This is a genomic window from Bacillus sp. H1a (assembly GCF_000633475.1).
Classification (GTDB): Bacteria; Bacillota; Bacilli; order Bacillales; family Bacillaceae_G; genus Bacillus_A; species Bacillus_A paramycoides.
This window is the reverse complement of the sequence record NZ_AYMH01000050.1, coordinates 1-57,671: the sequence shown is the minus strand read 5'-3', so window position 1 is coordinate 57,671 and position 57,671 is coordinate 1. Positions and strand designations below refer to the sequence as shown.

59 protein-coding genes, 1 pseudogene and 1 other annotated feature (1 of these 61 running past the window's edge) are annotated in these 57,671 nt (G+C 36.7%); of the genes and pseudogenes, 25 read left to right on the top strand and 35 right to left on the bottom strand.

The genetic code is table 11. The features are described 5' to 3' along the window. A protein-coding gene (gene opp3b / locus U860_RS0123185; protein WP_000534165.1) for an oligopeptide ABC transporter permease crosses the window boundary here: on the bottom strand, positions 1 to 343 show its 5' portion. The gene continues 587 nt to the left of window position 1, outside the view; only the first 343 of its 930 coding nucleotides appear in the window; its start codon is at positions 341 to 343; its stop codon lies off the left edge, out of view. A gap of 126 nt (positions 344 to 469) precedes the next feature. After that, entirely contained in the window at positions 470 to 2,125 is a 1,656-nt protein-coding gene (locus U860_RS0123180) for a peptide ABC transporter substrate-binding protein (RefSeq protein WP_025150372.1), read from the bottom strand. Between the two features lie 319 nt (positions 2,126 to 2,444). Here U860_RS0123180 and U860_RS0123175 point away from each other — a divergent pair, with 319 nt between their 5' ends. Beyond that, positions 2,445 to 2,825: a DUF3899 domain-containing protein gene (locus U860_RS0123175; RefSeq protein ID WP_002170832.1), complete on the top strand. Its 381-nt coding sequence runs from the start codon at positions 2,445 to 2,447 to the stop codon at positions 2,823 to 2,825. A gap of 105 nt (positions 2,826 to 2,930) precedes the next feature. After that, positions 2,931 to 3,147: a binding site (T-box leader), on the top strand. Between the two features lie 74 nt (positions 3,148 to 3,221). Further along, the gene (trpS, locus tag U860_RS0123170) at positions 3,222 to 4,211 is read left to right on the top strand and encodes a tryptophan--tRNA ligase (RefSeq protein WP_025150371.1); all 990 of its coding nucleotides are present in this window, start codon (positions 3,222 to 3,224) and stop codon (positions 4,209 to 4,211) included. Between the two features lie 268 nt (positions 4,212 to 4,479). Here trpS and U860_RS0123165 read toward each other — a convergent pair whose 3' ends face one another. The 7 genes from U860_RS0123165 to U860_RS0123135 all read right to left on the bottom strand — a co-directional run bounded on the left by U860_RS0123165 (position 4,480) and on the right by U860_RS0123135 (position 10,612). Beyond that, positions 4,480 to 5,226, bottom strand: coding sequence for a YjbA family protein (locus U860_RS0123165; RefSeq protein ID WP_002170829.1), 747 nt, complete (start codon positions 5,224 to 5,226; stop codon positions 4,480 to 4,482). 142 nt (positions 5,227 to 5,368) lie between these two features. Then, a complete protein-coding gene (locus tag U860_RS0123160) occupies positions 5,369 to 6,160 on the bottom strand; it encodes a DUF2268 domain-containing putative Zn-dependent protease (RefSeq protein WP_025150370.1) in 792 nt (263 codons plus the stop codon). A 106-nt stretch (positions 6,161 to 6,266) separates the two neighbouring features. Further along, on the bottom strand, positions 6,267 to 7,505 hold the full coding sequence (fabF, locus tag U860_RS0123155; protein ID WP_025150369.1) for a beta-ketoacyl-ACP synthase II: 1,239 nt from the start codon (positions 7,503 to 7,505) through the stop codon (positions 6,267 to 6,269). 30 nt (positions 7,506 to 7,535) lie between these two features. Next, complete coding sequence (gene fabH / locus U860_RS0123150; protein WP_025150368.1) at positions 7,536 to 8,468, bottom strand: beta-ketoacyl-ACP synthase III; 933 nt, start codon at positions 8,466 to 8,468, stop codon at positions 7,536 to 7,538. A 266-nt stretch (positions 8,469 to 8,734) separates the two neighbouring features. Then, positions 8,735 to 8,911: a ComZ family protein gene (locus U860_RS0123145; RefSeq protein ID WP_001003336.1), complete on the bottom strand. Its 177-nt coding sequence runs from the start codon at positions 8,909 to 8,911 to the stop codon at positions 8,735 to 8,737. A gap of 64 nt (positions 8,912 to 8,975) precedes the next feature. Further along, positions 8,976 to 9,848: an NAD(P)-dependent oxidoreductase gene (locus U860_RS0123140; protein WP_025150367.1), complete on the bottom strand. Its 873-nt coding sequence runs from the start codon at positions 9,846 to 9,848 to the stop codon at positions 8,976 to 8,978. Between the two features lie 29 nt (positions 9,849 to 9,877). Then, the gene (locus U860_RS0123135) at positions 9,878 to 10,612 is read right to left on the bottom strand and encodes an alpha/beta hydrolase (protein WP_025150366.1); all 735 of its coding nucleotides are present in this window, start codon (positions 10,610 to 10,612) and stop codon (positions 9,878 to 9,880) included. Between the two features lie 156 nt (positions 10,613 to 10,768). On the opposite strand from U860_RS0123135, the gene U860_RS0123130 reads away from it, so the two are divergent. After that, positions 10,769 to 10,951: a YjzD family protein gene (locus U860_RS0123130; RefSeq protein WP_001211116.1), complete on the top strand. Its 183-nt coding sequence runs from the start codon at positions 10,769 to 10,771 to the stop codon at positions 10,949 to 10,951. Positions 10,952 to 10,982: 31 nt separating this feature from the next. Here the strand turns inward: U860_RS0123130 and clpB are convergent, their stop codons facing one another. Beyond that, entirely contained in the window at positions 10,983 to 13,583 is a 2,601-nt protein-coding gene (gene clpB, locus U860_RS0123125) for an ATP-dependent chaperone ClpB (RefSeq protein ID WP_025150365.1), read from the bottom strand. Between the two features lie 172 nt (positions 13,584 to 13,755). After that, on the bottom strand, positions 13,756 to 13,935 hold the full coding sequence (locus U860_RS0123120; RefSeq protein WP_002170820.1) for a YjzC family protein: 180 nt from the start codon (positions 13,933 to 13,935) through the stop codon (positions 13,756 to 13,758). A gap of 489 nt (positions 13,936 to 14,424) precedes the next feature. On the opposite strand from U860_RS0123120, the gene U860_RS0123115 reads away from it, so the two are divergent. The 3 genes from U860_RS0123115 (at position 14,425) to U860_RS0123105 (ending at position 15,676) form a co-directional block, all read left to right on the top strand. Then, positions 14,425 to 15,234 carry a Cof-type HAD-IIB family hydrolase gene (locus tag U860_RS0123115; RefSeq protein ID WP_001041222.1) on the top strand — a complete coding sequence of 270 codons (810 nt, stop codon included), beginning with the start codon at positions 14,425 to 14,427 and terminating at the stop codon, positions 15,232 to 15,234. A gap of 103 nt (positions 15,235 to 15,337) precedes the next feature. Beyond that, positions 15,338 to 15,478, top strand: coding sequence for a hypothetical protein (locus tag U860_RS0123110; protein WP_025150364.1), 141 nt, complete (start codon positions 15,338 to 15,340; stop codon positions 15,476 to 15,478). Further along, positions 15,479 to 15,676, top strand: a complete 198-nt coding sequence (locus tag U860_RS0123105; RefSeq protein ID WP_025150363.1) for a DUF3813 domain-containing protein — start codon at positions 15,479 to 15,481, stop codon at positions 15,674 to 15,676. It abuts the gene before it with no gap. A 25-nt stretch (positions 15,677 to 15,701) separates the two neighbouring features. On the opposite strand, the gene U860_RS0123100 is transcribed toward U860_RS0123105, so the two are convergent. After that, the gene (locus U860_RS0123100; protein WP_025150362.1) at positions 15,702 to 16,559 is read right to left on the bottom strand and encodes a YitT family protein; all 858 of its coding nucleotides are present in this window, start codon (positions 16,557 to 16,559) and stop codon (positions 15,702 to 15,704) included. A gap of 100 nt (positions 16,560 to 16,659) precedes the next feature. On the opposite strand from U860_RS0123100, the gene U860_RS34010 reads away from it, so the two are divergent. Then, positions 16,660 to 16,791 carry a DUF3941 domain-containing protein gene (locus tag U860_RS34010; protein WP_001120850.1) on the top strand — a complete coding sequence of 44 codons (132 nt, stop codon included), beginning with the start codon at positions 16,660 to 16,662 and terminating at the stop codon, positions 16,789 to 16,791. A 130-nt stretch (positions 16,792 to 16,921) separates the two neighbouring features. Next, a complete protein-coding gene (prsA, locus tag U860_RS0123090) occupies positions 16,922 to 17,779 on the top strand; it encodes a peptidylprolyl isomerase PrsA (RefSeq protein WP_025150361.1) in 858 nt (285 codons plus the stop codon). 138 nt (positions 17,780 to 17,917) lie between these two features. Here the strand turns inward: prsA and U860_RS0123085 are convergent, their stop codons facing one another. Beyond that, a complete protein-coding gene (locus U860_RS0123085; RefSeq protein ID WP_025150360.1) occupies positions 17,918 to 18,772 on the bottom strand; it encodes a S1-like domain-containing RNA-binding protein in 855 nt (284 codons plus the stop codon). A 244-nt stretch (positions 18,773 to 19,016) separates the two neighbouring features. Here U860_RS0123085 and U860_RS0123080 point away from each other — a divergent pair, with 244 nt between their 5' ends. Next, positions 19,017 to 19,508: a YajQ family cyclic di-GMP-binding protein gene (locus U860_RS0123080; protein WP_002170814.1), complete on the top strand. Its 492-nt coding sequence runs from the start codon at positions 19,017 to 19,019 to the stop codon at positions 19,506 to 19,508. 54 nt (positions 19,509 to 19,562) lie between these two features. Here the strand turns inward: U860_RS0123080 and U860_RS0123075 are convergent, their stop codons facing one another. Both U860_RS0123075 and U860_RS0123070 read right to left on the bottom strand, forming a co-directional pair. Next, positions 19,563 to 19,790 (bottom strand): hypothetical protein, encoded by a 228-nt coding sequence (locus tag U860_RS0123075; RefSeq protein WP_025150359.1) that lies wholly within the window; start codon positions 19,788 to 19,790, stop codon positions 19,563 to 19,565. Positions 19,791 to 19,841: 51 nt separating this feature from the next. Continuing rightward, positions 19,842 to 21,197, bottom strand: a complete 1,356-nt coding sequence (locus tag U860_RS0123070; protein WP_025150358.1) for an alpha-amylase family glycosyl hydrolase — start codon at positions 21,195 to 21,197, stop codon at positions 19,842 to 19,844. A 160-nt stretch (positions 21,198 to 21,357) separates the two neighbouring features. Here U860_RS0123070 and U860_RS0123065 point away from each other — a divergent pair, with 160 nt between their 5' ends. Then, positions 21,358 to 22,593 (top strand): ammonium transporter, encoded by a 1,236-nt coding sequence (locus tag U860_RS0123065; RefSeq protein ID WP_025150357.1) that lies wholly within the window; start codon positions 21,358 to 21,360, stop codon positions 22,591 to 22,593. Positions 22,594 to 22,725: 132 nt separating this feature from the next. Here the strand turns inward: U860_RS0123065 and U860_RS0123060 are convergent, their stop codons facing one another. The 7 genes from U860_RS0123060 to U860_RS0123035 all read right to left on the bottom strand — a co-directional run bounded on the left by U860_RS0123060 (position 22,726) and on the right by U860_RS0123035 (position 30,238). Further along, positions 22,726 to 23,367 (bottom strand): helix-turn-helix domain-containing protein, encoded by a 642-nt coding sequence (locus U860_RS0123060; RefSeq protein WP_025150356.1) that lies wholly within the window; start codon positions 23,365 to 23,367, stop codon positions 22,726 to 22,728. Between the two features lie 225 nt (positions 23,368 to 23,592). Further along, positions 23,593 to 23,829, bottom strand: coding sequence for a hypothetical protein (locus U860_RS37040; RefSeq protein WP_081806870.1), 237 nt, complete (start codon positions 23,827 to 23,829; stop codon positions 23,593 to 23,595). Positions 23,830 to 23,955: 126 nt separating this feature from the next. Beyond that, entirely contained in the window at positions 23,956 to 24,573 is a 618-nt protein-coding gene (ytaF, locus tag U860_RS0123055; RefSeq protein ID WP_025150355.1) for a sporulation membrane protein YtaF, read from the bottom strand. 129 nt (positions 24,574 to 24,702) lie between these two features. Continuing rightward, complete coding sequence (locus U860_RS0123050; RefSeq protein WP_025150354.1) at positions 24,703 to 24,936, bottom strand: hypothetical protein; 234 nt, start codon at positions 24,934 to 24,936, stop codon at positions 24,703 to 24,705. Beyond that, positions 24,926 to 25,228, bottom strand: a complete 303-nt coding sequence (locus U860_RS0123045; RefSeq protein WP_025150353.1) for a hypothetical protein — start codon at positions 25,226 to 25,228, stop codon at positions 24,926 to 24,928. Before U860_RS0123045 ends, U860_RS0123050 begins: the two co-directional genes overlap by 11 nt. Before the next feature lie 13 nt (positions 25,229 to 25,241). Continuing rightward, entirely contained in the window at positions 25,242 to 29,831 is a 4,590-nt protein-coding gene (locus U860_RS0123040; RefSeq protein ID WP_025150352.1) for an HAD-IC family P-type ATPase, read from the bottom strand. Between the two features lie 56 nt (positions 29,832 to 29,887). After that, positions 29,888 to 30,238 carry a YtxH domain-containing protein gene (locus U860_RS0123035; RefSeq protein WP_025150351.1) on the bottom strand — a complete coding sequence of 117 codons (351 nt, stop codon included), beginning with the start codon at positions 30,236 to 30,238 and terminating at the stop codon, positions 29,888 to 29,890. 376 nt (positions 30,239 to 30,614) lie between these two features. On the opposite strand from U860_RS0123035, the gene U860_RS35680 reads away from it, so the two are divergent. Beyond that, positions 30,615 to 30,770, top strand: coding sequence for a hypothetical protein (locus U860_RS35680; RefSeq protein WP_002170803.1), 156 nt, complete (start codon positions 30,615 to 30,617; stop codon positions 30,768 to 30,770). A gap of 292 nt (positions 30,771 to 31,062) precedes the next feature. Here the strand turns inward: U860_RS35680 and U860_RS0123025 are convergent, their stop codons facing one another. The 3 genes from U860_RS0123025 to hemH all read right to left on the bottom strand — a co-directional run bounded on the left by U860_RS0123025 (position 31,063) and on the right by hemH (position 33,947). Continuing rightward, positions 31,063 to 31,368 carry a hypothetical protein gene (locus tag U860_RS0123025; protein WP_025150350.1) on the bottom strand — a complete coding sequence of 102 codons (306 nt, stop codon included), beginning with the start codon at positions 31,366 to 31,368 and terminating at the stop codon, positions 31,063 to 31,065. A gap of 93 nt (positions 31,369 to 31,461) precedes the next feature. Further along, entirely contained in the window at positions 31,462 to 32,928 is a 1,467-nt protein-coding gene (gene katB, locus U860_RS0123020) for a catalase KatB (RefSeq protein WP_002170801.1), read from the bottom strand. Between the two features lie 59 nt (positions 32,929 to 32,987). After that, a complete protein-coding gene (gene hemH / locus U860_RS0123015; RefSeq protein ID WP_025150349.1) occupies positions 32,988 to 33,947 on the bottom strand; it encodes a ferrochelatase in 960 nt (319 codons plus the stop codon). Between the two features lie 326 nt (positions 33,948 to 34,273). Here hemH and U860_RS0123010 point away from each other — a divergent pair, with 326 nt between their 5' ends. Then, on the top strand, positions 34,274 to 36,832 hold the full coding sequence (locus U860_RS0123010) for an Ig-like domain-containing protein (protein WP_025150348.1): 2,559 nt from the start codon (positions 34,274 to 34,276) through the stop codon (positions 36,830 to 36,832). 40 nt (positions 36,833 to 36,872) lie between these two features. Here U860_RS0123010 and asnB read toward each other — a convergent pair whose 3' ends face one another. Then, on the bottom strand, positions 36,873 to 38,720 hold the full coding sequence (gene asnB / locus U860_RS0123005) for an asparagine synthase (glutamine-hydrolyzing) (protein ID WP_025150347.1): 1,848 nt from the start codon (positions 38,718 to 38,720) through the stop codon (positions 36,873 to 36,875). A gap of 242 nt (positions 38,721 to 38,962) precedes the next feature. Between asnB and U860_RS0123000 the strand changes: the two genes are divergently transcribed. Continuing rightward, positions 38,963 to 39,517, top strand: a complete 555-nt coding sequence (locus U860_RS0123000) for a DUF2777 domain-containing protein (protein ID WP_025150346.1) — start codon at positions 38,963 to 38,965, stop codon at positions 39,515 to 39,517. Between the two features lie 57 nt (positions 39,518 to 39,574). Here U860_RS0123000 and U860_RS0122995 read toward each other — a convergent pair whose 3' ends face one another. Further along, positions 39,575 to 39,940 (bottom strand): YisL family protein, encoded by a 366-nt coding sequence (locus U860_RS0122995; protein WP_025150345.1) that lies wholly within the window; start codon positions 39,938 to 39,940, stop codon positions 39,575 to 39,577. 149 nt (positions 39,941 to 40,089) lie between these two features. Here U860_RS0122995 and rocD point away from each other — a divergent pair, with 149 nt between their 5' ends. Continuing rightward, entirely contained in the window at positions 40,090 to 41,280 is a 1,191-nt protein-coding gene (rocD, locus tag U860_RS0122990; protein ID WP_025150344.1) for an ornithine aminotransferase, read from the top strand. 107 nt (positions 41,281 to 41,387) lie between these two features. Beyond that, positions 41,388 to 41,672: a hypothetical protein gene (locus U860_RS0122985; protein WP_025150343.1), complete on the top strand. Its 285-nt coding sequence runs from the start codon at positions 41,388 to 41,390 to the stop codon at positions 41,670 to 41,672. A gap of 35 nt (positions 41,673 to 41,707) precedes the next feature. Here the strand turns inward: U860_RS0122985 and U860_RS0122980 are convergent, their stop codons facing one another. Next, positions 41,708 to 42,607 (bottom strand): fumarylacetoacetate hydrolase family protein, encoded by a 900-nt coding sequence (locus tag U860_RS0122980; protein WP_025150342.1) that lies wholly within the window; start codon positions 42,605 to 42,607, stop codon positions 41,708 to 41,710. 246 nt (positions 42,608 to 42,853) lie between these two features. Here U860_RS0122980 and U860_RS0122975 point away from each other — a divergent pair, with 246 nt between their 5' ends. From U860_RS0122975 to gerPF, 7 genes are all read left to right on the top strand, one after another. After that, positions 42,854 to 43,033 carry an aspartyl-phosphate phosphatase Spo0E family protein gene (locus U860_RS0122975; protein ID WP_025150341.1) on the top strand — a complete coding sequence of 60 codons (180 nt, stop codon included), beginning with the start codon at positions 42,854 to 42,856 and terminating at the stop codon, positions 43,031 to 43,033. Between the two features lie 96 nt (positions 43,034 to 43,129). After that, positions 43,130 to 43,351 carry a spore germination protein GerPA gene (gene gerPA, locus U860_RS0122970; RefSeq protein ID WP_025150340.1) on the top strand — a complete coding sequence of 74 codons (222 nt, stop codon included), beginning with the start codon at positions 43,130 to 43,132 and terminating at the stop codon, positions 43,349 to 43,351. A gap of 14 nt (positions 43,352 to 43,365) precedes the next feature. Then, positions 43,366 to 43,572, top strand: a complete 207-nt coding sequence (gene gerPB, locus U860_RS0122965) for a spore germination protein GerPB (RefSeq protein ID WP_025150339.1) — start codon at positions 43,366 to 43,368, stop codon at positions 43,570 to 43,572. 64 nt (positions 43,573 to 43,636) lie between these two features. Then, entirely contained in the window at positions 43,637 to 44,251 is a 615-nt protein-coding gene (locus U860_RS0122960; RefSeq protein ID WP_025150338.1) for a spore germination protein GerPC, read from the top strand. Between the two features lie 6 nt (positions 44,252 to 44,257). Beyond that, positions 44,258 to 44,452 (top strand): hypothetical protein, encoded by a 195-nt coding sequence (locus tag U860_RS0122955; protein ID WP_002170788.1) that lies wholly within the window; start codon positions 44,258 to 44,260, stop codon positions 44,450 to 44,452. Between the two features lie 14 nt (positions 44,453 to 44,466). After that, positions 44,467 to 44,853 (top strand): spore germination protein GerPE, encoded by a 387-nt coding sequence (locus U860_RS0122950; RefSeq protein ID WP_025150337.1) that lies wholly within the window; start codon positions 44,467 to 44,469, stop codon positions 44,851 to 44,853. Between the two features lie 45 nt (positions 44,854 to 44,898). Then, a complete protein-coding gene (gerPF, locus tag U860_RS0122945) occupies positions 44,899 to 45,114 on the top strand; it encodes a spore germination protein GerPF (protein ID WP_025150336.1) in 216 nt (71 codons plus the stop codon). Positions 45,115 to 45,178: 64 nt separating this feature from the next. Here the strand turns inward: gerPF and U860_RS0122940 are convergent, their stop codons facing one another. The 7 genes and pseudogenes from U860_RS0122940 to U860_RS0122910 form a co-directional block, all read right to left on the bottom strand. Further along, positions 45,179 to 45,685: a hypothetical protein gene (locus tag U860_RS0122940; RefSeq protein ID WP_025150335.1), complete on the bottom strand. Its 507-nt coding sequence runs from the start codon at positions 45,683 to 45,685 to the stop codon at positions 45,179 to 45,181. Between the two features lie 11 nt (positions 45,686 to 45,696). Next, the gene (locus tag U860_RS0122935) at positions 45,697 to 45,975 is read right to left on the bottom strand and encodes an RNA polymerase alpha subunit C-terminal domain-containing protein (RefSeq protein WP_025150334.1); all 279 of its coding nucleotides are present in this window, start codon (positions 45,973 to 45,975) and stop codon (positions 45,697 to 45,699) included. Positions 45,976 to 45,998: 23 nt separating this feature from the next. Continuing rightward, positions 45,999 to 49,733: a helicase-exonuclease AddAB subunit AddA gene (addA, locus tag U860_RS0122930; protein ID WP_025150333.1), complete on the bottom strand. Its 3,735-nt coding sequence runs from the start codon at positions 49,731 to 49,733 to the stop codon at positions 45,999 to 46,001. After that, positions 49,730 to 53,245: a helicase-exonuclease AddAB subunit AddB gene (gene addB / locus U860_RS0122925; protein ID WP_025150332.1), complete on the bottom strand. Its 3,516-nt coding sequence runs from the start codon at positions 53,243 to 53,245 to the stop codon at positions 49,730 to 49,732. Before addB ends, addA begins: the two co-directional genes overlap by 4 nt. Positions 53,246 to 53,361: 116 nt before the next feature. Further along, complete coding sequence (gene lepB, locus U860_RS0122920; RefSeq protein ID WP_025150331.1) at positions 53,362 to 53,925, bottom strand: signal peptidase I; 564 nt, start codon at positions 53,923 to 53,925, stop codon at positions 53,362 to 53,364. A 55-nt stretch (positions 53,926 to 53,980) separates the two neighbouring features. Further along, a complete protein-coding gene (locus U860_RS0122915; RefSeq protein ID WP_002170780.1) occupies positions 53,981 to 54,574 on the bottom strand; it encodes a TVP38/TMEM64 family protein in 594 nt (197 codons plus the stop codon). A 599-nt stretch (positions 54,575 to 55,173) separates the two neighbouring features. Beyond that, positions 55,174 to 55,569, bottom strand: a pseudogene (locus tag U860_RS0122910) (competence protein ComK); the annotation flags it as partial. Between the two features lie 240 nt (positions 55,570 to 55,809). Between U860_RS0122910 and U860_RS0122905 the strand changes: the two are divergent. The 3 genes from U860_RS0122905 to U860_RS0122890 form a co-directional block, all read left to right on the top strand. Then, positions 55,810 to 56,643, top strand: a complete 834-nt coding sequence (locus U860_RS0122905; RefSeq protein WP_025150329.1) for a hypothetical protein — start codon at positions 55,810 to 55,812, stop codon at positions 56,641 to 56,643. Positions 56,644 to 56,691: 48 nt separating this feature from the next. Next, complete coding sequence (locus U860_RS0122900; RefSeq protein WP_025150328.1) at positions 56,692 to 56,889, top strand: hypothetical protein; 198 nt, start codon at positions 56,692 to 56,694, stop codon at positions 56,887 to 56,889. A gap of 163 nt (positions 56,890 to 57,052) precedes the next feature. Then, the coding region (locus U860_RS0122890) for a T7SS effector LXG polymorphic toxin (RefSeq protein ID WP_025150327.1) at positions 57,053 to 57,671 on the top strand (619 nt) is incomplete at its 3' end.

Here is a 57,671-nt window from a genome sequence, read left to right as displayed (position 1 = left end):
AAATTAAACCGATAAATGTTCCTAATATAATCGCTTGTAAACCAAGTTGTGCCGATGGTCCAATACGATCCACAATCATATCTGTTACTGGGCGGTTATCATATTGGAATGATACCCCTAAATCACCTTTTGCTAAGTTACCTAAATAACGTGCATATTGAACTGGCACCGGATCATTTAAACCATATTTTTCAAGAATGATTTCTTTTTGTGCCGGCGATAGTTTCTCCTGGTTTTTAAGCGGAGAACCCGGAAGCAATTTCATCAAGAAGAAAGTCAGTGTAGTAATTAAAAATAATGTCAAAGCCATGTACACGAAACGTTTTAATACATAACGTCCCATAGTCAAGCACCTCCCCGTTTTTCTCAAAAGCAATAAGATAGTTTTAAATATTCTTACTTTTATTTTTTTAAAATAAGAGCATATGCCCATCATAGGCATATACCCTTGTAAACGATGGAAAAAAGATTATTTTTGTTCAACAGATGCCCATTTGTAAGTTAATTTACCACCATAATTAATTGGGATAATATCTTTTACAGCACCTTTTACCACATATGCTGAACCTTTTTGGAAGATCGGAGCAATAACTGCATCCTCTTTAATTAATATTTTCTCTACTTCTAAAAGGTTGTTCCAGCGAGCTTGTAAATCTTTTGTATCTGTTTTTGCTTTTAGAATTAGCTCATCATATTTCGGATTAGAATATCCTGTTTTATTTTGTGAACCATTCGTAACAAACATATCTAAATATGAGATTGGATCTGGGAAGTCTGGAGCCCAAATACCAAACGCCATATCATATTGCTGAGAGTCTTCTAACTTATTTTTTTGCGCGAATGGCTGCTGTTTAATTTTAATCGTTAAACCAGGTAAGTTCTTTTCCATCTCACCTTTTAAGAATTCGCCAATTTTTTTAGCATCTTCATTATCAAAGCTTAAGAATTCTAGTTCGATTTTATCAGTGCCAAGCTCTTTCTTCGCTGTTTCCCAAAGTTTTTTCGCTTCTTTTGAATCCGTTTCAACTAGATTTCCATTTTCAGCACGGAAGTCTTTTTTATTCGGACCTTCAGCGAAATCTTTTCCAACAAATCCGTAAGCACCGATTGCACCGTTGTTTAAAATAACTTTTGCAATGTTATCACGGTCAAAGGACATCGAAATTGCTTTTCTTAAGTTTTTATTACTTAAATACTTATTATTTTGATTAAATCTTAAATAGGCAACTCCAGCTTCTTTTCGTGTTTGGAACTCTGGATTTTGTCTAAACTTATCAACAAATTCCGATGTTAGAACCGCACGATCAATCGCATTTGTCTCATATAAATTTACATCAGTTGATGTGTTTTTTACAATATTGAAATTAATTTCTTCAATTTTAACCGTTTTGTTATCCCAATATGATGGGTTCTTCTTAAATTGGAAGCTTTGTTCATGCTTCCAATCACTCATAACGAATGGCCCGTTATATAATGTTGTATTTGCCTCTAAACCAAACTTATCACCTTGTGATTTCACAAAATTTTCATTTAGTGGGTAAAATACTGGATAAACTGTTAAATCAATAAAGTAAGGAACAGGATTGTCTAATTCCACTTCTAATGTATAATCATCAATCGCTTTTACACCTAATTGGTCAGCTGGCAATTCTCTTTTATGAATTTTTTCTGCATTTTTAATATCGAACATAATGTACGAATACGTCGCTTTTGTATCTGGATTTACTGCTCTTTTCCATGAATACACAAAATCTTTCGCTGTTACAGGTTCCCCATTCGACCATTTCGCATCTTTTCTTAATTTGAATATGTATTTTTTACCATCGTCCAACTTTTGTACATCTTCAGCAACCCCAGGCATTCTCTTTTGATCTTTGCCAGTACGATATAAACCTTCCATCGTATTATTTAATGCTGTTGAAGACGCAGAATCTGACGCTAACGATGCATCCATTGATGGAATTTCAGATAACTCTGTTAAATTAAGAATCTGTTTTCCGTTACTACTACTAGTAGCGGTTTCTTTTCCTTTTGCTTTAGCGTCCTCTTTCTGATAGCTACACGCGCCAAGCAACATACTTGCAGTTAAAGTTGATGCAAGTAATAACGGTATCTTTTTCTTCATGTTGTGTTGCCTCCCCTAATTGCACTTCCTGTACCCTCACTTGTAAAAAAGTAGAATTGAAAGAATAATCTCCAAGTTTCTACAATTTTCATTATACATATAATGTGACGATTGTGAATATAGTTTTTTGTTTTTTTGTTAAAATTTTTAATAAAATGCTAATATTTTTATTTTTTTGTAAAGGGATAAGTTAACATTGATACCATCATCTTGAAATTAGACCTTCAATTGTGTATAATTTTCAAAAAATTATTTATATTACTTATTATAACTTTTATAGTATAATAATTCTAGTAATATTTTGACGGAGGGGAATATTTTGAATAAAGTTTTTTTTCATACTTGTATACTATTTTTTGTAGCGATAATCGCTTCTAGTGTTGGCGCATTCCTCGTTTCTTCTCAATTTTTGTTGAATTTTGTCAACATCTCATTCTATATCGCATTGTTTTTTATTCTTATAGGTGGTTTTTTATTCATATTTCAAAATGGATTTTTTAACGTAACAATTTACGCATTCCAAAGAGTATTTGGTACGAATAAAAAAATCGACTCTTTAATTGAAGAAGCAGAGGAACCTATCGATAAGAAAGAACGTATTTATAAAACATATTCATTCAAATGGACGTATCCGATTTGTATTACTGGTATCGTGCTTGGGTTGTTCTCGACTCTCATTAGCTTTACTATTTTGATGTAGTTTGCAAACACTATTCCATATGATATAATAATCAGCAAAACATTTTGTTATAAAACTTTAGTTCTTTCATATTAAAAGGGCTCAGTTAAAAATAAATAAATTTATATGTATGCGATGATAAAGAAGAGTACATATTGAAGCAATTTCAGAGAGCTTGTGGCTGGTGTGAACAAGTAATTGCACAATATGGAATGGGCTTTTGAGCACCAAACCGAACCGAGAGTAGTAGGCTTTGGCGTTATATCCAGACGTTATTATGGATCTGAGAGATTTCACAGCTGTGAAATAATTAGGGTGGTACCGCGGTCCATTCGTCCCTATGGAATTTGGGATGAATGGGCTTTTTTGTATGCCTTCTCTTCCCCATCACACATTCAATTTTAGGAGGAATTACTTATGTCAGTTATCTTTTCTGGTATTCAGCCAAGCGGAACGATTACACTTGGAAACTATTTAGGGGCTATGAAGCAATTTACAGAGCTTCAAAACGAACACGACTGCTATTTCTGTATCGTAAACCAACATGCAATTACAGTACCTCAAGACCCTGTACAACTTCGCAAAAACATCCGCAGTCTTGCTGCGCTATATGTTGCATGCGGCATCGATCCTGAAAAAGCTACTTTATTTGTACAATCAGAAGTACCAGCACACGCTCAGCTAGGATGGATTATGCAATCTGTTGCATACGTTGGAGAATTAGAACGTATGACACAGTATAAAGATAAATCTTCTGGAAGAGATTCAGTTCCAGCAGGATTACTTACGTATCCACCATTAATGGCTGCTGATATTTTACTTTATAACACAGAAATCGTACCAGTTGGTGACGACCAAAAGCAACATATCGAATTAACACGTGATCTAGCAGAGCGTTTCAACAAACGTTACCGTGAAATCTTCACAATGCCTGAAATTCGTATTCCAAAAGTAGGAGCTCGCGTTATGTCATTAACAGAACCTACGAAAAAAATGAGTAAATCTGATCCGAATCCAAAATCAATGATCAGTATGCTTGATGAGCCAAAAACAATCGAAAAGAAAATTAAAAGTGCCGTAACTGACTCTGAAGGTATCGTTAAATTTGATAAAGAAAACAAACCTGGAATTTCTAACTTATTAACAATTTACTCTTCATTCTCTGGCAAAACAGTTGAAGAAATAGAAGCAATGTACGATGGAAAAGGATACGGCGACTTCAAAGGTGAACTAGCACAAGTAGTTGTGGAAGCAATTCGTCCAATCCAAGACAAATATAACGAACTAATCAACTCCCCAGAACTAGACGAAATTCTAGACAAAGGTGCCGAAAAAGCAAACCGAGTTGCATTCAAACAACTACGCAAAGTAGAAAACGCAATGGGACTAAGCAGAAAACGTAGATAATATATAAAGCGGAGGCGGCTCGTTCAGAATGTGAGAGGGATGGAGCGCCTTCCTGCGAGGCGTTTTTTGCCTCGCAGGAAGGCGCGAAACCACCGAACATTCTTGCCGCCGGAGCTGGATTTCATTATAAAGCGGAAGCGTCTCGTTCAGCTCTGATTAGCTAAGAACCTTTCGCATAAAAGGCACTTTTTGCCTTCTTATGCGAAAGGTTCTTAGACACGAAGAGCTTGCCGACTCCATATAAAAAAAACCGCCAATTGGCGGTTTTTTAATTTACCTTCTGCTCATTTTCCATTTCCCATAACTTTTCAAAAAACGGCTGCCCTTTCACTAAGCGCTCACATAATTGCTCGTGCTTCTCGGACCATCCCGCTTTCGCTTCATCATAAAGCTTAGCCCAAACATCTTCAAACTCCATATGTTGGACCATTCCGTACGCTGATGGATCCCACTCTGTGAACCAATAGCGAATTTCAGCTGGATTTTTCGTTGTATGTAATTGATCTAACGCCATAAATAATAATTGTTTTAACTGTCGTTCTTTACGAGTTAGGCCGTTCATGATGAAAGGCGACGGCGATAAAATGTGATGTTCTTTTTCAATTTTTTCCACTTGGAACTCATACTTTTCTGCCTGCACATTTTCTACCATCTCATATACCATCTGTTCTTGACGAGGTATAAGCCTACTTTTTCTAATTGGCACATTATAGCCGATTGAATCAATCGCAATAATTCCTTTTCCATCTGTAACAACAAAACAATACTCTTGTTGCAAACGTTCGTGATTTTTACGAATATAAGCCTTATGATGTACGTCTTCCAATAATTTTTGCGGAAGCTCTAACAATTCGTTCTCGATGTAATGATATAATGTAGAATCTACTTTTAATAATGGCACTTGATCTAATAGCTCAATCGTATCATCTTTCCGCCATTCGTAAAAATGACAAACGTTATACCCATTCTCTTCACCTTCAAACCAATTTACCCATACATCATGCAGATATAACATTCTCTACCCCTCACTTCACTACTGTTTGTACCAATCATTATGTTCATTTTTGCTTAACTTTATTCCACTTGAGGAAATATATTCTAATTATTATTTTTTCTTCTATAATGTTAAAAAAACAGGAGATACAGCTCCTGCTTTTTCATGAAACATGAAATGTATTTGCTTTACTCAATATTTCTTTCGCATCTATAGATAATAAAGAAAGTGTATCTTCTCCTTCAAACGCTACACAATCTTTTACAATATAAAATCCAAGTGCATAGCCAAGCATTCTCGGGTAGGAATGAAGTCCATTTAATAAAATGTCATGCTCCTTTGTTCCTCGTTTTATGCTTATTCTTTCTTGTACAACGTTTTGCCAATAATAAATCGCTTCTTCTTTTGAAAGATACGTCGTCCACGGTGCATTATTTTTTTCTGTATATCTTTCCGTTACTGCCTGCTCAGCTAATCCTTCCATAATCATCGTATCAAGTAATGTATATTCCGTTTCTTTCGTCTCAATTTGATGTAACCTGCATATGTGGTGATATTCATGTGCCAATAACACTTTTAATTCTTCCACCGAATTCCGTCCACATACGAATAAAAAAATAACGTGGCGCATAGATAAGCCAGCCTTCCCGTTATACTCTTCTTGTACAGTTCGATTATAGGAATCTGATAACAAAATAAAGATAGGGACATCTGGCCCTTTTAGCCAACTTTTCAATTTTTCATACTCCATGCTAAGTTCTTTCCAAATTTCTTTTTTCTCTAATTCTTTAATTTCCTGTTCTCCCCGCATTACTGGGCGATACATACCTTTAGAGATTAAAAAGCGATACAGCCTCTCTTTTGACAATGGAATATACTTCGTAAATTTCTCACAAAGCTTTTCTGGACGTCCATAATATAGATGTAACCACTCAGCTGTTTCAATAACCCCCATCTTTATCCCTCCTTTTTCTTATGTATATGCAAAAGGAGAAAAAGGCGTAAAAATAAATAAGGTGTTTTTTCGCAATATGTTACGAAAAAACACCTTATTTCATCTATTATTTATACGATTTAAATACTAATACTGCGTTATGACCACCGAATCCTAGTGAGTTACTTAATACTGTGTTTACTTCTTGTTGTCTCGCTTTATTCGGTACGTAATCTAAATCGCAAGCTGGATCTGGCGTTTCATAGTTAATCGTCGGAGGAATCACTCCGTCTGTAATTGTTTTAATAGAGAAGATCGCTTCAACAGCACCAGCCGCTCCTAATAAGTGACCTGTCATTGATTTCGTCGAGCTAATTGCTACTTTATATGCATGCTCACCGAAAGTTTCTTTAATTGCCATCGTTTCATACTTTTCATTTGCATCTGTACTTGTACCATGTGCATTAATGTAATCAATATCTTCTGGCTCTAGACCTGCATCAGCTAAAGCTTGACGCATCGCACGAACTCCACCTTCACCGCCAGGAGCAGGCATTGTAATATGGAACGCATCACCAGTTGCACCGTAACCAGCGATTTCCGCATAAATGTGAGCACCACGTGCTAATGCGTGCTCTAATTCTTCAAGAATAAGAATTCCTGATCCTTCACCCATTACGAAACCGCTACGGTTTTTATCGAACGGACGGCAAGCCGTTGCTGGATCTTCATTAAATGTTAATGCTTTCGCTGAACAAAATCCAGCGAATGCCATACTTGTTAACGGTGCTTCTGCTCCCCCCGTTATCATTGCATCGGCATCACCGCGCTGAATGGCTTTAAATGCATCACCAATTGAGTTTGCCCCAGATGCACAAGCTGTTACAGAGCAAGTATTAATTCCTTTCGCTCCTGTAGCAATTGATACTTGACCTGCTGCCATATCTGGAATCATCATTGGTACGAAAAATGGACTCACACGGCGCGGACCTTTTTCAGTAAAAATCTTAAATTGTTCTTCGTATGTTTCCATACCACCAATACCAGAACCTACCCATACACCAATGCGTGGGGCATTTTCTTCTGTAATTTCAAGCTTCGCATCTGCAACTGCCATTTTCGCTGCTGCTACTGCATATTGCGTAAAACGGTCCATACGGCGAGCTTCTTTTTTATCCATATATTTTTCGACTTCAAAGTCGTTAATTTCTGCTGCTACTTTTGCTGGAAACAGTTCTGGATCTATTCTTGTAAGTCTTCCAATTCCAGATACACCATTTTTAATGTTTTCCCAAGCTGTTTCAACATCTGTTCCGATCGGTGTAACAGCACCTAATCCCGTAATTACGACCCTCTTTTTTTCCATACAAAATACACTCCTTTTTTCTCTCAGTCCTTATTTACCCCAACGAAGAGCTACTGCTCCCCATGTTAATCCGCCGCCAAAACCGACTAGTATAATTAAATCACCATCTTGAATACGTCCATTTTGCAATTCCTCTACCATTGCAATTGGAATTGAAGAAGCCGATGTATTACCGAACTTTTCAATTGTCATACTCATTTTTTCTTTCGGTAAATTTAATCTCTCTCTTGCAGATTCCATAATACGAATATTCGCTTGATGCGGTACTAAAAAGTCCACATCCTCTTTCGTAAGTCCTGCTTTTTCTAACACACGAAGACAAGAATCACCAAGTTGACGAACAGCAAATTTAAAGACTTCTCTTCCGTTCATCATAACATACTCGTCTTGATAAAGATGCTTACCGCCACTTCCGTCCGCTCCTAATTCGAATGAAAGTACACCTTTTCCTTCCGAAACAGCTCCCATTACGATAGCACCTGCTCCGTCCCCAAATAGTACTGCTGTATTTCGATCGTTCCAGTCTACAATTTTAGATAGTTTGTCACTACCAACTACTAATATATTTTTATAAGTCCCCGTTTGAATAAATTGCTGCGCTGTAATCATTCCGTACATAAAGCCCGCACACGCTGCGCTTAAATCCATTGCAGCTGCATGTTTTGCGCCAATTGCTTCTTGGATTACACAAGCTACTGCTGGGAATGAGCGATCCGGCGTTACTGTTGCTACTAAAATAAGATCGATATCCTCTCCGCTAATCCCTGCATCTTCAAGTGCTTTTTTAGAAGCCTCTACCGCCATATATGACGTATCTATTGTATCATCGGCAATGCGTCTTTCTGCAATTCCCGTTCTCGTACGAATCCATTCATCAGATGTATCCATTATTTTCTCTAAATCTTGATTTGTGACTACTTTTTCTGGAACATATCTTCCAATCCCTAAAATGCCCACGTTCACATCGCAGCCCTCCGTTTTATATCAATTATTATGACTTGGTACTAATTTTAAAACATAAATGTACTTTTGTCTAGAATATATTTCAGCTAAAAAAATAAAGCCAACGTATTATCAACTTTATTTTTCATTAAAAGAAACAGAAAAATCCCTGTCCTTTCAAAAGATAAACTTCCCCATACTTTTGACCTTACTCCGTCCGAGACAAAAAAGGCCCTAACCGCTTCTTCTCACGGCTCGAGCCTCTCTCCCCTCAAAAAAAGAAGGTTTTATTCTTTATCCGCTTTCCCAAGCTCATATGCTTCGCTCATTACTTTCATCAATAACTCTAACACCGGCTGTGCTTTCTCCATATCAAGTGCAATTCCGTTATCATCCAAAATTGCCTTCGCTTCTGGTAAATGCTTCATCGCGATTTGTAAAAATTGCATGCTTTTTTCATTCATATTATTTCTTCCTCTCTATAAAAAACTCTCATTCCATTATCCATACAATAGTGTAACACGTGTTTTAGCCCTCGTATAACTCTTTATATTTTTTCATATGTGCCAATTGTTTATTTAAACCGAATTCTAATGGTGTGTTTCTTTTAATAGAAATAATCTCTATAGCTTCATCTCTTACTTCCACATTTTTTTTATTTACTTTATCATCTGCATGCAACAGGGTCATACCCTTTTCCCATAATGCTTCTTTTCCACTAAGTAAATTATATACACCAAGACGCTTTACATTCGTTCCATTTTCCCATAAGTATTCACATACATCTTCAACGTAAAGTAAATCGCTTCCTTTTTCTTCATTCATACAATGGCACTCTTTCTCATCGAGTTCTGATAAGATGAGCTGATGATACATCATAAATGATGGTTGCCACGGTCCATATAATGTAGGAACTCGAAATACACTATATTGCAGTTCTCCTTTCTTCAACCCTTCTTCCACTTTCGAAAATAGACGTTTATTTTCGGATTCTTCAGTGCTCCCTATTTCAATAGAAGAAATTAAATTTAACTTTACTTTATTTTTTTCACACAGCCTTACAATACGCTTTAAATATTGTAATATGACCCTTTCATTCCGAAATCCACTTTGCTGATTCGGCTCATACAAGCAAAAGTAAACCGTATCAAAACTATCTTCTTCTACTACCCGCCATCCGTCTTCATCCCTGATAGAATAGTACGTAAACAACGCATTTCGTCCAATTAAAAATAATTTCTCTTCATTAATTTTCGTCATACCATCTAAATCATCAAAATCAAGCCCATACACTTCCACTTCTTCTGCGATCATTTTATTCACAAGGTGATAACCTACAAACGTAAGTGCACCTATAATAAGCACGCGTTTCATATCACCAGCCCTTTCTCCTTTAAACAAATAGCTCCTCATTTATGTATATGGGAGCTTCACAATTCTTCTTCATATTTTTTAAAGAAATCACACGTTTGCCTAACCATTTTATATTTCACATCTTGTAGATGGAATAAGACAGAGGTATCACATTGTTTTAATTGCCTCATTTGCTCATATTTACGCAACAATTGTTTTCTCCCTCTTTTTTCTTGTGTAGATACGAAAATTTTAACCGGTACACAAGAAGGAAGATACGCAAATGATTTCTTATTTATTTTTGATTCCAACTCTGCTTCTTTTGACTCGTATGCCAAACTTAATTCTTTAACTAATCTTTTATAAAAAAACTTGTGTTCCTTCTCAAATTCCACATATTCTGGTAAATCTAAACAAGGATTTAACATAACGACAGATCGTATACATTCAGGGTATTTGTTCATCATCTCAAGCGCTACAAGCGCCCCCATACCATCTGCCATAATGTGCATTTTCGCATTTAATGTCTCTTTTCTTAGAACGACATCATATAAACGCTTTGCCAGACGAACAGATTGATCGTTTCCCCAATGCCTTCCGTATAAATTAGATGAAAAGACCGTGTAGCCCCTTTCAATAAGGCCATTTAAAAAACAAGCTCTTCCCGCATGCTGTGTCCATAAACTTGTACCATTCTCAATGAAATAGTTATAGTCCCCAAGGAGCATAACAGAAAATCCATTTGGCTTCTCCGGTAAATAAATTACACATGGTTCTTTTTCTAAGTAAAAGAAACGTTCCGTAATACTCATTTTTCTCCCGCCTTATTTTCTAAACGTATAAAACCATTCTTTTATACTGTATGAACAGAATGCAAATTTGCGTTGAAAAATCTACAAATATTTTTCTATATTCTTTTTTCAATTGTGTTACAATAAGGACAGATTGAACGAATAGAGGTGTAAAATATGCGTTTCATTTGGGCATTAATTTGGTCGTTCTTGCTTGTACATATGATGAGCTATGTAATCGGCTCTATGACTGGCGGTACATACGATTTTAACCAAGCGTCTATTTTCTCAGTTGTTCTTGCGGTATTAGTATTAGCGATTTCGGCTGCAATTCCAAACGAGCCAGTAGAACAACACTAAAAAGAGTCCGGATTTTATCCGAACTCTTTTTTTATTTCACATGAACAACTAATTCGTTATTTTCTACATCAACAACTACGTGACTATTATCAGTAATCGTTCCTGCAATTAATTCTCGTGCTAATTTCGTTTCCACTTGACGTTGTACGTATCTTTTCAATGGACGAGCTCCGTACATCGGATCAAAGCCGGCTTCTACAACGAATTCTTTCGCAGAGTCTGTTAATTCTACAGTAATGTGACGGTCAGCTAAACGACCTTGTAATTCTTTTACAATTTTATCAACAATACCTTTAATTTCATTCGTTGTAAGAGGTTTGAATAAAATAATTTCATCGACACGGTTTAAAAACTCTGGTCGGAAATGTCCTCGTAATTGTCCCATAACAAGGTCTCGTGATTCTTCTTTAATAGAACCATCCTCTTCTAACCCATCTAACAAATGAGCAGATCCAATATTTGAAGTCATAATAATAACCGTGTTTTTAAAGTCTACTGTACGGCCTTGTGAATCTGTAATGCGCCCATCATCTAACATTTGTAATAAAATATTAAATACTTCTGGATGTGCTTTTTCGATTTCGTCTAACAAAATAACGGAATACGGTTTACGTCTTACTGCTTCTGTTAATTGACCGCCCTCTTCATATCCAACATATCCAGGAGGCGCACCGATTAAGCGTGACACAGCGTGTTTTTCCATGTACTCAGACATATCGATACGAATCATTTGCTCTTCACTATCGAATAGAGACTGAGCTAACGTTTTTGCAAGTTCTGTTTTACCAACACCTGTAGGGCCTAAGAATATGAAGGAACCAATTGGACGGTTCGGGTCTTTAATACCAGCACGAGCACGAAGAACTGCATCTGATACTAAGCTTACTGCTTCTTCTTGTCCGATTACACGCTCTGATAAAATTTGCTCTAAGCGTAATAGTTTTTCACGTTCACCTTCAACAAGTTTTGCGACAGGAATACCAGTCCATCGTGAAACAATATCTGCAATTTCTTCTTCACTTACTTCCTCACGTAATAAACGATTTTCTTGTTTATTATGCGCGCCCATTTCTTCCGCTTCTTTTAACTCTTTTTCAATCGCAGGAATTTTCCCGTGACGAAGTTCAGCTGCTTTATTTAAATCGTAATTACCTTCTGCTTCTTCTAATTCACGGCGCAGGCGCTCTAAATGTTCACGTAAGTCACGAACTTTGTGAATATCTTCTTTTTCTTTCTCCCATTTCGCTCTCATGCCACTTGCAACTTCTTTTAAATCCGATAATTCACGTTGTAATGTTTTTAGACGTTCCTGGCTACCACGGTCCGTTTCTTTTCCAAGAGCCGCTTCCTCAATTTCTAACTGCATAATACGACGCGTTACTTCATCTAATTCTGTTGGCATAGAATCAATTTCTGTACGAATTGTTGCGCACGCTTCGTCAACAAGGTCAATCGCTTTATCTGGTAAGAAACGATCTGAAATATATCGATCTGATAGAACTGATGCTGCTACAATTGCACGGTCATGAATATTTACACCGTGATAAATTTCAAAACGCTCTTTTAAACCACGTAAAATTGAAATTGTATCCTCAACAGTTGGCTCTTCTGCTAATACTTGTTGGAAACGTCTTTCTAACGCTGGATCCTTCTCGATATATTTACGATATTCATCTAACGTTGTTGCCCCGATACAATGCAGTTCACCACGAGCAAGCATTGGTTTTAACATATTTCCTGCATCCATTGCTCCTTCTGTTTTACCAGCCCCTACAATTGTATGAAGTTCATCAATGAATAATAAAATGCGGCCTTCGCTCTTTTTAATTTCATTTAATACAGCTTGCAGACGTTCTTCAAACTCACCGCGGAATTTTGCTCCAGCTACGAGCGCACTCATATCTAAAGCAAAAATTGTTTTATCTTTTAACCCCTCTGGTACATCTTTTTTCACAATACGCTGCGCTAATCCTTCAACGATTGCCGTTTTACCAACACCTGGTTCCCCGATTAAAACAGGGTTATTTTTCGTTTTACGTGAAAGAATGCGGATTACACGGCGAATTTCACTATCTCGGCCAATAACAGGGTCAATTTTCCCCGCTCTTACTTCAGCCACTAAATCACGGCCATATTTTTCTAACGCTTCATAAGTTGCTTCTGGATTTTGACTAGTCACTCTTTGATTCCCCCGAACTGTCATTAAAGACTGTAATAAAGTACCTTTTGTAATGTTACATTTTATAAATAATTGATTTATATCGCCCTTTTCTTCACAAAAGGCAAGTAATACATGTTCTATTGAAATATAATCATCTTGCAATTTTCCCGCTTCAGCCCCTGCCCTAACAAGCAGTTGTTGCAAAGCACCCGTTATATACAATTTCCCTGCTTCTGCCCCGCCTCCAGTTACAGAAGGCTTTTTCTTAATTAAACTTTCTACACCTGTTTTTAATGCTTCTATATCGACATTCATTTTTTGAAAAATACGTACTGCTAATCCATCTTGCTGCTCTAATAATGTAAGCAATAGATGAACAGTATCTACTTCTTGATGATGATGAGATACCGCTAAAGATTGAGCACTCATAATCGCTTCTTGTGTTTTCGTTGTCATTTGATTTAAGTCCATCTTTACAGCCCTCCAAACGTTTGACTTTCTTTGACCTTTGATTTGATTATACGCCAACTTACTTTTTTATACAATAAATTTGCTTATGTATTTCAAACTTATTATCGGAAAAAGAAAAAGGTAACATTCATTTTCCAAATCAAAAAAGCCGCAATAACTATTGCGGCTTCTGTTACGGTTTTCTTTTATATGTCCACTGACGGTTATGATTTGTATTCTCTGGAAACCTTTCCCCGACAGTTAATTTCACCATTTGCGGATCCTTTACCATACTTCCCGTTTCACCAATTTCTACATAAATACCATCATTTGGTGCTTTTTGCCCAGAACGAAACCTACGATTTTGTCCCATTTTCATTCTCCTTCCATGACGTCTTGCCTCATTAGTATATCCATTTTAAAAGAAAGCTTTTCTGTCATGTTTAGGAAACAAGTACTACTGTTTATCCACTTACATATATAATTACACAAGCTTAAGCAGGAATTTCCGTTATATTTGTTGAAAAAAAAGAAACCAACCTAACTTTAGGCTAGTTTCAAAGGAGAGTCAAACATATACGAGAAGATTACATGTTCATTATATGTCTCATCGCCCAAGCAATGTAACCCTTTTCACAAATTGTACATAATGAAAGAAACATTGTTTGAACTTTCTAAAAAGATGTTGACTTTTCCTAATTTCCAGCGAGAAATAGTGGACACCACCGCACTTTGCGACGTAAGATGGATATATAGCGAAACTTCCATCTACGGTGGTTTCACCTAGCCTAACCTCTTATTTCTGCATATTAAAAACGGAAATACAGATAGACACAAAAAAATTATTATAAGAGGTGAAATTATGAACAAACAACATTTAATCGCATTAGACTTAGACGGAACATTATTAACAGACAACAAAATAATTTCTCCAAGAACTAAAAACACAATTGCAAAAGCAAAAGAACAAGGACATATTGTCGTTATTTCAACAGGGCGTCCATTCCGCGCTAGTTACGATTATTATAAAGAGCTTAGTCTTAATACACCAATCGTAAACTTCAATGGAGCTTACGTGCATCACCCTCTTGATTCAAGTTGGGGAACACACCACTCTCCTCTTGAACTTTCAACAGCGCAAGAGATCGTCCGAGCTTGCTTTGATTTTGGCGTGAAAAATGTATATGCCGAAGTCATGGATGATGTGTATGTTCGTGAAATTGATGAAGATAAAAAACATATTTTTGAATTCGGTTCTCCAAAGATTTTCACAGGAGATTTATTAAATATTTTAAACGACCATCCAACTTGCTTATTAATCGACGCACATGACGAACATTCCGCTGCAATTCGTCAGCATTTAACAGATATGCATGCTGAAGTAATTGACCATCGAAAATGGGGTGCACCTTGGCCAATTATTGAAATTGTAAAAAGCGGACTAAATAAAGCTGTCGGATTACAAAAAATCTCAGGTCATTACAACATTCCAAAAGAGCGAATCATCGCTTTCGGTGATGAGGATAACGACTTTGAAATGATCGAATTTGCTGGTCATGGAATTGCAATGGGAAATGCGATCCCTGAATTAAAATCACTCGCAAACCACACAACATTAACAAACGAAGAAGATGGTATCGCTCTATATTTAGAAGAGGTTCTTGGATTGTAATCTAAAAATTCCCTGCTTATAGTTTCTCGCAAAACGCTCATACTATTATTAGACGCGAAAAAGCGTGTCAATTGTTTTCAGTTAAATAAAGGGGGTTTTTCGAATGGGTAAAAAGAACAAATCAAAACGTTTTATCCAACAAGGAGCCGATGCTGTTATGAAGCATGCTGCAAGATTCCCGTACAGAGGTACATTAGCTGAGGCAGAAAAAGCAAGAAGTAACTCTTCTCTTGGAGGGGTTTAAATGGGGAACTTACTATTCCAACAAGCTAGAGACGCTGTTGCAAATGCCGTTTCTTGTTCAAGCGGTGCTGAACAACAGGAACTCGTTTATAGGGCAAAAAACGCTTTGCACTCTGCTTATGCAAACTCTTCAAATGCTGAAAAAGTTCAGCTACATGAAATGCAGGAGCAATTGCAAAACATTACGAATTCACATTAAAAAAGAGGACCAGCTTTGGTCCTCTTTAATCTTTTCTAAACAATCCAAACACTCCGACCGTTTGCAGTATATTTGTAAATGCACCTGGGTCCACTTGTTTAATGACCCTCTCTAATTCGTATAACTCGTAACGAGTAATAACAATCATTAACATTTCTTTATTTTCATTTGTATACGCACCTGTTGCTGGTATAGTTGTAATCCCCCTCACTAAACGAGAATGAATCGCTTTTCGCACATCCGCTCCATTCTTCGTAACAATTAATGCGGTAATCTTCACATGACGAGTATGAATTGCATCAATAATTCGCGTCGATACATACAAAGTGACCAAAGTATATAACGCTTTTTCCCATCCATATACGTAACCAGCAGCGATAATGATAAGTGCATTAAAGAAGAAAAAATACGTACCAACAGGCTTATCTTTTATCTTTGATAAAATCATGGCGATAATATCTAAGCCACCTGTAGAGGCGCCCCACTTTAAAGCAATTCCTACCCCAATAGCTGAAATAATACCACCAAAAATGGCATTTAATATTATATCGTTCGAAACCGCTCTAACTGGGATAATTTCTAAAAACAAAGTCATAAATATAACGCAAAGAAAACTAAAAAATGTAAAAGCCTTCCCAACCTTTTTCCAAGCCAAAATAACGACAGGAATATTAAATAAACTAAACAATACCCCCGTAGATATATGAATAGACAAAAAGTCACCTAATATTTGTGATAATAACTGAGACAATCCAGCAAATCCACTCGCATATACTTTCGCTGGTGTTAAAAATAAATTCATCCCAATCGCATTTAATAAGCCTGCAACAATTACGACGACTAACTTCTTAATAAGTTCAGTATAATTCAGCTTCAAATCCATTTCTAATCCACCTTTATTATTCATGAATGCACCGCTATACATAGTCTTTACGAAAAAGGAAATGATAAACGTACAACGTTTAGAAATGGAGTTGATACATATGCCACATACGAGCGATAACGACAAAAAAGCACGCGATAATAATGCAAAGCGTACTCAAAAAAATGAACAAGAGCAAAAAAATATAGAACAAGGTAAGCGTGCATATTCTAAGAAAACAGATCATCTTTGATTACATCGTACATCAACATTAATGTTGATGTACTTTTTTTACATTTTACAGGGAAAAAACATTGAAAATTCACTTCATGTTCACTTCTATATTCTACAATAGCGATAACATATTCGGATGAGGTGTTAGCATGAGAGGGAAACATATATTCATTATCACTGCACTAATAAGTATATTAACGTTATCTGCTTGCGGACAAAAAAACGACTCGGCCACAATCGCTACAGCAACAGACTCAACGATTACGAAGGGCGATTTCGAAAAGCAATTGAAAGACCGTTACGGAAAAGACATGCTATACGAAATGATAGCACAAGATGTTATCACTAAAAAATATAAAGTATCTGACGATGCTGTGAATAAAGAAGTACAAAAAGCGAAAGATCAATATGGAGAACAATTTAAAGCAGTACTAGAAAACAATCGTTTAAAAGATGAAGATGATTTCAAAAAACAAATTAAATTCAAACTTGCAATGAATGAGGCTATTAAGAAAAGCGTTACAGAAAAAGATGTGAAAGACTACTACAAACCGGAGATTAAAGCTAGTCACATTTTAGTAAGTGACGAAAATGAAGCGAATGAAATAAAGAAAAAGTTAGATGCTGGTGCTTCATTTGAAGAATTAGCAAAACAAGAATCTCAAGATATAGCATCAAAAGATAATGGTGGAGACCTCGGATACTTCGGGGCAGGCAAAATGGCACCTGAATTTGAAAAGGCTGCCTATAAATTAAAGGTTGGGCAAATTAGCAATCCTGTTAAATCACCAAATGGCTATCACATTATTAAACTAACTGACAAAAAAGATTTAAAACCTTACGATGAAGTGAAAGACTCTATACGTAAAAGCATAGAAGAAGAACGTATTGCCGATCCTTCATTCAGTCAAAAATTATTACAGGATGAATTAAAAAAGGCAAATATTAAAATAAACGATAGTGACTTAAAAGATACATTTTCTCATCTTTCTGAGCAAGGGAACTAAAAAGCGAGAGTACAAACTTTTTAAACAGTATGCATGATTGTAAATGAAATTATATCGGCGATTTTTCAAATATATCGATTTACTGACAAAATAAAAAGAGGAGGCTGTTTCAAATAGCCTCCTCTTTTTTAATCCACTTTACTTCTTAAAGTAAGTCCAGCCTTCTTCTTGGTAAATCTTTTCTTCTTTCATCATTTTACCAAGCGCACGCTTAAATGCAGCTTTACTCATGTTGAAACGTTCTTTAATATCTTCTGGGTGGCTCTTATCCCAAAACGGCATTGCTCCGCCGCGGCTTTCCATGTATTCATAAATAACCGCCGCATCGTCTTCCATTCCTTCTTCTTTACGAGGAAGAAGTGAAATGTTAATTGTACCGTCATCTTTTACGTCAATAATACGGCCCGTTACACGCTCACCAATGCGGACTTGTTCTTTTCTTTCAGTATGGTGTAAAAACGCACGGAAATGCTCATCTGTTAATACGAATGAACCTACTTGAAGTGAACGATACACACGTCCATTTACGTTTTTATTACGCATAGATGGCGTTGCTTCTACGACGATTTCTTGCATATCACTGTCTCTTGCTGGAAGAGCGATAAGGCGATCACGATTCGTTAATTTTAACGTACAATATAATTCGTCGCCTTCTTCTGGCCATACTGGCATATAAATTGGGAACTCATCGGCTGGAATTAATATATCTTTTGATACACCAATATCAACAAACACACCTAAACTAGGAATAACTTCTACAACCTTTACCCAATTCCAATCATGTGTTGTAATAATCGGTTCCTTCATTGTTGCTGAAATACGATTTTGGTGATCAAGGTATAAGAATACATCAATTGTATCGCCTTCTTCAATTTCTCCAGCTACTTCGTTTTTATGTAGGAAGATTTCTTCCTCTTCGTTCCCAACCATATATCCGATTTCTGTTTCGCGTAAAACAGTTACCTGTTCAATCGATCCTAATTGCAAATACATATTTTTTAATTCCCTTCTCTATATATAAAATTATCTTTTTTATCATTCCAAACAAAAGTTAATTATAACACGATTTTTCCTTTATTTGTCCAACTGCCCAAAATTCACTATAATTAAGTGAGGTTCATTAATATGAGCATAAAACTCTTAAGTCTTAACACGTTTTCCGCTATACTTTAATATGTACAGTACATAGCTTGGCTTAGACGTAAAAAGATAAGAAATTTATTTGGAGGTGCTAACTATGGCAAAAGATAGTTCTTTTGACATCGTTTCGAAAGTAGAATTACCTGAAGTAACAAACGCAATTAACATCGCATTAAAGGAAATCCAAAACCGATATGACTTTAAAGGAAGTAAAAGTGATATTAAATTAGAAAAAGAAGTACTTGTTTTAACTTCTGATGACGAGTTCAAATTAGACCAAGTAAAAGACGTTCTCATTTCTAAACTTGTAAAACGTAACGTTCCAATTAAAAACTTGGACTACGGAAAAGTTGAAGCTGCATCTGGTAACACTGTTCGCCAACGTGCAACGTTGCAACAAGGTATCGATAAAGATAACGCTAAAAAAATCAACAACATCATTAAAGAAATGAAATTAAAAGTGAAAACACAAGTTCAAGATGACCAAGTACGAGTAACAGCGAAAAGCCGTGATGACTTGCAAGCAGTAATCGCAGCCGTTCGCAGCGCTGACTTACCAATCGACGTACAGTTCATTAACTACCGCTAAAAAGAAAACTCCTCTCATTAGAGGAGTTTTTTACTTATTAAGAGTTATCACATTTTAAGAGCAACACATTATCGCTTTATTAAATGATTTTTCAGGAATGTATACTTTATCATTTTCTATTTTGTATTTAATGTTATTTCTCTTCAGAATTGCTATATCAACAGAATGAACACTATCACCCCACTGAACAAACTTTCCATCGTCACCGTTGTCCCAAAAATACAGACTTACAAATACGATAAGAAGACATAAACATAGAGCTAACAACTTCTTTTTCTTCAAACATCTCACCTCACTATGCACTGTCAATTGAACACAATAGAGAAGGTCCCCTTATCTACGCTTCCTTTTAACCGCAATCAAAAATGCAATAAATAACACGTTAACACCAACGATTAAGGATATAAATAACCAATTCATACCCGTTTCTTCTCCAACTTTATACACATTCGCTTCTTCACGCTTTAAAACGAGATAAAACTGCCCGTTTTCTTCTCTTATAATTTCATCTTCTAATAACCCTCTTAACTCTTGCTTTTCTCCGATTGCACTTACAGGTAAGGAAACTTTTTGCGTTTCTTTCGTATTATTAATCGCTACTAGTGTTACTTCATCTTTATATTTTCTCTTTAACACACTCATTCCACTTTTATCATACAGAAGTTCAAACGTACCACGTCGTAAAGATGGTCTAGTTTGTCTAAGCTCACCTAACTTTGTTATGTGCTGCATAAATTTCTCATCTGATTTGAAATCCATTAATCGTCTATTATCTGGAGCATTCCCTCCATCTAATGCGATTTCAGTTCCGTAATAAAAATTCGGTATCCCCGGAGATGTATATAAATAAGTGAGCGCTAGTTTTAAACGAGACGGCGGATAATACATATTTTCTTTTGCAATACGTGCAAATCTCTCTGTTTCCTGATTATCTAAAAACGTAGCGAATTCTCCTTCTTTTTCACTCACATCATATAAAGGCTTCACAGACATATCTGCTTTTGAAAATGATTCTACTATTTTTTTATAGTATTCATTATCTTCTTTTGTCATAATGCGAAAATCTTTCTTTATCGCCTGCAAATCTTTTTGCACTTCATCCCAAAAAGCTCGCGGCTTTTTTTCACTATGTATAACATAACTTCCATCTAAATCGGCTTCTTTTATCCACCATTTCATCGAATCAATTAATTGTTGTTCATTTTCTCCATATGGAAATTGAAATATAACTTTCATCCCTTTTCGGTGAGCCTCATTTACAAGTTCTTTTACATCTGCTTCTGTTCCGAAATGTTCATTTACTTTTTGAAAATCACGCGCATCATATCCATCGTATTTTTGACTTTCAAAAAGCGGCGAAAGCATAAGAGTAGTAAAACCCATTTCTTTTATGTAATCCAATCTTTTTATAATCCCTCGTATATCTCCGCCCTGGTACGCTTCCAAATTTCCAACATCCAATTGTTTATCATTTTTCGGCTCTCCGTTATTGAAGCGATCAATCATAATGGAGTATATCACTTCATCCCGCCATTCTCTTTTCTCGTCCGCAAAAGTATGTACTGGTACAAACAAAACGACAGCTAAACAAAAACAAATGAATAGTTCCTTAGTCCATATTTTTTTCACATGCATCCCCCAAATCCCTAATTGTAAGAATATTATACCAATTATTAGAATAAATCGCATACGGCTAATTCCCTTCACCAAAAATAACACATGTGAGATTTTCTCACATAAGATATAAAATTATCTAAAAATTCAGTTGATTTTCATTTTAATTTCTAATATGATATGAAACATAACGAAATAATGTAATGTTTTCTAACATTACAGAAGGAGGAAAAGAATGAATACAGGAAATACGGTTTTTATATTTGTATCTACAGTAATGGTCATGCTGATGACACCAGGATTGGCACTTTTTTATGGAGGTATGGTTCGCAGTAAAAACGTACTCAGCACGACAATGCACAGTTATAGCGCTATGGCTATCGTTTCAATTCAATGGATTGTTATCGGTTATTCTTTATCATTCGGACCAGATTGGCACGGGCTTATAGGCACGCTCGATTGGTTCGGCCTAAACGGAGTTACCTACGCACCAAATCCAGACTACTCACCTACCATTCCTCACAATTTATTTATGATGTTCCAACTCATGTTCGCTATTTTAACTCCCGCTTTAATTTCAGGTGCATTCGCTGAAAGAATGCGATTTTCTGCTTTTCTTATTTTTATCCTTCTTTGGACAACAATCGTTTACAACCCTGTCGCTCATTGGGTATGGGGCGTCGGTGGATGGCTAAAAGAACTCGGCGCGTTAGACTTCGCTGGCGGTAATGTCGTTCATATCACATCTGGTGTTGCCGGTCTTGTATTAGCTATTTTCCTTGGCAAACGAAAAAACATAAGCGGTACCTCCCCTCATCATTTACCATTTACAATGTTAGGCGCAGGCTTACTCTGGTTCGGCTGGTTCGGTTTTAACGTCGGTAGTGCATTATCCTTAAATGAAGTAGCTTTAACTGCATTTATTAATACAAATATAGCCGCTGCCGCCGCTGCATTAACTTGGATGCTTTCTGAATGGTTTTTTCAATCAAAACCGACTGCGATGGGAGCTGCATGCGGGGTGATTTCCGGTTTAGTTGCAATTACGCCAGCTTGCGGATTTGTTACACCTTTCTCCGCTCTTCTTATCGGAGCAATCGGTGGTATATTATGCTTCGGTGCTGTCTTCTTCTTAAAAAATAAATTCGGATATGATGACACACTCGATGCATTCGGATGTCACGGCATCGGAGGAACTTGGGGCGGTATTGCAACTGGACTTTTCGCAACAACATCCGTAAATGGTGATGGCGCTAACGGATTATTTTACGGAAATGCAGCTCTTCTTTTCAAACAACTTATAGCAATTGGGGCAACCTACGCATTCACAATCATTATGACGTATGCCATCATTAAGGCCATTAACTTCTTTCTTCCTGTTCGCGTAGATGAGCACGAAGAACAAATGGGGCTTGATATTTCGATGCATGGTGAGAAAGCTTATGAGTATACAGAAAGATCCGTGAACTAAAACTTACCAACATACGAAAAAGGTGTACTCCGTTCTAACACGGGGTACACCTTTTTCGTATATTCATAACAACACAAATATTCCAAACTATTGGTATATAAATATCTTTATCTATCTATTCATATAAGCATCTTATTTTTTCAATAACGAATTTAAAACAAGTTGCACAGCAACAGCGTCATCTAAATAACCGATAGGAAAAATGTAATCCGGAATCACATCAACTGATAGAATAAAGTAGATAAGAGCACTTCCCATTAAAGCTAGTTCTACAGGTGTCCCCTTCTTTTTCGTAAATCTCTCATACAATTCTTTCAAGTCATTAATAAATGGTCCAATACTACTTACCTTCTGAATCTTCTCAGTAAACCCCTTTTCAATCGTTTCTTTTCCTTCTTCTGTTTGCGAATATTGTTCGTAATTAGCCAATTGTTGCTCTACATTCGCAATACTAAACTTTTGATCATATAACTGTGAAGATTCAAGTAAATGTTCAATGTTATTAATGGATACTTGAATATCAGATTGTTCTTCCTGCTTTGTTTCAATAGAATAACCTGCCGCTACAAATAAATCTGCAATCGGAATACCAAGGCAATCTGCAAACTTTTGCAAATGCTTCGGATTTGCTTTTCGCTTACCATTTATAATCATCGAAATAGTAGCAGTATCAATTCCAGTAAGCGCACTCAGTTTTCGCATTGACAAAGACTTTTCCTTCAGTAATTCTTTTAATAACACCCCAAGATTACTTCTTTCAATTCCTTCAGACATATTCCATTCCCCTCTATTCATGAGAATAATCACAGTTGACACACGCAAGATAACTACAACTTCTATACAATCATATTAACAAATTTTTTTGCCGAGTTACAAGGTAGGTGCTCGTAATATATGTTTACATTTTGTAAACATATATTACGAACTCATAAAATAAAGCCACCTCAAAAAATCGAAATTTTTCAAGACAGCTTCTTCTACAAAGTTTAATAGCGCAACTTATTGCAACCATTTTCTCAATAAAAAAAATATGCTACTACAAACAATATAAGAACTAATAAAAATGAAAAACGCAACTAGAAATGAATGGTGCAAGGTAAAAGTTAGCACTGTTAATAACGAAGACAAAAAGAATATATCTAATAAAATAAAATATCCTGAACTTAAAACACTTTCTACTAATTGTAATTCAGCCTCAAGCTCAGAGTACTTCAACCTTTTATAAAGCAATCTCACTTTCTCTCACCTTCTATTCATCTGATGTTAAAACTATCATCCCTTTCTCTTTCTATAAAGTAAAACTTTAATCAGTGGGGTTTTGTTCATCCCCACTGATTATCAGCCCGCAAATAGCGGGATAAATCAATCAAAAAATGCAGCAAATGCAATAATTAATAGTAACGTTCCGCTGATCAATGTTCCAAATTGTCCTAAAGTAAATTTCCCAATACGAACGTGAGCTATCTTTCTCCCTAATGCAACTCCGCCCCAAACTGTTATGAAACTACCAATTGCCGCAGCAACACATATTGCTATCGGATTCAAACCGAATAAACCAGCACCTAATCCGTTCGCTAATGCATTAGCAGACAGACCAATGCCAAGAAAGATTAATTCTACAAATCCGATTCCTCCAGATTCACCTATATTTTTCGTTAAACCATTTATTTCCGTAGATGCTACTTCACCTTCCGCTCCTTCAGCTACCACCTTACGCGGAATTGCTAATAATACAATTCGAAGACCAATGACAACTAATAAGAAAGAACCAATGACTACTGGCATAATCCCAGGCAAAATTTTTGAAAGCCATAATCCAAAATAAATCCCGGCCACACTAAACAAAAAGCAAATAACCGAAATGATAAGATTAGAAAAATGGCTAATTCGTATGTTGCGAATCCCATAAGAAATTCCTACCCCTAAGTTATCGATACTTGATGAAAACGTTAGTGCTAATATCATCATCCATGCCGCCATTTCATTCTTTCACCCCTTTATAAATTTTATAGTTCTGAACATTACGAAAATTAATGCGACATACATAGTATGGAATATGAATAAGGGAGGTAAAAGCTCCCTATATTCTTTCCATTTCGTACTCCGCCCTTAAAAGCGAGAAAGAGTGAACCATTTCATAATATTCATACGGTTCTCTTTTCCTTTTTCACGAACCGAGTGGAAAATGTCACTAGTGAATGAACCCATTTTCGTAGCAATTTCTTTTTGCATCACTTTATTTTCCGATGCTGCTTTTACACTTAAATCTAATGCCTGTTCAAAGTGCTCTAACGCTTTTTCCAAATGGTGATCCACATCTTTTTCTACAGCTTTATGCATCATGTTTAATCTCCTCCACTTCATCTTGCGCTTGTTCAGCTGCCGCTTCTATCACTTCTTGCTCATCAGTAATGTCATCTTCCACATAAGAAAGTTCTTTCTCAAATTGCTTTTGCATTCTATCCATTTTCGCTTCCACAATAATATCTTCTACTTCCTCTTTAATTGTTTCAAAAGTAGACTTCACACCTCTTGCCCCCAATTCAACAAGTGGACGAAGTGTATTTCTTACGACAGGTAATAAAGCAGCACTTGCTAACGCTAAAGTAGATCCAATAAAAACTTTTCGTATCATTTTCATTGCTCCTTTACACTGTTTTTAATAATGCAGATTCAGAGACTACTGGTTTTACTAAATCAGTATTCTTATATGAAACTAAATTAATAATAGGTTTCGCGATTTGAGACACTGTGCCCGCTACGAGAAGAACAGGTATCCATTGTGTGAGCGTTAACGGAACGGTATGGAATATACGAGCTAGCGGAGGTACATATATAGCTGATAATAATACAAGCCAAGACGTTCCTAACGCTGTAATAAAGAACCGGTCTTTTGACCAATCGCGAATTGTTTCTTCTGATCCCTCTTGTCTCCAAGAGAAAGTTTGAATGAGCTGCCCGGCAACTAAAGCTGCAAATGCTGATGTTTGTGCTACTGGAAGAGGTACTCCAGTCGCTAAACTAATACCAAATACAGCGAGCGAACCTACCCCAAGCAATACTCCTCTTGTAATAACTTTTTTGTACAAATCTTTATCAACAATATCTTGGCGTTTCGTTTGCTTCGTTTTGTTCCCGGGGTTTACAGCTAAAATCATCGCTGGTAAAGCATCGGTAATAAGATTCATTAATAAAATTTGAATTGGCACTAACGGAATCGGCATTCCCGCTATAACAGCAGCACTAGTCACTAACACTTCCGCTAAATTCCCCGTCAATAAACAACCAACTGCTTTACGAATATTTCCGATGATCGTTCTACCTTCTTTTACCCCTTCAACAATTGAACCGAAATGATCCTTTTTCAAAATCAAATCAGCGGCTTCTTTCGTAACTTCTGTTCCGGTTTGCCCCATCGCAATACCGATATTCGCCTTTTTTATAGCCGGTGTATCATTTACACCATCTCCAGTCATCGCGACGATTTGACCGTCGGATTGGAAGGCAGTTACAATTCGTAATTTGTGAGCTGGGGTAACACGAGCAAACACAGATGTGTTTTTTACAACTTCCTTTAATTCCTCATCTGCCATGCTATCAATTTCTAATCCCGTTAAAACACGATCTTCACGATTCCAAATTCCAGTTTGTTTCGCAATAGAAATCGCCGTAGTCGGATGATCTCCCGTAATCATTACTGGCCTCACACCTAACTCAATCGCTTCACGAATACTCTCTTCCACTTCAACTTTCGGCGGGTCGATCATACCGACTAATCCAACAAAAGTAAGATCATCACTTTCGTCATTGCTGTACGCAAAACCTAATACTCGTAATGCCTGTTTTGCAAACTCTTCATTTTGTTGTAAAATAACTTCTTTTTGCTTATCACATAAAGGATATATTTGACCGTTATCTTGATACCATTTACAACGAGTAAGAATCGCCTCTACAGAACCTTTTGAGAACTTATATAACTCTTCAGCGTCACTCTCTTTACAAACAACACTCATAATTTTCGTCTCTGAATCAAATGGTTCTTCATGATGGCGTTCAAATGACGCCATATCTTCATATAATGCCCCTGCTTTAGAAGCCAAACTTAATAAAGCTCCTTCAGTTGGATCACCTTTCACAACCCACAGGTCATCTTCCTGCTCTAATTTACTATTGTTACAAAGAACGCCAATCTGAAGAATACGAGCTAAATCCGGATTTTCTAGCGGCACACTTTCCGTTTTATGATAAATAGCCTCTTCTACATCCGTATCTACAGCAGCAGCAACTTTAGATGAAGTTACATCAGCAATCGTCCCTACTGGTTCATACCCATCACCGGTTACACTCCATAAGCGATTCGGCGTAGCAATTACTTTAACCGTCATTTCATTTTTCGTAAGAGTTCCCGTTTTATCAGAACAAATAACCGTCGTTCTACCGAGTGTTTCTAAACTCGAAAGCTTTCGAACGAGCGCATTTTGCTTTTGCATACGGAATATACCCGCACTTAAAGCAATCGTAATCATAATTGGCAATCCTTCCGGAACAGCAGAAGCAGTAAGAGCAACCGACGTTGTGATCATTTGCGTAATTGGCAGTCCCCTAAGTAGCCCTGCCACAAGTACAAGACCGCCAGCTACAAACGCTCCTTTAATAAATGTTTTACTAATAGATGTCACCTTTTGCTGCAATGGCGTAGGCTCTGTTTCTTCCCCTTTCATTAAGGAGATCATATAGCCGATCTCTGTACGCATACCTGTTTCTACTACAATTGCTACCGCTTTACCTCGTGTTACGGACGTCCCCATAAAGAGCATATTGTTTCGTTCTGCTAACGAACACTCTTCTAACATAGCGTCCGCTTTCTTTTCAACCGGAAGTGATTCTCCCGTTAACATCGCTTCGTTAATTTCTAAGTTCCAAGAGTTAACAACGCGAAGATCAGCAGGTACACGGTCTCCCGCTTCAAGGCAGACAATATCTCCAGGAACGAGTTCACTACTTGATATTTCTATTTCCGCTTCTTCTCGTATTACTTTACAAATAGGGGCTCGGAATTGATTTAAAGCCTCAACTACCTTTTCCGCCTTCCGCTCTTGAAGTGTCCCAATTATTGCATTTACAACGAGAATTGTCCCCATCGCTAATCCATCGAACCAGCCACCAGATATAACAGATAATCCAGCTGCTCCGAGTAAAATAAGCGATGTAAATTCTTTAAATTGGCCCATAAACGATACAATCCAAGGAACTGATGGTTTCGGTTCAATTTGGTTCATTCCGTATTCTTCTTTTCGCATATTTACTTGTGCATCGCTTAATCCATATTGCTTCTCAACTTGTAATCTATTCATTACTTTTTCTTGATTAAATGTATACCACGGAATTTGATCTTGTTTGGCAGGAATCACTTTTGGCTGAGAAGAATCCATTTTCGACAATTCTCCATAAGAAAATATCTTCTCGCTCATTCTTTTTGCCCTAGATAAAAACGTTAACGATAAAGCATTTGCAAATAAGGCGATTACAGGTGCTGTGAATATAGACCAAACTGCTAACATCTCTCCCACCACATTCCACACTTTCGCTGCGCGGAAATGCTCATTCACCAACATATTGATTCGGTTTGCATACGCTGTAGATTGAGAGATATTTTTTATTTCTTCAAATGATATAGACGAAAAATCGGTATTTTGATCAGTTGCAAATAATACCTCTTCTCCATTTGAACGAAGCAATTTTACCCGTTCGACAGCATCACCCTGCTGCCAGCTATCATCCACACCATAATGAGAAAGAATGTTACGATTTACATGTAAACTATTTTGCAAAACGCCTATACTCCATTTGTTTTCATGTAACCCATTCACTACTTCTTTGAATTCAGGAATAATAGTAACCTTTGATCCAACTAATAGACCGAGGCATTCTTTATTTTTAGCGACGTACTGGACTTGGAATCCTTCTTTTTCAAGCCTCTTCGCTTCCAGCTCATACGCACTTATATCTACACCATTTCGCTCGGCAAAATCTTTACTTCCGAAAAAGGAAGTTATTCCTTGAATTTCACCTTTTATCCCTTCATTCTCCACTTGAACTTCAAACGCTTTTTTTAACGTTCTTCCAGTTTGCGCAGCCCGTTGCACGACTTCCTCTTTCCATACATGCTCACTTTTCTCAATAAGAGAAGCCACCGTGCACCAAACTTTCCCTTCATTTTCATCTTGCGAAATACAACTCATCCCCTCTGCTGAGGCCTGGAATATACGAGATGTATCCTCTAATACTATCGTTTTTGTTCGAGACAATTGCGATAACGACCCACCGCTTGGAATGACATATCCTCTTTCTCTCGCGATAAGGTCACCTTGTCGCCACGCATATTCTGCCGATGAGACAGCTGGTTTCGGATTAGCCGCTAACAACACTGCCATTCCACGCAAAGGATTTCTAGTAAAAGCCCAAGTTGCTCCTCCAAAAATCATTCCCCACTTTGATTGTTTTTCACTATACGCTTTAATCTCTGGAGAGAGGAGATTTTCTTTATACGCCTCATTTTCTTCGTTTATGTTTGCTTGACTACGCTTCCAATTTAAGTAGTTTAATAGACTAAGACCGGCAAGCACGACAATATTCTCCCGCGCAAGCGCAAGTGCAAGAGTCCCTACACCAAGCACAAGATCAGAATTCACCTTTTTGCTAGCAACCATTTTTTTGAATCCTCGTTTCAGGAACGGATAACCCGTCACAACGGATAAAGCTCCGGATACATAAAAAAGAACAGGACTTCTAGCCAAGGCAGATCTACCCATAAATAATTGTTTTATGCCGAAAGCACCTAACCCAACAACCGAAAGTGCTAGCGGTAACGGCACACCTTCATCCTTTTTTCTATGAACAGTGTCATTATTACGAGAAACTACACTAGATGAACAATCTATTAATTCCTTCTTTTCTTCACTGCTATTTGTACTAGTTTTCTTTCGCTTGGTCACTTGTTCTTCTATAAGCTGAATTATTTTGCAAATGTTATGTAGAGAGGTCTTGTTGATATCGTAAGTAATAAGGGCTCTTCCTGTAGAAATTGAGGGACTTACTTGATAAATACCTTCCGCTTGACTAAATCGATCTAATATCAAGTTCGCCATATTCTTGTTGTATTTTAACTTATAAATTTCAATTCGAATTCTTCCAGGTAACGATCGTATAAATCTCGTTTTTAATGTTTTACTTTGCATCATCATCCTCCTTATCGTCTTGAAGGAAGTAAAAAGATTTATTGCTCATGTAGTACTTAAGGACTGACGGGCAAATTTTCATAATCTATATTTTGCTCAGAATGATACGCATTTACACGAGAAACCCATTTTTCCTGGAATTTAGAAATTGTATTTGGAACAGCTTCTACCGCTCCTATAATTGGTAACACTGTTTTCACAGCCACTTTACGTGCCGCTTCTTTCACTTTTGGCAAAGCCTCTTCCATTTCCGAACCCGCACTTTGAATTTGTTCTTTCGCACCAAGAAAGGCTGATACTGTTTTTACTGCAAGTTTTCGTAATCCCTTTCTCGCTTTTGGTGATGCCAATATAACCGCTGCTACCCCAACCGCTATACCGATTGGAGATTTCATAAATCGAAACATATTCATTTCTCCTCACTTAAATTTATTTCGAATCTTTGAACGAAACAACTCATATACAATTAAGTAACATTGTAAATCATTTCATCACATCCCTTATTTTGTAAAAAGTATATAAAGAGTATATATTTTTGTTTGTATTATTCCAACAATTTATTAGTTTTTTGTAAATTTTATGTTAATTCAGAAAACTTCTTTTTTGTAAACACTCCTATTTCTATGTAATGCCATAGGTAATATATTCCACATTCTTTTCTTACTCAATTGTTGAGATTTTGTTGAGAATTTATTTTGTATTTTTACAAATTACAAAATAGGACATGCACTTTTACGAAACAATTTTTATATACTATAAAAAACGCGATAAGGAGGGATCTTCATGAGCTTATCCTACTGGAAATACGCTATCCTCAATCACATTACTGCAAATTTCCGCACTTTCTTATTCAATATCATTGTCGCTATTTTAGGTGAAATCGCACTCTTTCTTGTCTTAAGCTTTATTCCGAAACGATTTCATAAATTTTTCGCATAAAAAAGCCTGAGTTCCTATCAATGTAGAACTCAGGCTGCTTAAATCTCTTAAATAAAGGAGGGATTGTTATGATTATCGTTTTTGCTTTATATCGGGATTGATACATATTATTTTTTTAAGCCCGTGCATATCCCATCTAGTATTATGGTGAATATATCAACGACGTTTCGGATATATTGACGATTTTTCAATTATATCGATCGCTTCTCTAAATATATCGACGTTTCGAAACAACATATCGATTTACCAACAAATTCCGACATAACTGAAATGAACAATACCCCCGCATAACTTACGAATCACCGTACTTCCTTTTATTTGCGCTTAATATAATAAGAAACGCCACCGCTATTACAGCTAAAAAGCGAACTGGATTAAACGGCGTTCCTACTGTTTCATTAAATCGATGATAAATAAACGGTATCATCTCAAGTACCATTAATCCCAGAGCAATTTGGAATGTCTCAGCCATCGCTTTATTTTTTATAAACGTAGCACGTTCATCACCTTGTTTCCCGATTGCTATAAACATTTTTACAATAGCAAACACTACAAATAAAAAGACACATAACGCAATAATAAAAATAGCAACACTCATGAAATACACCTCTTATATGTAAAAATTATTCGACAAGATTACAACATATTTTACATAAAAAAAGACGACCGAGAATCGGACGTCTTTTCCTATTTATTTCGGAGCATTCCCTACATACTGCGTAATATCAACATTTAACGCTTGAGCTAAACGCATTCCGTAATCATGATCTGCACGGAAGAAGTTGCAAATAGCGAGTAGTTTTGTGCGTTCATTTACGTCTTTTAAGTCATTTGTTAAGTTTGCAATTAAATTGTCTTGCTCTTCTTTAGAGAATGAACGGTAACGCTCACCCGCTTGTTTGAAGTCATTTGGTTTCTCAATTTTTTCACGAGATACGTATCCTTCTACTTTCATAGTTGAATCACGGTAAGCTGGGTCCTCAACTGGATTTTCAGTATGACGGCTCGGTTCGTAGTTTATTGTAGATGGGTTTTGATTAATTTGCATCGCACCATCACGTTGTTGATTACGAACAGCTGCGTATGGACAGTTTACAGGAATTTGTAGATAGTTTGCACCAAGGCGATAACGCTGTGTATCTGGATAAGAGAATAAACGACCTTGTAATAATTTATCTTCAGATGGTTCAATACCATTTACAGTTGCACTCGGAGTAAACGCCGCTTGTTCTACTTCTGCAAAGAAGTTTTTCGGGTTACGATTTAACGTCATTGTCCCTACTTCTATTAACGGGAAGCGATCTTCTGGCCATACTTTCGTTGGATCTAGTGGATCGAAATCTAAAGAATCCGTTTCATCTAGTTGCATTACTTGTACGTGTAAATCCCATTTTGGATAGTTTCCTTTTTCGATTGCATCGAATAAGTCACGAGTTGCATGATTGAAATCTTTCCCTTGTACTTGCTCGACTTCTTTTGCACTTAAGTTACGTACACCTTGCTGTGGTTTCCAATGATATTTAATGTAAACAATTTTACCTTCTGCATTAATCCATTTAAATGAATGTACACCGAAACCTTCCATTTCACGGTAGTTTGCCGGTGTACCATAATCAGAGAACACCCATGTCATCATATGTGTAGATTCTGGAGTTAACGTCATAAAATCCCAATAACGATCTGGTGTTTGAACGTTTGTATCCGGTGCTGGTTTTAAAGAATGCACCATGTCAGGGAATTTAATTGCATCACGAATGAAGAAAACAGGCAAATGGTTACCTACGATATCGTAGTTTCCTTCTTCTGTATAAAATTTAACAGCGAACCCACGTGGATCACGAGCTGTTTCCGGAGAACCTTGACCATGAATAACCGTTGAGAAACGAACGAATACAGGTGTCTCAGTTCCTTCATTTTGTAAAAATGCTGCTTTTGTATATTGCTTCATGCTGTTTTTCGTTACGAATACACCATGAGCACCTGCACCGCGTGCATGCACAACGCGCTCTGGAATACGTTCACGATCAAAATGCGCAAGTTTTTCTACTAAATGATAGTCTTCTAACAATACCGGTCCACGTCGACCAGCTGTACGAGAATTTTGGTTATCTCCAACTGGAGCACCTTGGTTTGTTGTTAAGCGATTATTTGGATTCATCAAGGGAGATCCTCCTCTTTCTTTCTTAGTAATTATTACTTATTTAAAATTATTATAAACTAATTATTATTCAAAACTAAATTCTTGTCAACTATTTCCTTCATTTTTTTGGAAACAATTTCAGTTAAACAATCAATAAATACAGATTGTGCATTCGGCATATTTGGTCTAAAATATGCGGCGTTTAATTCATCAGTTACAACTTTACATTCATAATCGTTGTCATACAAAACTTCTAAATGCTCCGCCACAAAGCCAACTGGACAATATACGAAAGATTCATAGCCATGCTCTTCATATAAATCTCTCGTTAAATCTTGCACATCTGGCCCAATCCATGGATCTAGTGTATTTCCAGCGCTTTGCCAACCAATCGTATAATGCTTTATACCTACTTCTGCCGCAATTAAGTCCGCTGTATGCTGTAATTGCTCTACGTAAGGGTCTCCCGCTGCAATGATTTTCTCCGGTAAACTATGTGCGGAGAAAATAACAACTGCCTTCTCTTTATCTATGATTTTAGTAAACGTTTCTTTAATTTGATCTGCCCAATAGGAAATAAATTTCGGTTCATCGTACCATTGTTCAATTGGTTCAATAACAGGACCACCTATTTCTTCTGAAAGACGAATGGCACGGTCATTATACGCTTTAATGCTAAATGTAGAATAGTGCGGTGCTAATACGATACTAATCGCATACTCAATTCCATCTCGCTTCATCTCTTCTACTGCATCTTCAATAAATGGAGCACTATGTTTTAATCCTAAGTAACAAACAAATTCATACTCTGTATACATTTTATTCAATGAATCTGTTAATTTATGTGCCTGCTCTTTTGTAATTTTTGCAAGTGGTGAAATTCCTCCAATTGCTTTATAACGCTCAATTAAATCTTGAAGCGCTTCTTCAGACGGCTTACGACCGTGGCGAATGTGAGTGTAATATCCCTCTACATCATCTAATGTTTCTGGTGTTCCATACGCCATTACAAGCAAACCTATTTTCTTTTTCGTCATCTATATAACACCTCAATTTTGTAAATGAGAATCTTTTTCAAAAACGTTTGTTTTAAATTATAACAAGTAATAATAAGTACGTCAAAATAATAATTCTAATTAAGTATTATTTATAATATGATTTTAAATTTTATATGACAATTTATTTAATATTTATTGTCATATTCTCGTATTATTCTTAATCAATGTGGAACTTCACAACAGCTTAAAAAAATCTCAATATTCCGGTTATTATTTCTCAAAATTTGCACTTTACTATTTATCTTAGAAAAGGAAACAGAATTCCATTGAATTCTAATTAAAGGAACATATAAGGAGGATTTAAAATGACACAACCTTTTATTAAAAAAGCAGTACTGATTTCTACACTTACCATGAGTACAATCCTATCCACAACAATTCCATTTAACGTTTTAGCAGCACCTAATCCAGCAATACAAATGCAACCAGAAAATCTCACTGACGAAATTATGAAACTATCGTTCGAGGAAAATCTAAATGATAGCTCCGCATCCAATCACATAATTTCATATGAAAATGGTAATCCTTCATTTACAGACGGACGCATAAATAAAGCTCTCAAGTTTAAATCAACCTCACAGAAAAATGCTTCCTATATCGACTTAGGAGATACTTCACAATTAAAATTTGGAGAACGTACAGACTTCACAGTAGCCTTTTGGGTAAAATCTTCCGGAGTAAATGCTGATCCAGCCATCATTTCAAATAAAGATTGGAATAGCGGTGGAAACTTAGGGTGGTTTATCGGTTTAAAAGATAAGGCTCTCCTTTGGAATTTCAAAACATCCGGTAGCTCCCGCCTGGATGCCTCTATTCCAAATATCGCTGATAACGTTTGGCATCATATTGTGATTTCTCATGACCGCGATGGATATGCAACTATTTATAAAGACGGAAAGCTAGAACAACAAATCGATATTAGTAAAATGAAAGGTACAATCGATACAAATTACACAACAAAAATTGGAGTTGATGGGAAAGGAACTTTATTCGGAAACAACTTTGACGCAACACTAGATGAAGTATCTATCCTAAGAAAAGCAGTAACGGCTACAGATGTTCAAAAAATGTATCAATCCGCTCCTCCGATTGCTGTTACTGACATTTCCATTGACCAACCAACTATTCATTTAAATGTTGATGGTTACACCTATTTACAAGCCAATATCCAGCCTTTAGACGCAACAAATAAAAAAGTAACTTGGACAAGCAGTAATAAAAACATCGCAGACGTTGAAGCGATAGATGGAAAAGTCAAAGTAATTGGAAAAGGCGTTGGGAAAACAACAATTCAAGCCATTTCTGAAGACGGAAAAAAAGCCGCTACAGCAGAACTAACTGTTGGAAATTCTTTAGATATAACACGTGATGGTTTACTTGAACAAAATGATTTAAACTTTGTAAAACAATACATCGGATCAGATGTAAATAGTCAAAACTGGAAGGAAATTAAGCGGGCTGATTTAAATGACGATGGAAAAATTGATGAAAAGGACATACTCCCTCTTCAAGAACAGCTAAAACAATCTACAAACTATCCATACAAACATGTCTTTATTATCGGGTTAGATGGAGCTGGTATTGCTGTTAAAGATGCTAATGCCCCTAATATTAAAAATTTTATCGCTAATGGTGCCAGCACTTATAATGCGCAAGCTCTTTCACCAACGATTAGCGCTCAAAATTGGGGCGGAATCTTACATGGTGTAACACCTGATAAAACAAAACTGGATAATACAATCGCAGGGTCAATAGCATTCCCTGAAAATTCACCTTATCCATCCTTTATGAAAGTACTAAAACAAGAACGACCTTACGCAAAAATGGCTTCATTTGCTGGATGGAGTCCAATTAATAAAGGGATTATCGAACAATCCGTAGGCGCTCACTTAGAGTCTGTCCCGGATGACCAATTGGCACCAAAAATCTCAAATTATATTAAAACGGAAGGAAAAGATACTGCGGTCACATTCATTCATTTTGACGATATTGATGGAGCTGGTCATTCTAAAGGCTACGGCAGCCCTGCATATATGCAACAAATTGAAAAAACAGATAAAAATGTAGGGATTGTATTAGATGCAATTCGTGACGCTGGTTTGTTAGAAGATAGCCTTGTTATTATGACAACGGATCATGGAGGAAAAGACTACGGACATGGAGGAGAATCTCCTGAAGAAAAGACAATTTTCTGGGCGGCGAACGGCCCTGGAATTCTAGCAAAATCATCTATTACAACTCCTATGACGAATATGGATACAGCGGCAGTTGTAGCACAAGCACTACGCTCGAATAAACCTATGACTTGGGATGCAAAAACACCTGAGAATTTACTAGAAACATTCCCTACTAGCCTTACACTTAACAAATCAGAACACTCTTTAAGAGAAAGAGAAACTTTTGAACTCGTTGCGAAGATCACTCCAAACGTTACAAATAAAAAGTTAATTTGGAAAAGTGACAATCCAAATGTTGCAACAATACAAGCAACGGATGAAAAAGCAATTGTCCATGCTATACAAGCTGGTACTGCAACACTTACTGCAACAACTGCTACTGGCGAATATGTAGCAACATGTCAAGTAACTGTTGAACCAAATCATGTACCTGTTACAGGCATCAAAGTAGACGAACGATCTTTTGAGATCAAGCAAGGAGATGAAAAACTTGTATCTGCCTCCGTTCTTCCAGAAAATGCAACAAATAAAAATATAGTTTGGAAAAGTAGTGACGCAAGCATCATTGCCCTGGAAAACAAAAATAATACGACTCATGTGAAAGCTTTAAAAACTGGACGCGTTGTTTTAACCGCAACAACAGATGATGGAAAATACAATAGATATATTTATATTCAAGTTAAATAGAAGAACAGGCGGCTTACACAACATGCAAGCCGCCCTTTCCCTACTCTTTAATATTTACCCCATACTCTTTAAACCAAACATGAATTTGCGCTAAATGAGCTAAAAGTTGTGGCCCTGTCATTAATTGACCGAACCATGGTGTTTGAAATGCACTGCCGCCAGACTCGATCAATCCGCCCAGCTGCTCTTTATCGAACAATTCATGCAAAATTGAGCCTTTATCCGTTAATAAATCTTGGAGCCATACTGTTACTGCTTTCGTATAGTGCGGATTATGCGTTTTCGGATACGGGCTTTTCTTTCTATACAATATATCATTTGGAAGTAATCCCTCTAACGCTTTACGCAGTAGACCTTTTTCGCGGTTTTTATACATTTTCATTTCCCAAGGAATATTCCAAGCATATTCGACAAGTCGGTGGTCCGCAAACGGAACGCGTACTTCTAAGCTTGCCCCCATACTCATACGGTCTTTTCTGTCTAATAGTGTTGTCATAAACCAAACCATGTTTAAATAAAATAACTGTCGTCTCTTCGCTTCTAGCGCACTTTCCCCTTCTAAAATCGGTACTTCTTGAATGGATTCTTCATAGCGACGCTGTACATATTGTTGCAAATTTAGTTTACTTCTCCACTCCTTCTTTAGAAGTTGTTCACGCGCTTCTGTAGATCGCATCCATGGAAATGCACTTGATTGTAAATCATCTTCTCTATAAAACCACGGATAACCACCGAATATTTCATCTGCACATTCTCCGGATAAACCAACGACAAAATCTTGTTTTATTTCACGGCAAAACCATAATAATGAAGAATCAATATCTGCCATACCAGGCAAATCGCGAACGAGCACTGCTTCTGTTAAATACTGTGCTAGTTGTTCATTTGAAATGATGCAACGATGATGGGTCGTTCGAAATGTTTCCGTCATTAAATTAATAAAAGGTGCGTCTGAATTTGGCTGAAATGCATTCGCCTTAAAATATTTTTCGTTATCTTCATAGTCAATAGAATACGTGTGCAATTGCCCTTTCCCTGATCTTTCATATTCTTTTGCGGCAATTGCTGTTATAGCACTTGAATCTACACCACCCGATAAAAATGTACATAGCGGTACGTCAGAAACTAATTGTCTCGTAATCGCATCCTGTAATAAAAAACGTGTTTTCTCTACTGTTTCTTCAAATGAATCTTCATGTTTTTTACTTTCCACATTCCAATATCTCCATATGCATAAACCGTATTTTGAGAACGTCATCGCATGGCCCGGGCGCAGTTCTTGAATACCAGCATATATACCGTGACCAGGAGTTCGAGATGGCCCTAAACCGAATATTTCTGACAACCCTTCTAACGTTACTTCAGTCTTTACATCTGGATGTGCCAATATCGCTTTTAACTCTGAACCAAATAATAATCGGCCGCTATCATATTTATAAAATAGTGGCTTTACACCTAATCGATCTCTGGCAATAAAGACTCTTTCATTTTTCTCATCCCATACTGCAAACGCATATATACCGTTTAAATGATCGACACATTCTTCCTTCCATTCAATATAAGATGCCAATAGTACTTCTGTATCAGAATGCCCTTTAAATGTATAACCTCTTCTTAATAACTCTTTCCGAATATCTTCTGTATTATAGAGCTCTCCGTTATAGCAAATCGCATAACTCGTTTCGTCTTTTAAACAAGTCATTGGCTGTTTACCACCTTCAGGATCTACAACGATTAACCGCTTATGCCCAAATGCGACGTTCCCTTTAATCCAAACTTTGTTATCATCTGGTCCGCGTTTCGCTAGCGTTTCCGCCATCTTCGTCACGACGTCCCTTTCCCCTTCTAATGAGCGTTTATAATCCACCCATCCTGTAATCCCGCACATAAGAATCATCCTTCCTAATCTAATATCAGTTTCTGAACGTGCAGTAATCCCCACCCTATGAGTGCGGATACATAAAAACAACAAACTTGACGATAACTAACTATCCATATATGGAATAGCAGTTTCACTGTGTGTAGCGTGTTTTATTGTATGCCCATCTATCTTTAGGTGTGTCTAGTTATAAAGAACGTACGAACTGTCTATAACAAGAATAACTACTTCTATAAAAGGAGAAATGAACTATGGCACAACGTAAACATATTTTGTATAACCAACCGCGCGCCCATACAATCGGTAATGTGGAATATATAAACAATGAATGGGTATTCTTTGATGATGAAAATGATGAAGCTTTTTTATTAGAAGATATCGCCGATGATGGTTTTGAAATTTTATATAACAACAATTGGCTACCAGCGCGTTTTTATGAACAAAACATATTACAAATTGCAAATGAACAACATCCTCTTCAAAACGGGGAAATGATACGAATTCGAAAAAAATTACTTCTTAGCTATAATGAATGGCTTGAGGAGTTACCCGACTCTGTCTTTACATTGTTAACCGAATCATTGCAATCGCTTAATTACTCTTTATATGATTGCATGTATTGTCATAATTATTTATCATTCTTACCGAAAGATGGACCGTGCGAAGGAGTAAATATTCTTTTGTTCGATAACGAAGAAATGATTTGTACATTGCAACATCATTTCGTGCGCTACTCTTCCTCTAATAAAAATATTTTGCGATTTACGAAAGTAAGTGGAGAAGAGTTGCATATAGATGCGACATAAAGAAAAAACCACCTTATTGCTCAAAATTTTGAGATCATAAGGTGGTTTTATTTTTAATTAAAATACTTGCCAGCCAATCGGTAATTTCAGTCCAAGATAAAATACCGCTACAAGCGCGATAACAAATAGTCCCCAAAATGCCCCTGTTGCCTTGTTTTTGCTCATTTTCACAAGAACCATTTCCATTCCACCGATAACTAAAATACCAGCTAACATTTTTAAGCCATACCACATGTGCATGCTACCTGTTGCTGTCTTCATGATGCTCATATATAGCATAAAACCTGTCACAATAATGATAATGTACATAAGACGAAGTCCCATATGTACACCTTTACCTTTTCTTCCTGCCGAATAAAGTGAATACGCCACGAAGAATAAAATTAATCCTAACGCCCATGCTGTAATATGCATATGTATCATCGTATCCCTACCTCCTCTTTTCACACTTTTTCACTCTATATGATAACATGTTCATTTATTTTCAGGAAATGTTTCGCTTTTTTATATTTAAATGCTATAATATTTAGAGTATTTACAAACTTCTTGTAATAACAAAAGGGGGAACAATCATGATTCAAACTAAGGATATTATCGAACTTACAGACACATACGGAGCAAATAACTATCATCCACTTCCAATCGTTATTTCTAAAGCAGAAGGTGTTTGGGTAGAAGATCCTGAAGGAAACCGCTATATGGACTTACTAAGTGCATATTCTGCAGTTAACCAAGGTCATCGTCATCCAAGAATTATCAACGCTTTAATCGATCAAGCAAATCGCGTTACGTTAACTTCTCGTGCTTTCCATAGCGATCAATTAGGTCCTTGGTACGAAAAAGTTGCGAAACTAACTAATAAAAATATGGTACTTCCTATGAATACAGGTGCAGAAGCTGTTGAAACTGCAATTAAAACAGCTCGTCGCTGGGCTTACGATGTGAAAAAAGTAGAAGCAAACCGTGCAGAAATCATCGTTTGTGAAGATAACTTCCACGGACGTACGATGGGTGCTGTTTCTATGTCATCAAATGAAGAGTACAAGCGTGGCTTCGGTCCAATGCTTCCTGGCATTATTGTAATTCCTTACGGTGATTTAGAAGCGTTAAAAGCTGCGATTACACCAAATACAGCTGCATTCATTTTAGAGCCAATCCAAGGTGAAGCAGGAATTAACATTCCACCAGCTGGTTTCTTAAAAGAAGCTTTTGAAGTGTGTAAAAAAGAAAACGTTTTATTCGTAGCAGATGAAATCCAAACAGGCTTAGGCCGTACTGGTAAAGTATTTGCTTGCGACTGGGACAATGTAACTCCTGACATGTACATACTTGGTAAAGCGCTTGGCGGCGGTGTGTTCCCAATCTCTTGTGTTGCAGCAAACCGCGACATTTTAGGCGTATTCGAGCCAGGTTCTCACGGTTCTACATTCGGTGGTAACCCACTTGCATGTGCTGTTTCTATCGCAGCTCTTGAAGTATTAGAAGAAGAAAAATTAACAGAGCGTTCTCTTCAATTAGGAGAAAAATTAGTTGGGCAATTAAAAGAAATTGATAACCCAATGATTACTGAAGTTCGCGGTAAAGGTTTATTCATCGGTATCGAATTAAACGAGCCAGCTCGTCCTTACTGTGAACAACTAAAAGCAGCTGGTCTATTATGTAAAGAAACACATGAAAACGTAATTCGTATCGCACCACCTCTAGTAATCTCTGAAGAAGATTTAGAGTGGGCATTCCAAAAAATTAAAGCTGTATTATCTTAATAATAGCGAGGCTGTCCTATATTTTAGGACAGCCTCTTTCCTTTTTCAATAATTTAAAGTAAAATAAAATAGAATATTCTGTTTTTTATCAAGAGGAGGACAACTGTATGCTGTTGAAATATGGTAAACACATTAACCAGTTAGCTACAATTTTTATTTCTATTACATTCATCGGCTTCATATTATCCACAACATTACTCAGTCACTATTCAACTCCTCATACATTCACACTACTTAAAGCGTCATTTTGGACTGCTGTTTTTCTTACAATTATCGGTTTTGGTCGCGAAAAAAGCGCACTTGCGGTAATGCTAATTGGGATTTGTACTTTAGCACTAATCGGATTGTATATTTTCGCTATTTTAGATTATTCCAATAATCCACGCCCATAATAAAGAGCTATCTTTTCACAAGATAGCTCTTTTCTTCACTTCACTATATTTCTCAGCGTACCAATTCCTTCTATCTTAATAACAACTTCATCACCAGCATGCAAAAACTTCGGTGGCGTAAAACCTTTCCCAACACCGGCTGGTGTCCCCGTCGCAATGACATCGCCTGGCTCTAATGTCATGCCTTTACTTATAGTTGAAATAATTTCTTCTACTGAAAAAATCATTTCTTTCGTATTTGAAGTTTGTCTTACCTCTTCGTTTACTACTGTTTCAATGTGTAATGCATTCGGCGTTTCAATTAATGATTTATGGACTAAATACGGTCCCATCGGACAAAATGTATCGAAACTTTTCCCTAGGAAAAATTGTTTATGTTTCCTTTGAATATCCCGAGCAGTTACATCATTTATAACCGTATATCCAAAAACGTGGTCAAGAGCCTTTTCTTTTTTAATTTGTTTTCCTCGCTTACCAATAATGATCGCTAGTTCTCCTTCGTAATCTAGTTCATTCGTTGCATGAGGATGACCATTAATTTGCTCATCAATTCCAATTACAGTTGTTGGCGCTTTCGTAAAGATCATTATATTTTCTGGGATAGACTCTACTCCACCCATTTCTACCGCATGCTCGCGATAGTTTTTTCCAACACACAAAATATTCTTTCTCGGCCTTGGAATCGGCGCTAAAATTTTCACCTCTGTTAACGGATAATACGCCGCTCCCGCATTTTTCTTCGCCCACTTTACAATATCACACACTTTTTCAAGACATTCGCTTCCTCTTTCAATGCATTCTAACATTGTAATCGGAATTGTAACCTTTTCACCCTTTTGTCTTTGCGCTTCTCTTAAATGTAATACTCTTTCTTCCTCTTCGTCCACAATACCAACAAATACCTTTTCTTCCTTCTTCGCCGTTACAAAACGCAATATTTCCACTCTCCATCCTAAAACTCATACCCTTTAATTGTATTCGCATCCTTAAGAAAAAAACCTTCTCATGCACGCTAATTTTTACAATATTCCTCCCTTCTTATATTCGTTCCTCATCCGTGATTTGACATAAAATGTAGAAATTATACTTTTTTTAGCGAAGATGTTTCTTTTTTATGGAATTTTTGTATAATATGTACTACATATATACTTAAAATCTATTGAGAGATGGAGCCGATTTCAATGTTTGAGCAAGCAATCGAAAAAAAACGCGAAAAAATGATCTATTTTGCTGAACGCTACGGAATGACTTCTCAAAAAACAGTGGATTGTAGCCAGGAACTGGACAGGCTCTTAAATGTTATTTGGCATACACATACGGATTACGTGTACACTCAAACGCTCGAAACACATACGCAATAGCGTGTGTGTTTCTTTTATTTCAAAAAAGTACACATTTTATTGAAAATGCCCATACAATAGTAGAAAAGAAAATTTTAAAAATGAAAGGTGTTTTGTATGCCAGCTATGGTCGGACATATTCGTATCGTTAATATTGGATCAAGTGGTATTTTTCATATTGGAGATGTATTTGCGATTAGACCTATTAGTTATTCACGTGCTTTTGCTGGGGCCGGCTCCTTTAATGTTGGTGATAATATTTCTGTCTACAATTATCAAAATTCAACAACTGTAAATGATTCAGATGTAATCGATCAAGCAATAATCGGTTCTACCTAAAGGAGGCGATTACATTGAATTTCTATGTAAACCAAAGTATCATCATTAACAGTATTAAAATCGATAGCATTACGACATCTTCTGTTTTCCAAATCGGAACTGCAGGTAGTATTAAGGCTCTTTCTAAGTTCTCAAATACCGGCGGGTTTACAGCACCTCTTCGCCCTTTAAATGCAAAAGGACAAATTATTTCCCTTAAGCCTTTCACTAGTTCTTCTTAGGCCATCCTTATCATAAATATATAGTAGTAATATACCCTCCCTATTGAAAAGGAGGTTTCACAAAATGAATCAAGATATATATACTTATTTATACCAACTTCAGCAAGCTCTTCAAATGCAGCAAGAAACCATTCTCAATCTTGAAAATCAAGTTCGCCTATTACAAGAAGAGCTTAATGAATTAAAAAGTCGCCCCTCCTCTTCTATAGGAAAAGTGGAATATAAATTCGATCAATTAAAAGTAGAAAACTTAAATGGCACTTTAAATATTGGCTTGAATCCATTTGCGAAAAAAGGGCAGCAAATTGAAGATTTTGAAGTGGATACAGAAACGCTGAAAGTAAATCCTGAAACAGAAACAAATCCAGACTTCTATCAAGGTATCCTTCAAGAAATGCATCGCTACTTAGATGAAGAAGCATATAATCGAATTCTCCATTTTGAACACGAAGAGCGAACACCGCTTGATGAGATGTATCGACAAATGATGATTGATGACATAAAAAAACAGATGGAACATAGACTTCCGTATTATTTATCACAAGTTCAGTCACATGAAGGTATTTCAACAGATCCAGAGTATTTGCGCGAAGTCATTATTCAAGCGATGAAACAAGATATTGACAAAGCCTTCCTATCTTTTATTCAACACATACCGGGCAATTTCCGAAAGGAGTGAGTATGGATGAATTTAAATGTTGTAAACCGTGAGTTAAAAGTAGGGCAAATTAAAATGAACGGGGTTTCTTCTTCCGCATTATTTTTAATTGGAGATGCAAACCTTCTCATCCTTACTTCTATTCTTGATACGCCATTCGAATCCGTTACAGAGGGACCGTTTGTACCATTAGTATCAGCTGTCCCTGCAACTCGAGGTTGAGGAGACTCAAAATTATGTTACATCATGTTTCAGTTGTCCAAAATGTTTCTATTATTTCTTTGGGGATTGCTGCAGTATTTCAAGTTGGTGATGCAAATCAAATGGAATTAAAAAGCAGGGCGCTTTTGGTTCATCGGGAAATTCCTTATTATTTAAAAGGAGAAGGTCCTTTTGATGCTTTTGAAGTTTTCACAGATGAATACATTACTATGCCAAAGCGAACAACGGATGTAAAAGTAAATATTATAAATGAACGTCCTTTTATTGAAGTAAACAACGTTGAAGTGCGAACACTTTTAAATTCTGGTTGCTTTCAAATTGGAAATGTTGATTATGCTTTTAATAACTCTCGTATTATGCAAATCCGCCAATACATTACTGATGAACCTTCCAATAAATAATTCATATAGTAATTAAAAAGCTTAGTGAAGTAGGTGAATGGTATTATGCCTTCGATTGTGGGAAATCTCGTCGTTCAAAACAGTAATGGCTCTTTCAATTTAGGGGATTTTTATAACGTATCTCCAAAAGAAAATACGAAAGCTTATAACGGGTCTGGGGCTTCCAATGTTGGATTTGTCGTTAATACTTTTAGCGGCGTTAGTGCAACAAATACATTTGATTCGGACGTTGCAGACCAAGATCAAATTGCAACAGCGTAATAAAAGAGGTGTCCCCTACTAGGTGACACCTCTTTTTCACGTGACATAGTAACCGATATTTGTTTTAATAAAGCATTCGCCCTTCTTGGTATACCTTATCATAATCTATATTTTGAACATCCTTATGGAACAATTCTTCTCTAACATTATCAAATAGCTCCTTACGTATGTTAGGAAATTCACTTTCCCATCGTTCTCTTTCATCCAAGTCCATCAGTGATTTAACAATAGCAAGATAAGTATTCGGAAATTGCCTCTTAACCTTAGCTGCATATTTTAAAAACTCTGTTAAGTACATATCAAAGTGATGACAATCATAATCCTGAGTACCTGTATAAAATGGAAATCCACTTTCATCTTCCCACTCCCTGAGAATTCCCCAAAATGCTACCAATGAACCTGATCGATATCTCAATTTATTATCATTAAAATGTTCATAATACGGATACAATAATTTACCGCACCAACCGAGATCGATTATACCATCCATCTCTTTTATTTCATTACGCAATACATTTAATTTTTCATGAATAGGTTCTACATTCATGTCTTTTCTTTTAAAACTATTCATCACATCACCTTTTATTTAAATGATAATCCGCTCTCCTCCAAAACATCTCTAAGCTTCGGCAAAGAAGCAGGTCCCATACCGTGCAGTTTCAAAATTTCTTTTTCACTATACTTTGAAAGTTCTTCTACAGTCGTTATCCCATGGTGCTCTAACGCTCGCCTTGCTGGTGCTGAAAGAAGAGAGAGAAAGCCTTCTTTCGGCTTCCTCTCTTTCTCGCAAGTCGGGCAAGTTGGACAATCGCTACTTTTATAGTACTCGTGTCCTTGATCACAAGTTCTTAACGTTGCCATACTCCATAACCCCTTTCCAAACTCTATTCATCAATATTTACAAGATGATTCCCATCAAAGAAGTATAAACACTTTTCTTTCACAGGATGTTTCAAGCTTTTCTCTAACGCTTTTGCATATAGTGAAAGCTGCACTTTGTATCGGTCTTCTAAGATTGGTTTCGCTTGATCAAATCCGCCTGGGAACTTTCCTTCAATCGTATCTGTTTTATAGTCGATTAAAGTAATTCCATCTTCCTCTTCAATCATGCAGTCGATAACTCCTTGGACAAGTATTGTTTCTTCGCTCTTACCTTGCCAATCTTGATACGCTTCTTCTGCTGAAAGCATCATCGTAAATGGCACTTCACGCTCAACACTTTTCGCTGCTAATACCCTTTTACCAAGATTGCTCTCAAAGAATGAAATCACTTTTTCGATTGCTATTTCTTCAGCTTGTTCGAATGTTAATAATTCTTTATTTACCATTCCTGCAATTTGTTCCTGAAGAACTTCAATCGTAATCGGTTTCTTCAAATCTACATGTTGCATAACGGCATGGACTGCTGTTCCTCGCTCGGCATACGTTAATCCTTTTTTCTCCATAAAGCGCGGACGTGTTTTAATTGGGGCACGAAGTTTTTTAATAAAGGCGTTATCGCTACCTTCTTCAGATTGATAATTTCGCTTTATTTCTGTTACAGATTGTTTCGCACGGTGAGATGTTGCTTCCTCATATCCATACTCCCACATTAATCTGTCGTACACTTCTTCTTTACGTTCACTTTCTAACGGAACAGCCTTTTTCTCACGAAGTGCTTCTAACAATTCTTGTTTCTCTTCTTGAACTGGTTCTGGTGCAAGTAAATCTTTTCCTTCAACAACTTCTACTTTCCAGCTAGTATCATATTCATAAATTTCAGCCGGAATATTTCCTTGCCCTAACTCAAGAAGCATCTCACTATCACGGTGCCTGTATAGTGAAGGGGCAATCCAATCTAAATAACATGAGGCTCCAGCACGTATGTGGTCTGGTAATAACCATTCTCCATGTTCCCGTGCATCAAGCCATTTTTCCATTTCTTTATTGGCATCTTTAACCGTTCCAATTAATATTAGCTTCTCTTTCGCACGGGTTAAAGCTACGTATAGCACACGCATTTCTTCCGCAATTAATTCCATTTTCATCTTACGTTTAATCGCTAGTTGCGATAATGTCGTATATTTAATTCGTTTACGAGGATCGATAAATTGTGAACCAAAACCGAAATCTTTATGAAGTAAGAAACGCTTCATTAAATCTTGTGTATTAAAACGGCGACCGAGTCCCGCTACAAATACGACTGGGAATTCAAGCCCTTTACTTTTGTGAATCGTCATAATGCGAACTACGTCTTCTTGTTCTCCAAGGGCTCTTGCCGTTCCCATATCATCACCACGTTCTAAAATACGCTCAATAAAACGTAAGAAACGGAATAATCCTCTAAACGATGTTGCTTCATATTGTCTTGCGCGGTCATATAGTACACGTAAGTTCGCTTGTCTTTGCTTTCCAGCTGGTAAACCTCCAACGAAGTCATAATAACCTGTCTCACCGTACACTTTCCAAATTAAATCTGAAAGAGATTGTTGACGCGCAAATTCACGCCATCCTTGCAGTAAATTATAGAACCATTCTAATTTATCATGTAGTTCTTTCTCTTCTTCAAGTGGTGCTCCTTTTAAGAATGAACTCATCACTTCATAAAACGAGCCTTTCTTTCCATGAGCACGCAGCATCGCAAGTTCTTCATCATTTAGTCCAACAATTGGCGAACGAAGTACAGCTGCAAGCGGAATATCTTGCATCGGATTATCAATAACGCGGAATACGTTCATCATAATATTTACTTCTGTCGCTTCAAAGTAACCAGTCGCAAGGTCAGCATATACCGGAATTCCTTGTAACTTTAACTCTTCCATGATTTGCGGAGCCCATGGCATTGAGCGAAGTAAAATAACGAAATCACGGTATTGTACTGGGCGCATACTATTATTTTTACGATCATACACTTCATAACCTGAATCGACCATCGCTTTAATACGCTGCGCTATAAGACGAGCTTCAAGCTGCGCTTTTTCTACTTCTGCACCTTCTGCACCTTCTTCTCCATCTATTACTTCTTCTTCAGTTTGCTGGATGCATAATAGTTCAGCCGCTACATCCTCACCTTCTGGATAGCTAGCACCTAGCTTTAATTCAGCATCAGCGTCATAATCGATTTCCCCAACTTCTTCGCCCATAATTTGTTTGAAGATAAAGTTCGTACCAGCTAACACTTCATGACGACTACGGAAGTTTTTCGCTAAATCAATCTTCATTCCGCCGTCTAATCCTTCTGATGTAAAACGTTTATATTTCCCTAGGAATAGGCCTGGCTCTGCTAGTCGGAAACGATAGATTGACTGTTTTACGTCACCAACCATAAATAAGTTTCCTTCACTCTCAGAATCTTTCGTTACGAATTTAATAATCGATTCTTGCACAAAGTTCGTATCTTGATATTCATCGACTAATACTTCAGCAAATTTATTACGATATTGAAGCGCTACTGCTGATGGACGCATTTCACCATCTTCATTTGGCTCACTTAAAATTTGTAAACAGAAATGCTCTAAATCTGTGAAATCGACCATTCCTTTATCGCGTTTTATCGCTTGGAAACGACCTGTAAATACTTTTACAAGCTGAACAAGCTTTTCTAATACAGGATGCATATCTTGAAAATCTCGTAAGAAACTTTCTGGTCTGCGGCTAAATAGTTCTTCTTGTAATTTCTTCACTTCATCTTTCGCTTTATTACGAAGAGAATCTACTTGTTTTACAACATCTTCATTATAATCACTTTTCTTAATACGCTTTAACGTTTGCCACGATACATTTTGCATCGCTTCATAAACACTTGCCCACGACTCACGAGCTGCTGATGATAACGTTCCAAGTAAAGCTAAATCTGCTTGTAAAGTTTCAGTACGAGGTGCTGGACCGTCAGGAAGCATTGCTAGTTCTGTCGCTTTACGAATATGCTCTTCCGCCGTTTCAAGCTGGAATTTCACATCTTCTAATAAGTAAGAAGCGTACACTAAATCTTCAATCGTCTTTCCTTCAACGTCGTATGCTTCTACTAATTTATCAAGCCACTTCTCTGGGTTTGGATGCGCTCTTGATTCTGTATGAAGTGCTAAAATCATTCTTTGTAAGTCATCATCACTACGGTCGCTCGTATAACGATCAACGAGTTCAAAGAAAATATGATTATCTTCGATTCCATACTCTTCTTCTAATATGTCATCTAGCACTTCTTCTTTTAATAACTCATTTTCTGTTTGATTCGCAATACGAAAACGAGGATCGACATCAAGCATGTAATAATATCCTCTAATGACTTGTAAACAAAATGAGTGAATTGTCGAAATGGAAGCTTTATTTAATAAGCTAAGCTGTTTTCTTATGTGCTGCGAGCCTGGCTCATCAATTAATACTTTTTCTAACGCTTCCCCAACTCGGTTTTTCATTTCTTGCGCTGCGGCATTCGTAAACGTTACAACGAGCAGGCGGTCGACATCTACCGGACTTTCTTCATTAATAATCTTTTTAATAATACGTTCAACTAATACCGCTGTTTTCCCTGATCCAGCTGCTGCTGCAACTAAAATATCACGTCCATTCGCTACAACCGCTTTCCACTGGTCATCTGTCCATTGACTACCCTCTGGTTTTTTAGGCCAATTTTCTATCATTCTCCGCCGACCTCCTCTCTTATTTTCTCCATCGCTTCGCTATCTTTCATATCTTTTAACGTACGGAATTGATTATCTTCAAGTGATTCATCAAATTGACAAACAGACTTGAAGTTACAGAACGTACATGCCGCTTTATTCCCCATTTTGTACGGAGCAATATCAATAACACCTTCTGTAATGTCCTTACCGATATTTTCAAACGTATGGTGTACATATTTTTGAAGTACGTTAAACTCTTGCTCACTTGCAATGCTAGAACGCGCACTAAAACTACCGTCTTTTTTCAGACCAGCAGAAATAATATCAGAGCTTCCTGTTGAAAGTTTATTATCCATTAAACGAACAACGTCAGCATCTCCTAGTACAAGTCCTTTCATTTTAAATTTCTTTAAAATTTCTTTTTCAATTTCTTCTTCAGATGCATCGCCTTTCATCTCAACGATCGGGTTATGAATATGGAAATACAATACGCCCGCAGGTGATGCAGTACCACCCTTTTTCATCCACGTATGTGCATTTGAAGTAACAACATCCAAATACGTTAACATTTGAAGTGCTAATCCGTAATACACTTCTGTTAAGTCTAACGCCTTTGAACTTGATTTATAGTCAATAATACGAAGGAACGTACCACTCTCATCTTCCGCCTTATCAACACGGTCAATACGGCCAACTACTTCCATCTTCACACCATTTGGCAATGCGAATTCCATTGGCGGAAGTGATCCAGTACCACCCATACCGAATGGAACTTCTAAATCAACTGGTACAAATCCACTCGACTTCGCATGTTCACGAAGAATAAGTGACGTACGGAAAATGATTTGTTGTAGTTTTTGTTTTAAATAAAAATGACGGTTCGAACTTAATAAAATTTGTCTTTGTAATAACGGTGCAATTTCTTCTATTACTAAAGCAGAAAGGTGCTCGCACTCTTTTATTGATAAATCCGCCCAAGTACGATTTTCACGTAATAGCTTGTCTGCAATTCTCTTCAGCGCCGCATGGAATAGTTCACCAATATCTGGCGCATCAAGTTTGAAAATATCACGCTCTCTTAGCGATAAACCGTGCTGTGCGAAATGAGCGTACGCACAACGATTAAATAGCTCCATACGAGAGACGCTTCCCTTAATTGTATCTCCATATAAATCTCTACTTACATCTGTACTCAATTTCTGTGCACGATTTCGATAGAATAAGCTTGATAACACACGGCTACTTTTTTGCTTCCATTCATCTGAAGTAACGTAGAAGTTATATACGTCCCACCAAAAATCTAAATTGCCTTCAAATCCGTAGCGCTTCCACGTTTGCAGTTGCTGCATTACGTAAGACAACGTTACTTCTGGCGTGGCTACGTATGAGATTTGTTCCGAACGTGATAAGTCATTTACGTCATTTGTTATAAACGCTTCTTTCACATCAGGGAATATTCTTTTTATTTTCTTAATAAAGCTAGAAGCAAGTAACGTCTTGCCTTCTTCATCTGCAAGCGGACAAGATATATATAATTTCTCAGACGCTCTCGTCACCATTTGGTACATAACGAACTGTTCTTCTAATAATGTTTGTCTCGTTGTCGGTGCTAATTCGATACCCGCAGCGGTAAGAACATCTCTTTCTTCATCAGAAAGCATACCTTCATCCATAGGTGCTGCTGGAATCACTCCTTCATTTACTCCAATAACGAATGTCGCTTTAATATTTGACAATCTAGAACGATCAATATTAGCAATTAACACTTGGTCTAGTGACGGTGGAATGTTCGCAAATTGAAGCGCCTCAAGACCTGTCGTCATGACCTCAGTAAACATAGAAAGGGACATCTTCTCCTCGCCAAGCATCTCAACGAACGTATCAAGAAGACTCATCACCTCTTCCCACACTTGCTCATGGTCTGTTGCAAATAAGAAATCTCCGCTTTCTTCTGCACGAATACGTAACTCTTCTAACTTTTTCGGAACGTCAAGCTCCTCTAAAAATAAGTATACTGCTTCGCACATTTGCATAACTGTTCCAGCACGCTTCAGTCTTTTTTGCATACGAATAACTGGCGTTCTTACAATGTCACGAAGGCGATTAATTTTCTCTTCCATTTCACGTTCACTATCTGTTATCATTCCGCTTGCATCATCAAGTGAACGATAACGTCGATACATCCACGGATCTTCAGAAGTCCATCTCTTTCCTTGTATACCGTACGCTAAACAGTAGTTTTCAAATTCATCCATCTCTTCACGCATCGCTTCTTTTCTTACGTCTAATGGATATAAAAGCTCTGTTTTTATGCAGCGAAACACCGCATCATAGCGCCAATTCCCGCTAATGATCTCTAAAGCAGAACGAATGCATTCTACTAGCGGATGATGTGACATCGGGCGTTTTTCATCAATGAAATGCGATATATTATAATCCATAAATAAAGTTCGCATTACATCGTAATAACTTTCTCCGTTACGAAGAAGTACTGCGATATCTCGGTAACGATAATCTTCATCCGCCACAAGTCTTCGAATTTCACGAGCAACGCCTTCTACTTCAGCTCGTAAATTAGCCGCTGTACTAATCGTTACACTCGCCTCTCCGTGAAACTTTTCATTTGGACGCGCTTCATAATGAGTTTCTAAATGCGCTAATGCTGGCGAATGAAAACGCGGCTGTTCCATAAGTGGAATCGTTTTTTCAATTTCTATTTTCTCTTCACGCGCTACTTGTTTTATTTTTTCATACGTTAACGTCGTTTCATAAAATAAATCTAGTTCATTCACTGGCTGTGCTAACGTTTTTTCATCCAGCGTTAATGTTATTGTTACTCTAGTTCCTAATCTCATTAACCCTCTAACAATTTCTAGCTCTTGAGGAGAAAATGAATGGAATCCATCTATATAAATTTCCGCGTCTTTTACATACTCAGAGTCTGGAAGCTTCTCAACTAATAATTGTAAGTAGTCTTCTGAATCTAAATATCTTCCAATTAAAGCACGTTCAAAGTCATCATATAATAACTGTAAATCATACACTTTATTCGCGAGCAACTTTTGCTCTGCACTACTGCTGTGCGCATCTAAATGTTGCCACATTTCATATACGTTAGACGGCGTCACATTATAACGTTTAAACTCCGCAATCATACTACCAAGGTGTTCAAAGAAACCGTTTTGCTCTGCTGCTTTTTGAAACACAGATAGTCCATCTTTACGGGATTCTACAATTTTACGAAGTAACATATGCACACCAGCTTCATCAATATGAAGACGACTTGCTCCGCCCACTTCTTGTAGCACCTTCCACGCTAATCGCGAAAAACTAAAAACTTGTGCCCGAATAGAACCTCTTACATCCTCGCTCCCAATTAACGCCTGCTGCGTTTGGAATGTCATCTGTTCTGGCACAAGATATAATATTGTTTTCCCTCGTGGACGCTGCTTTAACTCTTCTTGCACTTCACGTAAACAAAGTGCACTTTTTCCACTTCCAGCTCTACCAATCACAAATCGAAGTGACATGTAACCACACCTTTCACTTACATAACGAACGTTAGTTTGCTACTATAATTGTATTATAGGACACGAAAAAAGACAAACCGAGTTGTTTGCCTTTTTTTATACTTCTACTTAGTATATCAACCTTTTGAAAAATTCGTTTGCACCTCTTGAATTGGCCAATATCGTAAATCAACTTTACCGACAACTGTATCAGCTTTCACAAAACCGAAGTGTCTACTATCCCAACTCCCGAGGCGGTTATCACCTATTACAAAAATATACCCAGGTGGTACAAACTTTTCTCTCGTTAATTCTTCTAATGTAAAATTACCTGTTAGTTGCCTTCCATTTACCTCTTTCTTATACTTCTCTAAATAAGGCTCATCAATAAATTGACCATTTATATACAGCTTATCATGCTTATATTCGATATGATCCCCAGGTAAACCGATAATTCGCTTTACATAGTCCTCTTTTTTATTCGCATGAAAAACGACAACATCAAATCGATTCAAGTCCCCTACTTGATAACTTACCTTATTCACAACGAGCATATTGCCATCTTGCAATGTCGGCATCATAGACTTCCCCTCTACAACGTACGTTGAAAAGAAAAACGTTCGAAAAAATACAGCTAATAGTACACCTATTAAGATTGTTCTCATCCACTCTAGGCCTTCTTTTTTCAAAGTTTTCTTCATTCGCTTCTCCCCTCGCCCTTTAATAATGAAGCTTGCCTTTACAAGAAGACTATTCTTAATGTAGTTCTAATTTCACTTCAATTTTTTTACCGACATACCATAAAATAAAAATAACAATCCCAACGATAATTGATTTCACCGGATTATGAATAAACGAAGTTAAATCATGACCGATATAAGTTAAAATAAAGATCATAACAAGCTTTCCGAATGCTAATGCTAGTCCAAACTGTTTCACACTAATACGTGATAAACCAGCTACAACATTAATAAGCGCAGACGGTGTAAATGGAAAACAAAATATGACGAAAATTGGTGCGAACCCTTTCCTTTCAATCCACCCCATTGCTTTTCGTACTCTCTCATGTTTATTTACAAAAGAGAAAAAACGACTTCTTCCAAAGCGGCGGATAATGAAAAATACAAGTAACGCTCCTATTACTGATCCAAGCCATGAATAAAGAAATCCATACCAAAAGCCAAATGCAACAGCATTCGCCAACACAAACACAATGAGTGGCAATGCTGGAATGAGCGCCTCTATCATCGGTAAACCAATACCAAGAAGTGGTCCGAACGCTTTATAACTTTCAACAATATGATCCATATTTTCTGGTGAAAAATACTCTTTGATTGTCTGAAAATCCATTCTACACTTTACCCCTTTACTCTAATTACTCCCTCTACTGTATCATTGCTTATAGGAAAGAGGAAATGGTAGATATGACATATGGAGATGTAATTATTAAGTTTCCATATCTTTCGTGAGAATTCCTTCCTTATTAAACTATAATAATCTTTCAATATTCGACAGGATATGAAGATAATTTAGACACCACGCACAGATTATGAAAAAGAAGAATATATAGAAAGTGCTAATCCGTATTTCCCAAAAAAATAACCTTACTACGCGTAAGGCTATTTCTACTAGCTAGTTCTTACAAAAAACTTTTTTAGCAAGCGTATACTATCAATCACGATAAGTATTAATAAATATTAGAAAGATAGTATTAATACTGTACTCTGAATAGGTAACATTCGAAATTTATAAGGAAAGAACTATCATGTATGCCTTGAATATAAAATGATATGCAATCACACTACATTAATTATATATAGGAAAATAACCTTTATATTGTAATTTTACACCATTTAAAATTATTAGAGAACTAATAATTCAATAATTTGGCAATTAAATGGAGTATATAAGGAAATCAAAAAAAGGATGAGTCCCCCATCCCTTTCCTTTTACACCTCCTCTTCCCTAACAAAATACACTTTCTCATAAGCTGGCCTTAATGTTGATTCATCCCTTTTATCAATCTCTTTAAAGCAAGGATTTCCTTGTTTTTCCTTACGATCTTCATACTCTGTTCGCAATTTCGCTGTACGATTTTGCTGATTTTCAAAACTACTTTTTGATATTTCTAATTTCACAGCAAAACCATTAATAAATCTAATAATTAGATTTCCATCCTTTAGCTCTTTATTACTTTCAATATGAAAATGAGACAACCACGCACACTCTTTTCTAGAATAAGAATACGTAGGGAAAAAATAAAGTTGATCTGTCGGGCTAATTGCGATAGGAGCTTTATGTGTAATACGAGTTAACTCCTTCGTTCCTTCTTTTCTACCAATAAACCTCTTATAATCCATAAATTCTATCTACAAATACCATATCACTAAAAATAAAAAACAAAAAAGTACAGCGTGTATATACAGTGCTACCAACACTATATATACCGTCCGCCTACTCTCGATAGGCAAACACTTGCTGTACTCTTACGCACTATTTTACAGTACGTGGAGTATCCTAGCAACAGTTTGCTTACATTCGGCATTCTGTTGCTTTTTTGTTTCCGGAAAAGGAGACATATAATAATGAAGAAACTTATCGATGTTATCGCAAGTGAAGAATCTTTCCACAACCTTTCTACATTTAAAAAAGTTGAGGAATTAAATAAAACTATACGTGTATACAGAGACACGATCCGTATGTCTATTAAGCGTACCGATGTACAATCTAAACTAATTACATTACTTGAAATTTTAAAACGCCACAGCTGCAAATATGTAGGCGTTAGTTTCCTATGTAAAAATAGAATAGCTAAAAAAATGGAAGTATCCTATAAAACTGTACAACGTTTAATGAAGAAACTTGTGGATCTAGAGATGATTAAACAGGTAGCAATGAAGCGTAAAAAAGATATGCTTCAAACTTCTAACGCTATTATCATTCAACCAATTGTGGAAGAAGTGTCCAACAAGGTAGATACAAAAAGTCCTACAAAGTGTCCTACCATTAAAACAACCCCTTCTTCCTTAAAACAAAATATAAAAGATAAAAACAAACGTAATAGTAATGAGAATAGCAATACATCTGAGGAAAATATTAAAGAAGCTGATTTCGTAGCTCACTGGGTACCAGAACGTTTTGTTTCTTTAGTTAGCTTTTTCTATTCTGAATCTAAAACAATTCAAGAACTATGGAAGGTCGTAAGACAGTGTAATAAAGTTACAAACTTCTCTACAGGTAATAAAGCATTTACCAAAGACCAAGAGCTTACTATTGGCTTAAAAGCTATCAAAGAGTTTGTTATGAAAATTAAATCTGGTACGAAAATGAATAAAGGGAAATTTGCTTATTTCAACGGGATTGTAAATAACTTAATGGACAAGTATTTCTTTGATTGTGAATTTATGAGTGGAGAATGAGGAGAAATACAGGATTAAAAAACATATAGTTAAAGGAGCATGCTATGTATGAAAAAATACCAAGTTATTTATATACTTATTTCGCCTGATGGTACGCGTGATATCGTAGGCTCCATTACAATTTACTCAACCACAGAAAAACTTATTACACAACGCTTAGATAAAGAACTTCAGAGAAGAATGGGTGACCTGTTTTTACACGTATCTCGACTGTCCCCCCCGATACGTGACATACGTTTCGAATAAAAGACATTTTGATGTTTTCTCTTTTCATTTTGATATACTTGGTTGAATTTTTTCACACTGAGGAGGGCATACATTGCCTGATATTAAAAATGATTTAGGTGGGGCGCAACAGCTTGTCTTCTATGAAGTTGTTCATACTTCACCAGAAAGAGAGGCTGATTAAATGGGCTTTCAAGTAGATTTAAAGGAATTCAATGAAATACTGGCAAAACTCCAAAAAGACACCAGTAAAACCAATGAACAACTTGAACAAGCCAAAAACGCATTGAATGGCATTATCCAGGCCGAAGCCATGCAGGGTGCAACAGGAAATGCGATTGTCAACGACATCAATAATAACCAAAGTGCAGTTGTGACTGGGTTGAAAGTTACCAATGAATTTCTCATTATGGAAATGTTGACAACTTTAAAGGATTTTCAGTCAACAACGGGAGAAAGTGATGAGAATGCGGTTATTCTGGAAGATGCATTACTGCAAACACAAAACAAACTTTCCAATCTCCAACCCAAGAAACATGAAATCGATAGTCGCATCTCTAATATTTACAACAGCGTGAACGATTTGATTTCATTGAGTATGCCGAAAAGCCAGTTTGATGAAAAACTGGTTGCCGCCAGCAAAGAATTAGAGGATACGATTCAAAAAGTACAGCAATTTGAAAGTAAAAAAGAAAAAAGCAATGCGGAAAACATTCTCGATGCCCTAAACCAACAAGTTCAAATTGCAGGCAAGATGGGTAGTTTATCTTATACTGATCCGCAACTGCAAGCCTTCTTTGCGC

What these genes read in the sequence shown, in the direction of transcription:
- U860_RS0123180 (WP_025150372.1), bottom strand. Translation starts at nt 2,125, where the DNA reads ATGAAGAAAAAGATACCGTTATTACTTGCATCAACTTTAACTGCAAGT.
- trpS (WP_025150371.1), top strand. Translation starts at nt 3,222, where the DNA reads ATGTCAGTTATCTTTTCTGGTATTCAGCCAAGCGGAACGATTACACTT.
- U860_RS0123165 (WP_002170829.1), bottom strand. Translation starts at nt 5,226, where the DNA reads ATGTTATATCTGCATGATGTATGGGTAAATTGGTTTGAAGGTGAAGAG.
- U860_RS0123160 (WP_025150370.1), bottom strand. Translation starts at nt 6,160, where the DNA reads ATGGGGGTTATTGAAACAGCTGAGTGGTTACATCTATATTATGGACGT.
- fabF (WP_025150369.1), bottom strand. Translation starts at nt 7,505, where the DNA reads ATGGAAAAAAAGAGGGTCGTAATTACGGGATTAGGTGCTGTTACACCG.
- U860_RS0123145 (WP_001003336.1), bottom strand. Translation starts at nt 8,911, where the DNA reads ATGAATGAAAAAAGCATGCAATTTTTACAAATCGCGATGAAGCATTTA.
- U860_RS0123135 (WP_025150366.1), bottom strand. Translation starts at nt 10,612, where the DNA reads ATGAGTATTACGGAACGTTTCTTTTACTTAGAAAAAGAACCATGTGTA.
- U860_RS0123130 (WP_001211116.1), top strand. Translation starts at nt 10,769, where the DNA reads ATGCGTTTCATTTGGGCATTAATTTGGTCGTTCTTGCTTGTACATATG.
- clpB (WP_025150365.1), bottom strand. Translation starts at nt 13,583, where the DNA reads ATGGACTTAAATCAAATGACAACGAAAACACAAGAAGCGATTATGAGT.
- U860_RS0123120 (WP_002170820.1), bottom strand. Translation starts at nt 13,935, where the DNA reads ATGGGACAAAATCGTAGGTTTCGTTCTGGGCAAAAAGCACCAAATGAT.
- U860_RS0123115 (WP_001041222.1), top strand. Translation starts at nt 14,425, where the DNA reads ATGAACAAACAACATTTAATCGCATTAGACTTAGACGGAACATTATTA.
- U860_RS0123110 (WP_025150364.1), top strand. Translation starts at nt 15,338, where the DNA reads ATGGGTAAAAAGAACAAATCAAAACGTTTTATCCAACAAGGAGCCGAT.
- U860_RS0123105 (WP_025150363.1), top strand. Translation starts at nt 15,479, where the DNA reads ATGGGGAACTTACTATTCCAACAAGCTAGAGACGCTGTTGCAAATGCC.
- U860_RS0123100 (WP_025150362.1), bottom strand. Translation starts at nt 16,559, where the DNA reads ATGGATTTGAAGCTGAATTATACTGAACTTATTAAGAAGTTAGTCGTC.
- U860_RS34010 (WP_001120850.1), top strand. Translation starts at nt 16,660, where the DNA reads ATGCCACATACGAGCGATAACGACAAAAAAGCACGCGATAATAATGCA.
- prsA (WP_025150361.1), top strand. Translation starts at nt 16,922, where the DNA reads ATGAGAGGGAAACATATATTCATTATCACTGCACTAATAAGTATATTA.
- U860_RS0123085 (WP_025150360.1), bottom strand. Translation starts at nt 18,772, where the DNA reads ATGTATTTGCAATTAGGATCGATTGAACAGGTAACTGTTTTACGCGAA.
- U860_RS0123080 (WP_002170814.1), top strand. Translation starts at nt 19,017, where the DNA reads ATGGCAAAAGATAGTTCTTTTGACATCGTTTCGAAAGTAGAATTACCT.
- U860_RS0123070 (WP_025150358.1), bottom strand. Translation starts at nt 21,197, where the DNA reads ATGCGATTTATTCTAATAATTGGTATAATATTCTTACAATTAGGGATT.
- U860_RS0123065 (WP_025150357.1), top strand. Translation starts at nt 21,358, where the DNA reads ATGAATACAGGAAATACGGTTTTTATATTTGTATCTACAGTAATGGTC.
- U860_RS0123060 (WP_025150356.1), bottom strand. Translation starts at nt 23,367, where the DNA reads ATGTCTGAAGGAATTGAAAGAAGTAATCTTGGGGTGTTATTAAAAGAA.
- ytaF (WP_025150355.1), bottom strand. Translation starts at nt 24,573, where the DNA reads ATGGCGGCATGGATGATGATATTAGCACTAACGTTTTCATCAAGTATC.
- U860_RS0123050 (WP_025150354.1), bottom strand. Translation starts at nt 24,936, where the DNA reads ATGATGCATAAAGCTGTAGAAAAAGATGTGGATCACCATTTGGAAAAA.
- U860_RS0123045 (WP_025150353.1), bottom strand. Translation starts at nt 25,228, where the DNA reads ATGATACGAAAAGTTTTTATTGGATCTACTTTAGCGTTAGCAAGTGCT.
- U860_RS0123040 (WP_025150352.1), bottom strand. Translation starts at nt 29,831, where the DNA reads ATGCAAAGTAAAACATTAAAAACGAGATTTATACGATCGTTACCTGGA.
- U860_RS0123035 (WP_025150351.1), bottom strand. Translation starts at nt 30,238, where the DNA reads ATGTTTCGATTTATGAAATCTCCAATCGGTATAGCGGTTGGGGTAGCA.
- U860_RS35680 (WP_002170803.1), top strand. Translation starts at nt 30,615, where the DNA reads ATGAGCTTATCCTACTGGAAATACGCTATCCTCAATCACATTACTGCA.
- U860_RS0123025 (WP_025150350.1), bottom strand. Translation starts at nt 31,368, where the DNA reads ATGAGTGTTGCTATTTTTATTATTGCGTTATGTGTCTTTTTATTTGTA.
- katB (WP_002170801.1), bottom strand. Translation starts at nt 32,928, where the DNA reads ATGAATCCAAATAATCGCTTAACAACAAACCAAGGTGCTCCAGTTGGA.
- hemH (WP_025150349.1), bottom strand. Translation starts at nt 33,947, where the DNA reads ATGACGAAAAAGAAAATAGGTTTGCTTGTAATGGCGTATGGAACACCA.
- U860_RS0123010 (WP_025150348.1), top strand. Translation starts at nt 34,274, where the DNA reads ATGACACAACCTTTTATTAAAAAAGCAGTACTGATTTCTACACTTACC.
- asnB (WP_025150347.1), bottom strand. Translation starts at nt 38,720, where the DNA reads ATGTGCGGGATTACAGGATGGGTGGATTATAAACGCTCATTAGAAGGG.
- U860_RS0123000 (WP_025150346.1), top strand. Translation starts at nt 38,963, where the DNA reads ATGGCACAACGTAAACATATTTTGTATAACCAACCGCGCGCCCATACA.
- U860_RS0122995 (WP_025150345.1), bottom strand. Translation starts at nt 39,940, where the DNA reads ATGATACATATGCATATTACAGCATGGGCGTTAGGATTAATTTTATTC.
- rocD (WP_025150344.1), top strand. Translation starts at nt 40,090, where the DNA reads ATGATTCAAACTAAGGATATTATCGAACTTACAGACACATACGGAGCA.
- U860_RS0122985 (WP_025150343.1), top strand. Translation starts at nt 41,388, where the DNA reads ATGCTGTTGAAATATGGTAAACACATTAACCAGTTAGCTACAATTTTT.
- U860_RS0122975 (WP_025150341.1), top strand. Translation starts at nt 42,854, where the DNA reads ATGTTTGAGCAAGCAATCGAAAAAAAACGCGAAAAAATGATCTATTTT.
- gerPA (WP_025150340.1), top strand. Translation starts at nt 43,130, where the DNA reads ATGCCAGCTATGGTCGGACATATTCGTATCGTTAATATTGGATCAAGT.
- U860_RS0122960 (WP_025150338.1), top strand. Translation starts at nt 43,637, where the DNA reads ATGAATCAAGATATATATACTTATTTATACCAACTTCAGCAAGCTCTT.
- U860_RS0122955 (WP_002170788.1), top strand. Translation starts at nt 44,258, where the DNA reads ATGAATTTAAATGTTGTAAACCGTGAGTTAAAAGTAGGGCAAATTAAA.
- U860_RS0122950 (WP_025150337.1), top strand. Translation starts at nt 44,467, where the DNA reads ATGTTACATCATGTTTCAGTTGTCCAAAATGTTTCTATTATTTCTTTG.
- gerPF (WP_025150336.1), top strand. Translation starts at nt 44,899, where the DNA reads ATGCCTTCGATTGTGGGAAATCTCGTCGTTCAAAACAGTAATGGCTCT.
- U860_RS0122940 (WP_025150335.1), bottom strand. Translation starts at nt 45,685, where the DNA reads ATGAATAGTTTTAAAAGAAAAGACATGAATGTAGAACCTATTCATGAA.
- U860_RS0122935 (WP_025150334.1), bottom strand. Translation starts at nt 45,975, where the DNA reads ATGGCAACGTTAAGAACTTGTGATCAAGGACACGAGTACTATAAAAGT.
- addA (WP_025150333.1), bottom strand. Translation starts at nt 49,733, where the DNA reads ATGATAGAAAATTGGCCTAAAAAACCAGAGGGTAGTCAATGGACAGAT.
- addB (WP_025150332.1), bottom strand. Translation starts at nt 53,245, where the DNA reads ATGTCACTTCGATTTGTGATTGGTAGAGCTGGAAGTGGAAAAAGTGCA.
- lepB (WP_025150331.1), bottom strand. Translation starts at nt 53,925, where the DNA reads ATGAAGAAAACTTTGAAAAAAGAAGGCCTAGAGTGGATGAGAACAATC.
- U860_RS0122915 (WP_002170780.1), bottom strand. Translation starts at nt 54,574, where the DNA reads ATGGATTTTCAGACAATCAAAGAGTATTTTTCACCAGAAAATATGGAT.
- U860_RS0122905 (WP_025150329.1), top strand. Translation starts at nt 55,810, where the DNA reads ATGAAGAAACTTATCGATGTTATCGCAAGTGAAGAATCTTTCCACAAC.
- U860_RS0122900 (WP_025150328.1), top strand. Translation starts at nt 56,692, where the DNA reads ATGAAAAAATACCAAGTTATTTATATACTTATTTCGCCTGATGGTACG.